This window comes from Streptococcus infantarius subsp. infantarius ATCC BAA-102 (assembly GCF_000154985.1).
In the GTDB taxonomy this organism is placed as follows: Bacteria; Bacillota; Bacilli; order Lactobacillales; family Streptococcaceae; genus Streptococcus; species Streptococcus infantarius.
The window spans coordinates 230,687-287,518 of the sequence record NZ_DS572694.1 but is presented as its reverse complement, the minus strand read 5'-3'; the positions used below and the strand labels follow the sequence as shown (position 1 = coordinate 287,518).

The 56,832-nt window shown below is 37.6% G+C and carries 63 protein-coding genes and 3 pseudogenes (1 of these 66 running past the window's edge); 50 read left to right on the top strand and 16 right to left on the bottom strand.

Annotated elements, in window-relative coordinates:
• Positions 1–97 precede the first annotated feature (97 nt).
• The 24 genes and pseudogenes from rplK (at position 98) to smpB (ending at position 16,757) form a co-directional block, all read left to right on the top strand.
• A complete protein-coding gene (gene rplK, locus STRINF_RS09025; protein WP_003065913.1) occupies positions 98–523 on the top strand; it encodes a 50S ribosomal protein L11 in 426 nt (141 codons plus the stop codon).
• A gap of 154 nt (positions 524–677) precedes the next feature.
• The gene (rplA, locus tag STRINF_RS09020; protein ID WP_006532818.1) at positions 678–1,367 is read left to right on the top strand and encodes a 50S ribosomal protein L1; all 690 of its coding nucleotides are present in this window, start codon (positions 678–680) and stop codon (positions 1,365–1,367) included.
• A 207-nt stretch (positions 1,368–1,574) separates the two neighbouring features.
• A complete protein-coding gene (gene pyrH, locus STRINF_RS09015) occupies positions 1,575–2,312 on the top strand; it encodes a UMP kinase (protein ID WP_006532817.1) in 738 nt (245 codons plus the stop codon).
• Between the two features lie 53 nt (positions 2,313–2,365).
• Positions 2,366–2,923 carry a ribosome recycling factor gene (gene frr / locus STRINF_RS09010; protein WP_006532816.1) on the top strand — a complete coding sequence of 186 codons (558 nt, stop codon included), beginning with the start codon at positions 2,366–2,368 and terminating at the stop codon, positions 2,921–2,923.
• 56 nt (positions 2,924–2,979) lie between these two features.
• Positions 2,980–3,846 carry a CvfB family protein gene (locus tag STRINF_RS09005; RefSeq protein ID WP_006532815.1) on the top strand — a complete coding sequence of 289 codons (867 nt, stop codon included), beginning with the start codon at positions 2,980–2,982 and terminating at the stop codon, positions 3,844–3,846.
• A gap of 164 nt (positions 3,847–4,010) precedes the next feature.
• The gene (msrA, locus tag STRINF_RS09000) at positions 4,011–4,520 is read left to right on the top strand and encodes a peptide-methionine (S)-S-oxide reductase MsrA (protein ID WP_006532814.1); all 510 of its coding nucleotides are present in this window, start codon (positions 4,011–4,013) and stop codon (positions 4,518–4,520) included.
• Entirely contained in the window at positions 4,517–4,732 is a 216-nt protein-coding gene (locus tag STRINF_RS08995; RefSeq protein ID WP_006532813.1) for a YozE family protein, read from the top strand. The genes msrA and STRINF_RS08995 overlap by 4 nt, the downstream gene beginning before the upstream one ends.
• A gap of 105 nt (positions 4,733–4,837) precedes the next feature.
• A complete protein-coding gene (locus STRINF_RS08990; protein ID WP_006532812.1) occupies positions 4,838–5,902 on the top strand; it encodes a PhoH family protein in 1,065 nt (354 codons plus the stop codon).
• Positions 5,903–6,068: 166 nt separating this feature from the next.
• Positions 6,069–6,287, top strand: coding sequence for a hypothetical protein (locus STRINF_RS08985; protein ID WP_006532811.1), 219 nt, complete (start codon positions 6,069–6,071; stop codon positions 6,285–6,287).
• 444 nt (positions 6,288–6,731) lie between these two features.
• On the top strand, positions 6,732–6,899 hold the full coding sequence (locus STRINF_RS10715) for a GNAT family N-acetyltransferase (RefSeq protein WP_006532810.1): 168 nt from the start codon (positions 6,732–6,734) through the stop codon (positions 6,897–6,899).
• Entirely contained in the window at positions 6,896–7,057 is a 162-nt protein-coding gene (locus STRINF_RS10710) for a GNAT family N-acetyltransferase (RefSeq protein ID WP_006532809.1), read from the top strand. The genes STRINF_RS10715 and STRINF_RS10710 overlap by 4 nt, the downstream gene beginning before the upstream one ends.
• A gap of 20 nt (positions 7,058–7,077) precedes the next feature.
• On the top strand, positions 7,078–7,275 hold the full coding sequence (locus STRINF_RS10705) for a GNAT family N-acetyltransferase (RefSeq protein ID WP_223903558.1): 198 nt from the start codon (positions 7,078–7,080) through the stop codon (positions 7,273–7,275).
• A gap of 282 nt (positions 7,276–7,557) precedes the next feature.
• Complete coding sequence (locus tag STRINF_RS10790; RefSeq protein ID WP_006532807.1) at positions 7,558–7,683, top strand: hypothetical protein; 126 nt, start codon at positions 7,558–7,560, stop codon at positions 7,681–7,683.
• Positions 7,684–7,893, top strand: a pseudogene (locus STRINF_RS10080) (alpha-amylase); the annotation flags it as partial.
• 237 nt (positions 7,894–8,130) lie between these two features.
• The gene (gene ybeY, locus STRINF_RS08970) at positions 8,131–8,628 is read left to right on the top strand and encodes an rRNA maturation RNase YbeY (RefSeq protein ID WP_006532805.1); all 498 of its coding nucleotides are present in this window, start codon (positions 8,131–8,133) and stop codon (positions 8,626–8,628) included.
• Positions 8,609–9,019 carry a diacylglycerol kinase family protein gene (locus STRINF_RS08965; RefSeq protein ID WP_006532804.1) on the top strand — a complete coding sequence of 137 codons (411 nt, stop codon included), beginning with the start codon at positions 8,609–8,611 and terminating at the stop codon, positions 9,017–9,019. Before ybeY ends, STRINF_RS08965 begins: the two co-directional genes overlap by 20 nt.
• Before the next feature lie 54 nt (positions 9,020–9,073).
• Positions 9,074–9,970, top strand: coding sequence for a GTPase Era (era, locus tag STRINF_RS08960; protein ID WP_006532803.1), 897 nt, complete (start codon positions 9,074–9,076; stop codon positions 9,968–9,970).
• Positions 9,971–10,396: 426 nt separating this feature from the next.
• On the top strand, positions 10,397–11,218 hold the full coding sequence (gene mutM / locus STRINF_RS08950) for a DNA-formamidopyrimidine glycosylase (RefSeq protein WP_006532801.1): 822 nt from the start codon (positions 10,397–10,399) through the stop codon (positions 11,216–11,218).
• Positions 11,215–11,802, top strand: coding sequence for a dephospho-CoA kinase (gene coaE, locus STRINF_RS08945; protein WP_006532800.1), 588 nt, complete (start codon positions 11,215–11,217; stop codon positions 11,800–11,802). Before mutM ends, coaE begins: the two co-directional genes overlap by 4 nt.
• A 172-nt stretch (positions 11,803–11,974) precedes the next feature.
• Positions 11,975–13,144, top strand: a complete 1,170-nt coding sequence (locus STRINF_RS08940) for a multidrug efflux MFS transporter (RefSeq protein WP_006532798.1) — start codon at positions 11,975–11,977, stop codon at positions 13,142–13,144.
• The gene (gene rpmG / locus STRINF_RS10075) at positions 13,141–13,287 is read left to right on the top strand and encodes a 50S ribosomal protein L33 (protein WP_074560724.1); all 147 of its coding nucleotides are present in this window, start codon (positions 13,141–13,143) and stop codon (positions 13,285–13,287) included. Before STRINF_RS08940 ends, rpmG begins: the two co-directional genes overlap by 4 nt.
• Positions 13,288–13,404: 117 nt before the next feature.
• Positions 13,405–13,641, top strand: coding sequence for a preprotein translocase subunit SecG (gene secG, locus STRINF_RS08935; RefSeq protein WP_006532797.1), 237 nt, complete (start codon positions 13,405–13,407; stop codon positions 13,639–13,641).
• A gap of 245 nt (positions 13,642–13,886) precedes the next feature.
• Positions 13,887–16,232 (top strand): ribonuclease R, encoded by a 2,346-nt coding sequence (gene rnr / locus STRINF_RS08930; protein WP_006532796.1) that lies wholly within the window; start codon positions 13,887–13,889, stop codon positions 16,230–16,232.
• A gap of 57 nt (positions 16,233–16,289) precedes the next feature.
• Positions 16,290–16,757, top strand: coding sequence for an SsrA-binding protein SmpB (gene smpB / locus STRINF_RS08925; RefSeq protein ID WP_006532795.1), 468 nt, complete (start codon positions 16,290–16,292; stop codon positions 16,755–16,757).
• Here smpB and STRINF_RS08920 read toward each other — a convergent pair.
• Positions 16,744–17,235 (bottom strand): MarR family winged helix-turn-helix transcriptional regulator, encoded by a 492-nt coding sequence (locus tag STRINF_RS08920; protein ID WP_006532794.1) that lies wholly within the window; start codon positions 17,233–17,235, stop codon positions 16,744–16,746. The genes smpB and STRINF_RS08920 overlap by 14 nt on opposite strands.
• 135 nt (positions 17,236–17,370) lie before the next feature.
• Here STRINF_RS08920 and STRINF_RS08915 point away from each other — a divergent pair, with 135 nt between their 5' ends.
• Both STRINF_RS08915 and STRINF_RS08910 read left to right on the top strand, forming a co-directional pair.
• Positions 17,371–17,820 (top strand): ferritin-like domain-containing protein, encoded by a 450-nt coding sequence (locus STRINF_RS08915; protein ID WP_006532793.1) that lies wholly within the window; start codon positions 17,371–17,373, stop codon positions 17,818–17,820.
• A 9-nt stretch (positions 17,821–17,829) separates the two neighbouring features.
• Positions 17,830–19,176 carry a dihydrolipoyl dehydrogenase family protein gene (locus STRINF_RS08910; protein ID WP_006532792.1) on the top strand — a complete coding sequence of 449 codons (1,347 nt, stop codon included), beginning with the start codon at positions 17,830–17,832 and terminating at the stop codon, positions 19,174–19,176.
• Between the two features lie 37 nt (positions 19,177–19,213).
• Here the strand turns inward: STRINF_RS08910 and STRINF_RS08905 are convergent, their stop codons facing one another.
• The 4 genes from STRINF_RS08905 to STRINF_RS08890 form a co-directional block, all read right to left on the bottom strand.
• Complete coding sequence (locus STRINF_RS08905) at positions 19,214–19,891, bottom strand: NAD(P)H-dependent oxidoreductase (protein WP_006532791.1); 678 nt, start codon at positions 19,889–19,891, stop codon at positions 19,214–19,216.
• An 86-nt stretch (positions 19,892–19,977) separates the two neighbouring features.
• On the bottom strand, positions 19,978–20,406 hold the full coding sequence (locus STRINF_RS08900) for a MarR family winged helix-turn-helix transcriptional regulator (protein ID WP_006532790.1): 429 nt from the start codon (positions 20,404–20,406) through the stop codon (positions 19,978–19,980).
• A gap of 124 nt (positions 20,407–20,530) precedes the next feature.
• Positions 20,531–20,959 (bottom strand): MarR family winged helix-turn-helix transcriptional regulator, encoded by a 429-nt coding sequence (locus tag STRINF_RS08895; protein WP_006532789.1) that lies wholly within the window; start codon positions 20,957–20,959, stop codon positions 20,531–20,533.
• Between the two features lie 173 nt (positions 20,960–21,132).
• Entirely contained in the window at positions 21,133–21,861 is a 729-nt protein-coding gene (locus STRINF_RS08890) for a DUF554 domain-containing protein (RefSeq protein ID WP_006532788.1), read from the bottom strand.
• Between the two features lie 170 nt (positions 21,862–22,031).
• Between STRINF_RS08890 and STRINF_RS10700 the strand changes: the two genes are divergently transcribed.
• The 3 genes and pseudogenes from STRINF_RS10700 to STRINF_RS10690 form a co-directional block, all read left to right on the top strand.
• Positions 22,032–22,178, top strand: a complete 147-nt coding sequence (locus STRINF_RS10700) for a LysR family transcriptional regulator (protein WP_006532787.1) — start codon at positions 22,032–22,034, stop codon at positions 22,176–22,178.
• A gap of 40 nt (positions 22,179–22,218) precedes the next feature.
• Positions 22,219–22,467 (top strand): hypothetical protein, encoded by a 249-nt coding sequence (locus tag STRINF_RS10695; RefSeq protein ID WP_043878447.1) that lies wholly within the window; start codon positions 22,219–22,221, stop codon positions 22,465–22,467.
• A gap of 5 nt (positions 22,468–22,472) precedes the next feature.
• Positions 22,473–22,736 (top strand): annotated as a pseudogene (locus tag STRINF_RS10690) (type 2 periplasmic-binding domain-containing protein); the annotation flags it as partial.
• A gap of 7 nt (positions 22,737–22,743) precedes the next feature.
• Here the strand turns inward: STRINF_RS10690 and STRINF_RS10265 are convergent.
• Positions 22,744–23,246: pseudogene (locus STRINF_RS10265) on the bottom strand (NAD(+) diphosphatase).
• A gap of 105 nt (positions 23,247–23,351) precedes the next feature.
• Positions 23,352–24,437 carry a M24 family metallopeptidase gene (locus STRINF_RS08870; protein WP_006532782.1) on the bottom strand — a complete coding sequence of 362 codons (1,086 nt, stop codon included), beginning with the start codon at positions 24,435–24,437 and terminating at the stop codon, positions 23,352–23,354.
• On the opposite strand from STRINF_RS08870, the gene STRINF_RS08865 reads away from it, so the two are divergent.
• The 7 genes from STRINF_RS08865 to STRINF_RS08840 all read left to right on the top strand — a co-directional run bounded on the left by STRINF_RS08865 (position 24,436) and on the right by STRINF_RS08840 (position 32,558).
• Complete coding sequence (locus STRINF_RS08865; protein WP_006532781.1) at positions 24,436–24,717, top strand: hypothetical protein; 282 nt, start codon at positions 24,436–24,438, stop codon at positions 24,715–24,717. The two genes, STRINF_RS08870 and STRINF_RS08865, sit on opposite strands and share 2 nt — an antisense overlap.
• A gap of 45 nt (positions 24,718–24,762) precedes the next feature.
• Complete coding sequence (ccpA, locus tag STRINF_RS08860) at positions 24,763–25,767, top strand: catabolite control protein A (protein WP_006532780.1); 1,005 nt, start codon at positions 24,763–24,765, stop codon at positions 25,765–25,767.
• Between the two features lie 95 nt (positions 25,768–25,862).
• On the top strand, positions 25,863–26,861 hold the full coding sequence (locus STRINF_RS08855; protein WP_006532779.1) for an LTA glycolipid anchor biosynthesis glycosyltransferase, IagA/BgsA family: 999 nt from the start codon (positions 25,863–25,865) through the stop codon (positions 26,859–26,861).
• A 1-nt stretch (position 26,862) separates the two neighbouring features.
• Positions 26,863–28,197 carry a glycosyltransferase family 4 protein gene (locus STRINF_RS08850; RefSeq protein WP_006532778.1) on the top strand — a complete coding sequence of 445 codons (1,335 nt, stop codon included), beginning with the start codon at positions 26,863–26,865 and terminating at the stop codon, positions 28,195–28,197.
• Between the two features lie 351 nt (positions 28,198–28,548).
• The gene (thrS, locus tag STRINF_RS08845) at positions 28,549–30,495 is read left to right on the top strand and encodes a threonine--tRNA ligase (RefSeq protein WP_043878446.1); all 1,947 of its coding nucleotides are present in this window, start codon (positions 28,549–28,551) and stop codon (positions 30,493–30,495) included.
• Between the two features lie 161 nt (positions 30,496–30,656).
• Positions 30,657–31,139 (top strand): hypothetical protein, encoded by a 483-nt coding sequence (locus STRINF_RS10685; protein WP_006532776.1) that lies wholly within the window; start codon positions 30,657–30,659, stop codon positions 31,137–31,139.
• Positions 31,140–31,187: 48 nt separating this feature from the next.
• On the top strand, positions 31,188–32,558 hold the full coding sequence (locus STRINF_RS08840; RefSeq protein ID WP_006532775.1) for a right-handed parallel beta-helix repeat-containing protein: 1,371 nt from the start codon (positions 31,188–31,190) through the stop codon (positions 32,556–32,558).
• 82 nt (positions 32,559–32,640) lie between these two features.
• Here the strand turns inward: STRINF_RS08840 and STRINF_RS08835 are convergent, their stop codons facing one another.
• Positions 32,641–34,410: an oleate hydratase gene (locus STRINF_RS08835; protein ID WP_006532774.1), complete on the bottom strand. Its 1,770-nt coding sequence runs from the start codon at positions 34,408–34,410 to the stop codon at positions 32,641–32,643.
• Positions 34,411–34,520: 110 nt separating this feature from the next.
• Entirely contained in the window at positions 34,521–35,036 is a 516-nt protein-coding gene (locus STRINF_RS08830; RefSeq protein ID WP_006532773.1) for a TetR/AcrR family transcriptional regulator, read from the bottom strand.
• A gap of 81 nt (positions 35,037–35,117) precedes the next feature.
• On the opposite strand from STRINF_RS08830, the gene STRINF_RS08825 reads away from it, so the two are divergent.
• A complete protein-coding gene (locus tag STRINF_RS08825) occupies positions 35,118–35,993 on the top strand; it encodes a DUF3114 domain-containing protein (protein WP_006532772.1) in 876 nt (291 codons plus the stop codon).
• 1 nt (position 35,994) lies between these two features.
• Here STRINF_RS08825 and STRINF_RS08820 read toward each other — a convergent pair whose 3' ends face one another.
• Positions 35,995–38,361 (bottom strand): HAD-IC family P-type ATPase, encoded by a 2,367-nt coding sequence (locus STRINF_RS08820; RefSeq protein ID WP_006532771.1) that lies wholly within the window; start codon positions 38,359–38,361, stop codon positions 35,995–35,997.
• Positions 38,362–38,565: 204 nt separating this feature from the next.
• On the opposite strand from STRINF_RS08820, the gene STRINF_RS08815 reads away from it, so the two are divergent.
• From STRINF_RS08815 to STRINF_RS08800, 4 genes are all read left to right on the top strand, one after another.
• On the top strand, positions 38,566–39,258 hold the full coding sequence (locus tag STRINF_RS08815) for a response regulator transcription factor (protein ID WP_006532770.1): 693 nt from the start codon (positions 38,566–38,568) through the stop codon (positions 39,256–39,258).
• On the top strand, positions 39,230–40,708 hold the full coding sequence (locus tag STRINF_RS08810) for a sensor histidine kinase (protein WP_006532769.1): 1,479 nt from the start codon (positions 39,230–39,232) through the stop codon (positions 40,706–40,708). The genes STRINF_RS08815 and STRINF_RS08810 overlap by 29 nt, the downstream gene beginning before the upstream one ends.
• Before the next feature lie 201 nt (positions 40,709–40,909).
• Positions 40,910–41,212, top strand: a complete 303-nt coding sequence (locus STRINF_RS08805) for a hypothetical protein (RefSeq protein ID WP_006532768.1) — start codon at positions 40,910–40,912, stop codon at positions 41,210–41,212.
• Positions 41,213–41,424: 212 nt separating this feature from the next.
• Entirely contained in the window at positions 41,425–42,033 is a 609-nt protein-coding gene (locus tag STRINF_RS08800) for a TVP38/TMEM64 family protein (protein WP_006532767.1), read from the top strand.
• Between the two features lie 37 nt (positions 42,034–42,070).
• Here the strand turns inward: STRINF_RS08800 and STRINF_RS08795 are convergent, their stop codons facing one another.
• The 4 genes from STRINF_RS08795 to STRINF_RS08780 are packed head-to-tail and all read right to left on the bottom strand — an operon-like array spanning position 42,071 to position 45,039.
• Positions 42,071–42,718: an amino acid ABC transporter permease gene (locus tag STRINF_RS08795; protein WP_006532766.1), complete on the bottom strand. Its 648-nt coding sequence runs from the start codon at positions 42,716–42,718 to the stop codon at positions 42,071–42,073.
• A gap of 12 nt (positions 42,719–42,730) precedes the next feature.
• Complete coding sequence (locus STRINF_RS08790) at positions 42,731–43,435, bottom strand: amino acid ABC transporter permease (RefSeq protein WP_006532765.1); 705 nt, start codon at positions 43,433–43,435, stop codon at positions 42,731–42,733.
• Between the two features lie 16 nt (positions 43,436–43,451).
• Positions 43,452–44,264, bottom strand: a complete 813-nt coding sequence (locus STRINF_RS08785) for a transporter substrate-binding domain-containing protein (protein WP_043878445.1) — start codon at positions 44,262–44,264, stop codon at positions 43,452–43,454.
• 10 nt (positions 44,265–44,274) lie between these two features.
• Positions 44,275–45,039 (bottom strand): amino acid ABC transporter ATP-binding protein, encoded by a 765-nt coding sequence (locus STRINF_RS08780; protein WP_006532763.1) that lies wholly within the window; start codon positions 45,037–45,039, stop codon positions 44,275–44,277.
• Between the two features lie 311 nt (positions 45,040–45,350).
• Here STRINF_RS08780 and yycF point away from each other — a divergent pair, with 311 nt between their 5' ends.
• The 6 genes from yycF (at position 45,351) to STRINF_RS08750 (ending at position 53,243) form a co-directional block, all read left to right on the top strand.
• On the top strand, positions 45,351–46,061 hold the full coding sequence (yycF, locus tag STRINF_RS08775) for a response regulator YycF (RefSeq protein ID WP_006532762.1): 711 nt from the start codon (positions 45,351–45,353) through the stop codon (positions 46,059–46,061).
• The gene (gene vicK / locus STRINF_RS08770) at positions 46,054–47,406 is read left to right on the top strand and encodes a cell wall metabolism sensor histidine kinase VicK (protein ID WP_006532761.1); all 1,353 of its coding nucleotides are present in this window, start codon (positions 46,054–46,056) and stop codon (positions 47,404–47,406) included. The genes yycF and vicK overlap by 8 nt, the downstream gene beginning before the upstream one ends.
• The gene (locus tag STRINF_RS08765; RefSeq protein ID WP_006532760.1) at positions 47,407–48,216 is read left to right on the top strand and encodes an MBL fold metallo-hydrolase; all 810 of its coding nucleotides are present in this window, start codon (positions 47,407–47,409) and stop codon (positions 48,214–48,216) included. It begins immediately after the preceding gene.
• Positions 48,217–48,437: 221 nt separating this feature from the next.
• Positions 48,438–49,124 (top strand): ribonuclease III, encoded by a 687-nt coding sequence (gene rnc / locus STRINF_RS08760; RefSeq protein ID WP_006532759.1) that lies wholly within the window; start codon positions 48,438–48,440, stop codon positions 49,122–49,124.
• Positions 49,125–49,275: 151 nt separating this feature from the next.
• Positions 49,276–52,815, top strand: a complete 3,540-nt coding sequence (gene smc, locus STRINF_RS08755; RefSeq protein ID WP_006532758.1) for a chromosome segregation protein SMC — start codon at positions 49,276–49,278, stop codon at positions 52,813–52,815.
• Positions 52,816–52,832: 17 nt separating this feature from the next.
• Positions 52,833–53,243 carry an NUDIX hydrolase gene (locus tag STRINF_RS08750; protein WP_006532757.1) on the top strand — a complete coding sequence of 137 codons (411 nt, stop codon included), beginning with the start codon at positions 52,833–52,835 and terminating at the stop codon, positions 53,241–53,243.
• 471 nt (positions 53,244–53,714) lie between these two features.
• Here STRINF_RS08750 and STRINF_RS10680 read toward each other — a convergent pair whose 3' ends face one another.
• Positions 53,715–53,912, bottom strand: coding sequence for a DUF6287 domain-containing protein (locus STRINF_RS10680; RefSeq protein ID WP_223903554.1), 198 nt, complete (start codon positions 53,910–53,912; stop codon positions 53,715–53,717).
• Positions 53,860–54,105 carry a hypothetical protein gene (locus STRINF_RS10675; protein ID WP_006532756.1) on the bottom strand — a complete coding sequence of 82 codons (246 nt, stop codon included), beginning with the start codon at positions 54,103–54,105 and terminating at the stop codon, positions 53,860–53,862. Before STRINF_RS10675 ends, STRINF_RS10680 begins: the two co-directional genes overlap by 53 nt.
• 184 nt (positions 54,106–54,289) lie before the next feature.
• Here STRINF_RS10675 and STRINF_RS08740 point away from each other — a divergent pair, with 184 nt between their 5' ends.
• The 3 genes in view from STRINF_RS08740 to ftsY are tightly spaced (at most 39 nt apart) and all read left to right on the top strand, a layout consistent with a single transcriptional unit that may run on beyond the window.
• Positions 54,290–55,087 carry a Cof-type HAD-IIB family hydrolase gene (locus STRINF_RS08740; protein WP_006532755.1) on the top strand — a complete coding sequence of 266 codons (798 nt, stop codon included), beginning with the start codon at positions 54,290–54,292 and terminating at the stop codon, positions 55,085–55,087.
• Positions 55,087–55,908 carry a Cof-type HAD-IIB family hydrolase gene (locus STRINF_RS08735; RefSeq protein ID WP_006532754.1) on the top strand — a complete coding sequence of 274 codons (822 nt, stop codon included), beginning with the start codon at positions 55,087–55,089 and terminating at the stop codon, positions 55,906–55,908. The genes STRINF_RS08740 and STRINF_RS08735 overlap by 1 nt, the downstream gene beginning before the upstream one ends.
• Positions 55,909–55,947: 39 nt before the next feature.
• A protein-coding gene (gene ftsY, locus STRINF_RS08730) for a signal recognition particle-docking protein FtsY (protein ID WP_006532753.1) crosses the window boundary here: on the top strand, positions 55,948–56,832 show its 5' portion. It continues 408 nt past the right edge of the window; 885 of the gene's 1,293 nt are visible here — the first part of the coding sequence; the start codon lies at positions 55,948–55,950; the stop codon falls past the right edge of the window.

The window sequence follows — 56,832 nt, the reverse complement described above, 5'->3', positions numbered from 1 at the left end:
TGGAATTAATGTATAATATTAGGGTATGCTATTGAGCATATCTGTGGGAGGTAAAAATCTTAATTACCGCCAAAACCACAACAGGAGGATTTTATAAATGGCTAAAAAAGTCGAAAAAGTTGTTAAACTTCAAATTCCTGCTGGTAAAGCTACACCAGCTCCGCCAGTTGGTCCAGCTCTTGGTCAAGCAGGTATTAACATTATGGGATTCACTAAAGAATTTAATGCCCGTACAGCTGATCAAGCTGGCATGATTATCCCAGTTGTTATCTCAGTATACGAAGATAAATCATTTGATTTCGTAACTAAAACTCCACCAGCAGCTGTTCTTTTGAAAAAAGCTGCAGGTGTTGAAAAAGGTTCAGGAACACCTAACACAACTAAAGTTGCAACAGTTACTCGTGCACAAGTACAAGAAATTGCTGAAACTAAAATGCCAGACTTAAACGCTGCAAATATTGAATCTGCAATGCGTATGATTGAAGGTACTGCTCGTTCTATGGGATTCACTGTTGTTGATTAATCAATAGCAACCCAATCTGTGATTAATTGAGGTAACCACACTGTACCGTTGAGATTAATTCACGCTAGACCCGCAAGACTTCATCGTAATTTGATGAGTGACGTGGGAGATTTTAAATCAAATCGATATGACCACATTACAAGGAGAATTTTAAATGGCTAAAAAAGGCAAACAAATGCGTGCTGCACTTGAAAAAATCGACAGCACAAAAGCTTACAGCGTAGAAGAAGCTGTAGCTCTTGCAAAAGAAACTAATTTCGCAAAATTTGATGCATCTGTAGAAGTTGCATATAAACTTAACATTGACGTTCGTAAAGCAGACCAACAAATCCGTGGTGCAATGGTATTGCCAAACGGTACTGGTAAAACACAACGTGTTCTTGTATTTGCACGTGGTGCGAAAGCTGAAGAAGCTAAAGCTGCTGGTGCAGACTTCGTTGGTGAAGATGACCTTGTTGCTAAAATCAACGACGGTTGGCTTGACTTTGACGTAGTTATCGCTACACCAGACATGATGGCTATTGTTGGACGTCTTGGACGTGTCCTTGGACCTCGTAACCTTATGCCAAACCCTAAAACTGGTACAGTAACTATGGATGTTGCTAAAGCAGTTGAAGAATCTAAAGGTGGTAAAATCACTTACCGTGCTGATAAAGCAGGTAACGTACAAGCTATCATTGGTAAAGTATCATTTGATGCAGATAAATTGGTTGAAAACTTCAAAGCTATCCACGAAGTTATGGTTAAATCTAAACCAGCTACTGCTAAAGGTACATATATGACTAACTTGTCTATTACAACTACACAAGGTGTAGGTATCAAAGTAGATCCAAGCTCATTCTAATTGATACATTAATGAAAAATCCGTTTCTTTGAAACGGATTTTTTTATGGGCTGTGTGATCTTTCTAATGAAATGAAAAGGGAAATGATTTATCTGTTTGAATCACATAGTTGATCTGTTTTTAATCTTTCAAAATTCAACGAATTTTGCTAGGTAAAATAGGTAAATTATGTTAAAATAATAAAGATAAAAAAAGGAGTAACTTGAAGTGGAACCTAAGTATAAACGTATTTTAATTAAATTATCTGGTGAAGCGTTAGCTGGTGAAAAAGGTGTCGGAATCGACATTGAAACTGTTAAAACTATCGCAAAAGAAATTGCTGAAGTACATAGTTCAGGTGTAGAAATTGCTTTGGTTATTGGTGGTGGAAACCTTTGGCGTGGTGAACCAGCTGCTGCAGCTGGTATGGACCGTGTTCAAGCTGACTACACAGGTATGCTTGGAACAGTTATGAACGCTCTTGTTATGGCTGATAGCCTTCAACAAAATGGTGTTGATACACGTGTTCAAACATCAATCCCAATGCAAAACGTTGCTGAACCATACATCCGTGGTCGTGCGCTTCGTCACCTTGAAAAAAATCGCATCGTGATTTTTGCTGCTGGTATCGGCTCACCTTACTTCTCAACTGATACAACAGCTGCTCTTCGTGCCGCTGAAATCGACGCTGAAGCTATCTTGATGGCTAAAAATGGTGTTGACGGTGTTTACAACGCCGATCCTAAGAAAGATGCTAATGCTGTCAAATTTGATGAATTGACACACGGTGAAGTCATCAAACGTGGACTTAAAATTATGGACGCAACTGCATCAACACTTTCAATGGACAACGATATTGACTTGGTTGTCTTTAACATGAATGAAGCTGGTAATATTAAACGTGTTGTCTTTGGTGAAGTCATTGGTACAACTGTTTCAAATAAAACTGAATACCACAAAAAATAATTTATCAGCTCTGCTATTTTCCAAAAAATAAGAAATGAGGATTAATAAAATCTATGGCTAATGCTATTATCGAAAAAGCTAAAGAACGCTTTGAACAATCACACAGTTCATTGGCACGCGAATTTGCAGCTATCCGTGCTGGTCGTGCTAACGCATCTCTTTTGGACCGTATCCAAGTAGAATACTACGGTGCCATGACACCACTTAATCAATTGGCTTCTATCACAGTTCCAGAAGCACGTGTTCTTTTGATTTCACCATTTGATAAATCATCTTTGAAAGATATTGAACATGCTATTAATGCTTCAGACCTTGGTATTACCCCTGCTAACGATGGTTCAGTGATTCGTTTGGTTATTCCTGCGCTTACTGAAGAAACTCGTAAAGAACTCGCTAAAGAAGTGAAAAAAGTCGGTGAAAATGCTAAAGTTGCTATCCGTAATATCCGTCGTGATGCTATGGACGAAGCTAAAAAACAAGAAAAAGCTAAAGAAATCACTGAAGACGAATTGAAAGTTCTTGAAAAAGACATTCAAAAAGCAACTGACGAAGCTGTTAAACACATCGATGCTATGACAGCTAACAAAGAAAAAGAATTGCTTGAAGTCTAATCAAAAAGAAGGTATGGGGGTGGACTTTCCACCTCCTTTTATAAAGGAAAGAATACATGAATAATTTACTTGCCACTATTATCACAGGTCTTGTGATTGATGAGAATGCGAAAGCGTATTTTGTGCAAAAAGATGGCGTGACTTTTATGCTAGATAAGGCAGAAGGTGAGCATAAGATTGGCGATATGGTCAAAGGGTTTGCTTATACTGATGTGCACCAAAAAGCTCGTTTGACAACAGCTGAAGTTGCCACAACACGTACGACTTATGGTTGGGGTGTCGTGACAGAAGTACGTCGTGATTTGGGTGTCTTTTTGGATACAGGTCTTGCTGACAAACAATTTGTTGTGTCACTTGATGTCTTGCCAGATATGAAGGAATTGTGGCCTAAAAAAGGTGATAAACTCTATGTTCATCTGGACGTGGATAAAAAAGACCGTATCTGGGCAATTCCAGCGCAGCCAGAAGTTTTCCAAAAAATGGCTGGACCTGCTTACAATAATATGCAAAATGAAAAATTGCGCGCCATTGTCTATCGTTTGAAACTATCTGGAACATTTGTTTATCTCCCAGATAATAACATGCTTGGCTTTATTCATCCAAGTGAACGTTATGCTGAGCCACGTCTTGGTGAAGAAGTAACGGCTCGTGTCATTGGTTTTCGCGAAGTTGACCGTACGCTTAATTTGTCATTGAAACCACGTTCGTTTGAAATGTTGGAAAATGATTCCCAAATGATTTTGACGTATTTACAATCAAATGGTGGTTTTATGACCTTGAATGACAACTCATCGCCAGCTGATATTAAAGCAACGTTTGGCATCTCAAAAGGTCAGTTTAAAAAAGCGCTTGGTGGCTTGATGAAAGCACGAAAAGTCAAACAAGACCAATTCGGTACAGAATTAATCGAAAACGAGGATTAAATATAAAAAGATTACAGTGATGCCTTAAGCAAAGCTGTGGTCTTTTTTTAAGTTAAAATTGAAGTTTTTTGATTTCCAGTCACGTGAAAAAAGTATTCACTGGACAACTCGATTTTTGTTTTTTTTTGATATAATAGATTCACTAGATTTTTGGAGGTTATAGAATGGAACGTGCGATTTTTGCGGGTGGTTGTTTCTGGTGTATGGTGCAACCATTTGAAGAACAAGATGGTATTTTGTCAGTTCGCTCTGGATATACTGGTGGGCATGTGGAAAATCCGACTTATGAGCAAGTTAAGGCGCATGAGACTGGACATACTGAAGCGGTTGAGATTATTTTTGATGAAGAAAAAATCTCTTATGGTGATTTGGTAGAGATTTATTGGGCACAGACTGATCCAACCGATGCTTTTGGGCAATTTGAAGATCGTGGTGACAATTATCGTCCTGTTATTTTTTATAGCGATGAATCTCAAAAAGAAATTGCTGAAGCTTCTAAAGCAGCTTTGCAGGCTTCTGGACGATTCAAAGATCCAATTGTAACTGCTATTGAACCCGTCCAACCATTTTATGTGGCAGAAGATTATCACCAAGGTTTTTACAAGAAAAATCCTGAGCACTACGCTGAAAGCAGCGCTATCAGACATGCATTTTTGGAGGAAAATTGGAAATGAGAAAGTCATTTTACACTTGGTTAATGACGCAACGTAACCCAAAAAGTCATGAGCCTGTAGCGATTTTAGCTGACCTTGTTTTTGAAGATACTACTTTTCCAAAGCACACTGATGATTTTGAAACCATTAGTCGTTATCTAGAAGATGAGGCTAGCTTTGCTTTTAATCTCAGTGAATTTGATAAAATTTGGGAAGATTATTTGGCACATTAAGGTAAGCTAACTTTAAATCAAAAAGGAAATCACGGTAAGTCGTGATTTTTTGTTTTAAATAAGCTATAATAGGCTTATCAAACACAAAAGAAAGAGGGACTCTATTTGCAAGAGCATTCTGTTGAAATTACCTTAAATCATCCTGATGATGTGCTAGCGCTATTTGGCTCAAATGAACGTCATTTGAAATTAATCGAAGATAATCTAGGGGTTATCATTCATGCCCGTACAGAGCGAGTACAGATTTTAGGAGATGATAAAGAAAGTGTCGAATTAGCGCGTGTGACCATTCAAGCTTTGTTAGTATTGGTTTCTCGTGGCATGTTGGTTAATACATCTGATGTGGTAATGGCTCTTTCAATGGCACAAAATGGCTCTATTGACAAATTTGTTGCCCTTTATGAAGAAGAAATCATCAAAGATAATTCTGGAAAACCAATCCGTGTTAAAACATTAGGACAAAAAGTTTATGCAGATAGTGTTAAGTCACACGATGTGGTCTTTGGGATTGGTCCTGCAGGTACTGGTAAGACTTTCTTGGCAGTGACTTTGGCAGTTACAGCTTTAAAACGTGGTCAGGTCAAACGTATCATTTTAACACGTCCAGCAGTTGAAGCAGGTGAAAGTCTAGGATTTTTGCCAGGTGATTTAAAAGAGAAAGTTGATCCTTATCTTCGTCCTGTTTATGATGCTCTTTACCAAATTTTAGGAAAAGAGCAAACCACACGTTTGATGGAGCGTGATATTATTGAAATCGCACCGCTGGCTTATATGCGTGGTCGAACACTTGATGATGCTTTTGTGATTCTTGATGAAGCACAAAATACAACCATCATGCAAATGAAGATGTTTCTGACACGTCTTGGTTTCAATTCTAAGATGATTATCAACGGTGATACTAGCCAGATTGATTTGCCTAAGAAAGTCAAATCTGGTTTGATTGATGCGACAGAAAAACTAAAACATATCAAGCAAATTGATTTTGTTCATTTCTCAGCGAGCGATGTGGTTCGCCACCCTGTGGTTGCTGAAATTATCAATGCTTATGAAAAAGACGCTGAGCGCAAAACTGCTCACTATCAAAAAGAAGTTATCGATAGCACTAGCGCTTCAGGTTTTGCAAGCTATGAAACTATTGGTCAACCAGCTAGCACCAAAGAAGAAAAATAATATTTTTATGTCACACCAAGGTGTGGCTTTTTTGATTAAAAAATGATTTTCATATCTGCGAATTCTCTATTAAGGTGGCTTTTTAGTGTAAAATAAGGTATACTGAAATTTTTCATGATATTTTCAGGGATAGAAATAGGTTAAAGCACATCAAAGGAGAAGTTTTATGGATAATCGTGAATTGATTAAGAATTTATCAGAAATGAGTAGTCAATTGTCGAAACAAGCTGAAGAATTGGAGCAAAAGTTTAAACTGATTGATCAGTATTCTTCAGCTAATCAAGAAAAATGCTCAGAGTTTTTTGCCACATTTGGAGAGGAAGTCAAAGATTTAGTTTGTGAATTTCAAACTTTGTTGTCTTACCTGACTCCTAAGAAAATTTAGTCAAAATTGATAGGATTCTAGGATTTTTTGGTACAGAAATGCTAGATTATCTAAAGAACTAGTAAAATTCTCTTTTTTAGGTAAAATAAATATAGACATTGTACCTGAAAGTTTCAAAAAGTTTCCAGAAAAGTACAAGTCTTATCTGAAAAAATTACTAGGAGGAGATTTATGTGTGATTGTGCGTCACTTGAAAAGTTGACTAAGATGAGCGAAATGCTCAATAGTCAAGCTGAAAGACTAGAAGGTGATTTGAAGGCTTTGGATTCTTAAATTGAAGCTGATGTTTTAAAAAATCTAGGAGATCAAGCTAAACATTTGGCTAGTGATTTTCAAGATTTGATAAATCATATTGATGAAGAGATGGTGAGTCCAAAAGAAAAGTAGGATAACTAAGTTGACCTGTTTTAGGTCGCTTTTTTAATAGAGTTTGAGGAAGAAAAGATGCTAGAAGAACAATTAAAAGAACATAGCATACTTGAGACAGAGCGATTGTTACTTCGTCCAGTAACAATGGCAGATGCCGAGGCTATGTTTGCCTATACGTCAGATACCGAAAATACCAATGGGATTTCCCAGCTAATAGGACTATTGAAGAAACTAAAAAGGTGATTGAAAACATTTATCTAAAGAGCCCTCTTGGACGATATGGAATTGTCTTAAAAGAGACTTCAGAGTTCATTGGGACTATTGATTTGATGAATTGGTCGGATGGAAAAGAAGCTGAAATTGGTTATATTACAATAAAAAGTTTTGGGGAAATGGTTTAGCGACCGAGGCAAGTGCCAAGATTTTAGAACTTTGCTTTGAGGTGTTGGGGTTTGAGGAAGTGCATGCTTTTTGTGCACTTGAAAATCCGGCTTCAGCTCGTGTTTTGACAAAACTCGGAATGACAGAAGTGGAACGGATTCCTAATGATAAACAATTTAATGGTCAATGGGTAAGTAGTCAGCATTTTAAAATGATAAAGGTAAACTATTTAAAATAAAAGGTCTCATGGTATTTTTGTCATTTTTTTGATTAAATTGTCAAAAATTTACCATTTTTTGGTTGCGCTTCCAAAAAAATGTGCTATAATATAGACAAATGTGCAACCGATTGCAATCAAATTTGGAGGTTTCCCTATAAGAAAATTATCTGATAACTATACTTTTTAGACATGCAGATATATGTTGTTGATTGGACAGGTTTCACGCATAATACTGCTTTATTTTTTGTTTATTTATGAAAGCGGTTTCGTATTTTAACTTATCTTTATAGGAGATTATTTATGTCACTTCGTAATAAAGTAAATTTGAAAAAGAAAATGAAGAAAGGTTTAGGCTCTCTATTAATTTTAACAGCAGTCAGTGCTGGTGCTTTTGCACAAGCTAATGCTGTTAAGGCTGATGAATAAGTCTCAATGAAAGAAGGAACAGTACTTCACGCATGGTGCTGGTCTTTCAATACTATTAAAGATAATATGCAAGCAATTAAGGATGCTGGTTACACTAGTGTTCAAACATCACCAATTAACCAAGTTGTTGTTGGAAATGGTGGTAATAAGAGCTTGAAAAATTGGTACTATCAATATCAACCAACATTGCATACTATTGGTAACTACCAATTCGATCTTGTGAAATCTGGTAACTACAATAAAGATGGTCTAAAATAGTCGGTCAATAACTAACTTTTTAACACAATTCTGACTCCTTTTCCCAGAAAGAAGTAGCATTCCTCAGGCTACTTCTTTTTTTATGATTAAATGGCATGTCTAAAAAAGTTTCTTAGTGCCTAAAATGGCGCTGTTATCCTTAATATGGTATAATATCTTTGATATAATTAGTTTTGAAAGAAGATAGATATGTACGTTGAAATGATAGATGAAACTGGTCAAGTTTCAGAAGAAATTAAAAATCAAACTTTAGATTTATTACAATTTGCTGCTGAAAAGACTGGTAAAGAAAATAAAGAAATGGCAGTGACTTTTGTGACTAATGAGCGCAGCCATGAATTGAACTTAGAATACCGTGACACAGACCGTCCAACGGATGTTATCAGCTTAGAGTACAAACCAGAGTCAGATTTGACTTTCTCAGAAGAAGATTTAGCTGAAAATCCAGAGCTAGCTGAAATGCTCGATGAATTCGATGCTTATATCGGTGAGCTCTTTATCTCTGTTGATAAAGCGCGTGAACAAGCAAAAGAGTACGGTCACTCTTTTGAACGTGAAATGGGATTCTTAGTGGTGCATGGTTTCCTACACATCAATGGCTACGACCATTATACCCCTGAAGAAGAAAAAGAAATGTTTACTTTACAGGAAGAAATTTTAACTGCCTATGGACTTAAGAGACAATAATTCCCCTAAAAAGTGGAAAAATCGCACCTTGGTATCTAGTATGGAATTTGCCATCACTGGAATAGTTACAGCCTTCAAGGAAGAAAGAAATATACGTAAGCACATGGTCTCAGCTATTTTAGCAACTGCAGCAGGTGCTGTCTTTCGTATATCAGCGATGGAATGGCTATTCTTATTTTTAGCCATCTTTTTGGTCATTACTTTGGAAATGATTAATTCAGCTATTGAAAATGTAGTTGACCTTGCTAGTGATTATCACTTTTCAATGCTAGCTAAGAATGCTAAAGATATGGCAGCAGGAGCGGTATTGGTGGTATCAACTTATGCCGTGATTACAGGATTGATTATTTTTGTACCGAAAATTATTGCCTTTATTTTTGGCAATCGATAAAAATATTTTGCAAATAATGAAAGGAGTAGGGACGTTTAACGTCCTTTATATCTTATGTTTAAATCAGGTTTTGTAGCGATTTTAGGTCGCCCAAATGTTGGGAAATCGACATTCTTGAACCACGTTATGGGGCAAAAAATTGCTATCATGAGCGACAAAGCTCAAACAACTCGTAACAAAATCATGGGTATCTATACAACAGATACCGAACAAATCGTCTTTATTGACACACCAGGAATTCACAAACCCAAAACAGCACTTGGTGATTTCATGGTTGAGTCAGCATACAGCACACTTCGTGAAGTTGATACAGTTCTTTTCATGGTCCCAGCTGACGAAAAACGTGGTAAAGGTGATGACATGATTATCGAACGCTTGAAAGCAGCTAACATTCCAGTTATTTTGGTTATCAATAAAATCGATAAAGTGCACCCAGACCAACTTTTGGAACAAATTGATGATTTCCGTAGCCAAATGGATTTCAAAGAAATTGTGCCAATTTCAGCCCTTCAAGGAAATAACGTTGAAAAACTTCTTAATATCTTGAAAGATAACTTGGAAGAAGGTTTCCAATATTTCCCTGAAGACCAAATCACTGACCACCCAGAACGTTTCTTGGTGTCAGAAATGATTCGCGAAAAAATTCTTAAGTTGACAGAACAAGAAGTACCTCACTCTGTTGCAGTTATTGTTGATTCAATGAAACGTGATCCAGAGACAGACAAGGTTCACATTCGTGCAACAATTATGGTTGAACGTGACAGTCAAAAAGGTATTATCATCGGTAAAAAAGGCGCTATGCTTAAGAAAATTGGTACAATGGCTCGCCGTGATATTGAAATCATGCTTGGTGATAAAGTTTACCTTGAAACTTGGGTTAAAGTTAAGAAAAACTGGCGTGATAAAAAACTTGATCTCGCTGACTTTGGTTACAACGAGAAAGAATATTAATAGGTCATTTAATTAGGAGGTGTTTGTTGATGAGCACCTCCTCTTTTCACATAATATTTAGAAAGGAGAGGACATGTTCGTGTTACTTTGTACACGGACAAAAGGCTGTGTAAAATATATGGGAGTGAGACAAATAAAATCTCCAGTGGAGATTTTATTCATGAGTCTAGAAACTGAAAAGCGAGTCGGTAATTTCGAAGAAATTCGATTTCTCAGCAAATCTTGGTTTCTTGTTGTTGACCTAAAACAGCTCACAGAACTGTTTTACTCTCATCCCCGCACAGTTGAGTAGGGTGTAGAAGTTGATTTATCAGCGTATTAGAACACACTCAATCACTGCGTTTTGTAATTTTTACAAGGAAGTTGAATACTTTTATTTTAGCCTCCTAATTTTACTTTGCCTTTTACGTCCTTTGTATCAGAAAAATGCCGGAATTACCTGAGGTTGAGACAGTTCGTCGTGGTCTTGAGCGTTTGATTGTTGGGCGAGAAATTGTATCGGTTGATGTTCGTGTGCCGAAAATGGTTAAAACGGATTTAAGTGCTTTTGAGTCTGATTTACTTGGTCAAACCATTCAGTCGATTGGTAGACGTGGGAAGTACTTGCTGCTGAACCTAGATGAGCAAGTGATTATTTCTCATCTGAGAATGGAAGGAAAATATTTGCTGTTTGAGCACCAGGTTCCTGAGGATAAACATTTTCATATCTTTTTTGGTTTAGATGATGGGTCGACTTTGGTTTATAAGGATGTTCGGAAATTTGGAACCATGGAATTGGTAGCCGAAAATCAAGTTGCAGCTTATTTTCAAAAAAGGAAATTAGGTCCTGAACCGACTAAGGAAGATTTTGATGTGGCAGAATTTACTCGAAAACTATCTGCCTCTAAAAAACTCATAAAGCCTTATCTTTTAGACCAGACTTTGGTGGCTGGTCTTGGAAATATTTATGTAGATGAGGTACTTTGGGCAGCTAAAATTCATCCTGAACGCCAAGCAAATAGTCTTCAAAAAGCTGAAATCAATTTGCTTCACGATGAGATTATCCGTATCTTACAACTTGGGATTAAAAAAGGCGGCTCAACTATCAGGACTTACCAAAATGCGCTTGGTGAAAATGGGACAATGCAAGAGTATTTACAAGTCTACGGAAAAACGGATGAGCCCTGCCCGCGTTGTGCCACACCAATTGAAAAAATAAAAGTAGGAGGTCGCGGGACGCATTTTTGTCCTGCTTGTCAAAAACGATGACAAAAATTATTGGAATTACAGGCGGGATTGCTTCTGGCAAGTCAACCGTTGTTGCTGAAATCAGAAAACATGGCTATCAAGTGATTGATGCTGATCAGGTGGTTCATGAACTTCAGGCAAAAGGTGGAAAACTTTATCAAGCCCTTTGCAACTGGCTTGGCACTGACATTCTTCAAGAAAATGGTGAACTCGATCGTAAAAAATTAGGTCAGTTGATTTTTTCAAGCAAAGATATGCTAGAAAAGTCGTCGCGCCTGCAAAATGGTATCATCCGAGAAGAATTAGCTAGAAGACGAGATGAGCTTGCGAAGACTCAAAAAGTCTTTTTCATGGATATCCCGCTTTTGATTGAGCATGATTATATGGAATGGTTTGATGATATTTGGTTGGTTCATCTTGATGAGAAAACACAATTGGAGCGTTTGGTGATGCGTAATCATTTCTCAAAAGAAGAAGCTAAAAAACGCATGGCTAGCCAAATGTCGACAGAAGCTAAAAAGCCTTATGCTGACAAATTGCTAGATAACAGTGGTGACCTTACGGAATTAAAAGCACAAATCAATCAGCTTTTGCAAGAATTATAGGCGATGAATGATTGGAAAATCGTCTGATTTTCTGCATATTTTTCAGGAAAACATTTTGCGTAGCAAGTTTTTAGTAATTCTTTTGGAATGTGCTATAATAGCAATTGACGTTTTTTTGAAAAGAAGGTGAACAATCATAAGTAACGAAGTTAATTGGAAACAAAATTTACGAGTGGCTTGGCTTGGTAACTTTTTTACTGGGGCAAGCTTTTCGCTTGTTATGCCATTTATGGCTTTGTATGTAGAAGAACTAGGCGCTCCTAAAAATAAAGTTGAATGGTACGCTGGTCTAGCGGTATCTTTATCAGCTTTAGCCTCTGCTTTGATTGCTCCGGTGTGGGGGCGGCTCGCTGATCGATATGGCCGTAAACCGATGATGGTTAGGGCAAGCTTGGTCATGACCTTTACAATGGGTGGCTTGGCTTTTGTTCCTAATGTCTTTTGGCTTTTAGCACTGAGGCTATTAAACGGTCTTTTTTCAGGATACATTCCTAACTCAACAGCCTTGATTGCTAGTCAAGCTCCTAAAAATCGCTCAGGTTATGCTCTTGGGACACTGGCGACTGGGATGATTGGCGGGAGTCTAATTGGCCCCTTACTTGGAGGAATGTTGGCTGAAGGGTTAGGTATTCGACAAGTCTTTTTACTGGTCGGTTTTATTTTGTTAATCTGTAATTTTCTGACAGTCTTTTTGATTAAAGAAGATTTCAAACCTGTTGCTAAGGCCAATGCTATGTCAACTCGAGAACTCTTTTCATCAATTAAAGACAAGCAAATTCTAATCGGGCTTTTTGTAACAAGTATGATTATCCAAATTTCAGCACAATCTATTGCCCCAATTTTGACCTTATACATTCGTAATCTTGGACAAACTGAAAATCTAATGTTTGTCTCTGGTCTGATTGTGTCTGCTCTTGGTTTTTCAAGTATGTTATCGAGCTCGACTCTTGGTAAAATTGGTGATAAAATAGGTAATCATAGACTACTTTTGATAGCTCTATTTTATAGCTTTAGTATGTACGTCTTGTGTGCCCTTGCCAGAAATTCACTTGAACTCGGAATTGTGCGTTTCATGTACGGTTTTGGTACAGGTGCGCTGATGCCAAGTGTTAACTCACTACTGACTAAAATCACGCCAAGAGAAGGAATTTCACGTATTTTCAGCTATAACCAAATGTTTATGAATATTGGACAAGTCGTTGGACCATTTGTTGGTTCTGCCATTGCGACTGGTATGGGATACCGTTCAGTCTTTTATGTGACAAGTCTGATTGTCTTTGTAAACTTTGTGTGGAGCCTTATCAATTTTAGAAAATATTTGAAAGTTAAGGAAATCGCGTGAGAGTCAAGATTAATTTAAAATGCAGTAGCTGCGGTAGCAAAAATTATTTAACAAGCAAAAATAAAGCAACCCATCCCGACAAAATTCAGGTTCCTAAATACTGTCCCAAAGAGCGAAAAGTAACCCTACATATTGAATCGTAGGGATATTTATGATAGAATAATTAAGACCATAGTGTAGGAAAGGAAATAGAACCCAGAAGCAAAATATAGTGGATTTTTTCCCAGAGTTAAGCTTCTGACGCGTTCTTAGTGAAACATATGTACAATGTACTACTGACAGCTTTGCTGGTATTATCTGTTATTATCGTGATTGCCATTTTTATGCAACCACAGAAAAATCCAAGTAGCAACGTATTTGATAACAGCGGTTCAGAAGCTTTATTTGAACGTACTAAAGCGCGTGGCTTCGAAGCGTTTATGCAACGTTTTACAGCAGTTCTAGTTTTCTTTTGGCTAGCAATTGCTCTAGCGCTAGCAATCTTATCAAGTAAATAGATAGCAACTGACGACAAAGCTGCATCTTAGCTTACGTTGGCTGCGCATCTTGAATTTTGTACGAAAATTCATGAGCTGGTCATTCAGCTCATTTTTTATTATTAAGTAAGTAGTGAGGAGTCTGTCCAATAGCGGATTGGAATTTGAAATTCAGTGACTTTTCACAACTTCCATCAAGCTAGAAAACGAGAGGATAGAAGATAGCAGGACTTTTTTGCTAATCGGTCTTGCTTATAATCACAATTATGAATGAAAATATTATTGCTTATTTAAAAGAGCATGGAAAAGTTAATATTAATGATTTAGCTGCTGGTTTGGATATGACTGGCGCTGAAAAATTTCCATTGCTTGTTAAAGAAATTTCACAGTTAGAAAGTCAGGGTGAACTCCGTTTTGATGATAGCGGTAGCCTCGCCCTTCGTAAAAAAGTAGAGAAGAAAAAAGAAATTACAGTCACTGGTGTCTTTCATGCTAACAAAGCTGGTTTTGGTTTCTTGTCTGTTGATGAGGACGAAGATGACATGTTTGTTGGGCGTAATGATGTTGGTCATGCTGTTGACGGCGATACAGTTGAAGCTGTGATTAAGAAACCTGCTAACCGTCTTAAAGGAACAGCAGCTGAAGTCCGTATTGTCGGAATCGTTGAACGCAGTTTAAAAACTGTCGTTGGAAAATTTATCTTAGACGATGAAAAACCAAAATACGCTGGTTACATCAAGTCTAAAAATCAAAAAATCCAACAAAAAATCTACATCAAAAAAGAACCTGTTGTTTTAGATGGAACTGAAATCATCAATGTTGATATTGATAAATACCCAACGCGTGGTCACGATTACTTTGTTGGTCATGTTCGTGATATCGTTGGTCACCAAGGTGATGTCGGAATTGATGTTCTTGAAGTCCTTGAATCAATGGATATTAAGTCAGAATTTCCTGAAGACGTTATGGCTGAAGCCGATGCTGTTCCAGATGCACCATCTGAAAAAGATATGATTGGTCGCGTTGATTTACGTAATGAAATCACCTTTACCATTGATGGAGCTGATGCCAAAGACTTGGATGACGCTGTTCATATCAAATTATTAGATAATGGTAATTTCGAGTTAGGGGTTCACATTGCTGATGTTTCGTACTACGTTACAGAAGGATCTGCTCTTAACCGTGAAGCAGTAGCGCGTGGAACATCTGTTTATGTAACAGATCGCGTGGTGCCAATGCTACCAGAGCGTTTGTCAAATGGTATCTGTTCATTGAATCCAAATGTGGATCGTTTGACGCAATCATGTTTGATAGAAATTGACCGCAATGGTCATGTGGTTAATCACCAAATCTGTCAATCAGTCATCAATACAACGTTCCGCATGACTTATAGCGATGTCAATGACATTATCGCAGGTGATGAAGAGTTGATTGAAAAATACCAACCAATCGTTGAATCTATTCATCACATGGCTGCTTTGCATAATATTTTGGAAACAATGCGTGTGCGTCGCGGTGCTTTGAACTTTGATACTAGTGAAGCTAAAATCATCGTCAACGACAAAGGTATGCCAGTTGACATTATGATTCGTGAGCGTGGTATTGCAGAGCGCATGATTGAATCCTTCATGTTGGCAGCTAATGAAACAGTGGCAGAACACTTCGCAAAACGCAAATTGCCATTTATCTACCGAATTCACGAAGATCCAAAAGCTGAAAAATTACAGAAATTCCTTGATTACGCAAGTATTTTTGGAGTACAAATTCATGGTACAGCTAATAAAATTAGCCAGCAAGCTCTGCAAGATTTCATAGCTAAAGTGGAAGGTAAACCAGGTGCCGAAGTATTGAATATGATGTTGCTACGTTCAATGCAACAAGCGCGTTATTCTGAACACAATCACGGTCACTACGGTTTGGCTGCTGAGTACTACACACACTTTACAAGTCCAATCCGTCGTTATCCTGACCTTCTTGTTCACCGTATGATTCGTGAATACACACAAGTCACAGACGATAAAATCGAACATTTTAGAAATGTTATTCCTGAATTGGCAACTTCATCTTCAACTCTCGAACGTCGTGCTATTGATGCCGAACGTGTGGTTGAAGCGATGAAAAAAGCTGAATACATGGAAGAATACGTTGGTCAAGAATTTGACGGTGTGGTGGCTAGTGTCGTGAAATTTGGTATGTTTATCGAATTGCCAAATACCATTGAAGGTCTTGTTCACATCACAACCTTACCAGAATTCTATAATTACAACGAACGTACTTTGACCCTTCAAGGTGAAAAATCAGGTAAAGTCTTCCGCGTTGGTCAACAAATCAAGATTAAATTGACACGTGCCGACAAAGAAACTGGTGATATTGACTTTGAATACATTCCAAGTGATTATGATGTGATTGAAAAAGTGAAGAAATCACGAAAAGACCGTTCTGGAAAAGACAAACATCGTCCAAAATCTGACAATCACAAAGACCATAAAAAAGACCACAAATCAAATAAACAACGCAATCATAAATCGTCAAAATCATCTTCTAAAAAATCAGGCAAGAAACCTTTCTACAAAGAAGTAGCTAAGAAAAAAACTCGTAAAGCTAAAAAATAAAAGGTGACAAGCCTCATTGCTAACCAAAAAATTTTGACACAAGAGAGGTAGCTTAATATGCCAAAAGGTGAAGGAAATGTCGTTGCCCAAAATAAAAAGGCACGTCATGACTATAATATAGTTGATACCATTGAAGCTGGAATCGTCTTGACAGGAACTGAAATCAAGAGTGTTCGTGCTGCACGTATTCAGCTAAAAGACGGTTATGCTCAAATTAAAAATGGCGAAGCTTGGTTGATTAATGTCCACATTTCTCCTTTTGAACAAGGAAATATCTGGAACCAAGAGCCTGAGCGTACACGTAAATTATTGCTTAAAAAACGTGAAATTGAAAAATTATCAAATGACTTAAAAGGAACAGGGATGACTCTAATTCCTCTTAAAGTTTATTTGAAAAATGGTTTTGCAAAAGTCTTACTAGGCGTGGCTAAAGGTAAGCACGACTATGATAAACGAGAAACTATTAAGCGACGTGAACAAGATCGTGATATCAAACGTCAAATGAAAAATTTCAACGCAAGATAATAAAACAAAAAGAGTTTGGATTTATCCAAACTCTTTTTAAAACTATTTTTTTCAATTCCTCAATCAAAATGTGATTGTCAGCTATCATTTCTTCAATTTTTCCCTGTAAAGCAGGAGTGAATTCTCCTACACAGGTGTGTAATTCTTGTTCAACATCAGCTTGAAGTGCTTTACCAATTTGAGTAAGCGAAACGATTAATTGACGCTGATCTTCTTCGGGACAAATCCGTGTTAGATAACCTTTTTCTTCTAAACGTTTAAGAAGCGGTGTCAGTGTATTACTAGCAAGGTCTAATTGTTTTCCTAATTCACGCAAAGCAGGATTGTCAGTTTCCCAAAGTGCTAAGAGAACAATATATTGTGTATAGGTTAAATCAAATTTAGCTAGTTTTTGTTTATAAAATTGGTTGAAAACTCTATTAGCATTATAAATCGCAAAACATAGTTGATTAGTTAAAGTAGGATGTTGTTCTGGCATAACGTCCCTTTCTTTGTGTTTACTTGCTCTTATCAGAACATAGGAAAAAATAAATGTAAAAGTTAACAACTTGAAAAAGGAGTAGTAAACTATAGCCAATCGCGTGCGATTAATTATAAAAAAGAGGTTGAAATTATGGAAAATACAATCGAATTATTACAAAAAATCGGAAATAAAATTTTAAATCAAGCAAATATTCATGATCTTGTCGCTTTGAACTTTGAGGCACAAGTTTTTTCAAAACTTGGTGATAAATACAAAAGCCACGCTTCAGAGGAGCGTGACTTTTCACAAAAACTCTTTAATCGCATTTTAGATTTGGGTGGTAAAATCTGTTACCAAAATCAAGTAAGTTTTGAAATGCCAGCTAGTCCTTTAGAGTGGCTAAGACATGATTTGGAAGTTTCAAAAGAAGGACTGGAAGAATTATTACCATTGGTTGGTGCTGTATCTAATGATTTGGTGACTTATGATTTGCTAAAAGCCTACTACAAAGATGAAGATGATGATTTGCAGTGGGCACAACAACAACTAGATTTAATTGATACTGTTGGTTACCAAAACTGGTTAACACAACAGCTTTAAGGAGAAAACATGACTTACGATTACGATGTGGTTTTTATTGGCTCAGGACATGCTAATTGGCATGCGGCAGTGACATTGTCTCAAGTCGGCAAAAAGGTTGCCATTATTGAAAAAGATGTTACTGCTGGTACTTGTACCAATTATGGCTGTAATGCCAAATTTTTATTAGACAGTCCATTTGAGTTTATCGATGCTCTTTCACGTTATGAAAAGGCTGACATTACTGGAAATACTAAGGTTAACTGGCAAGAGCTTATGGCTTATAAAAAATCTGAAATTCCAACCTATGCTCCTCTTATGGAAGGTATGTTTGCGCAAATGCAGATTGATTTGCTAAAAGGCTACGGAAAATTAGTTGACGCTCACACGGTTAGTGTGGATGATGATAGAGTCAGCGCAGACTACATCGTTCTTAGAACAGGTCAACGTCCTACACGTCTTCAAATTAAAGAACAAGAATTCTTGCATGATGGTCGTGATTTCCTTGATTTGGATAAGATGCCAAAACGCATTACCTTTATCGGTGCAGGAATCATTTCTATGGAATTTGCAACTATGGCTGCTAAACTTGGTTCTGAAGTGCATGTTATTGAATACGCTGACAGAGCTTTAGCGGCTTATCAAGAAAATTATGTTAAAAGTGTTGTCGCTAAAATGACAACAGAGGGTGTTCACTTCCATTTCAACCAAGCAGTTCAAGCAGTTGAGGAAACTGCCGCTGGTTTACGTGTCACAACGGCGCAAGGTTTGGAATTAGAGACTGACTACGTCCTTGATGCAACAGGACGCATTCCAAACGTTGAAAATCTTGGTCTTGATGAACTTGGCATTGGCTACAATCGTTCAGGAATCGTTGTTAATGATCACCTGCAAACTTCTGTGCCAAATATTTTTGCTAGTGGGGATGTCATTGATAAAACAATCCCACGTTTAACGCCAACAGCAAGTTTTGAGTCAGATTATATTGCTGCTTTCATCCTTGGTTTGAATCAGGAAGCTATAAAATACCCAGCTATTCCAAATCTTGTTTACACTTTTCCACGTATTGCACAAGTTGGGGTGAGTGTTGCTGAGGCTCGTGAGAATGATGCTTACCGCATTGTTGAGATTCCATTTGGACAACAATTGAAATTCCAGACAAAATTGGATGATGAAGCGCATGTGACACTGATTATTAATCAGAATAAAGAATTGGTCGGCACTAGTCTTTTAGGTAATGAGGCTGGAGAAATGATCAATCTTTTGACATTGATAATTAATCAAAAAGTCACAGCACATGAACTTAGTCAAATGATTTTCGCTTTCCCAGGTACAACTAGCGGCTTACTTAGCGCAGTAAAAATGGCATTAATGTAAGCAAAAAAGCTTGAACATGTGTTCAAGCTTTATCTATTTATTCGAGCCAAGTAATGACTTCATTTTTAGGTTTACGTGAGCGTGGGTGTTTTGGATCGCGTAGTCGATAACCAAATGATACCATGCTTGCAATGCCTTCTTTATCAGGATTAATAATGCCTGCTTTGGCAAGAATAGCATTGACTTTGTCATAGTTAAAGCCTTCGATTGGGCAAGAATCAATACCAATCATGCTGGCTGATGTCATCATATTTCCAAGAGCAATGTAGGTTTGCTTAGCGGTCCAATCAAAGAGGGCGCGTGGATTATCAGCAGTTTTCATATCATTTTTTTGGAATGATTCGTAAGTGGCTAAACGACTGTTTAGGGCATCACCTTCACCGAGACCACGTCGAACGAGGCTATCTTTGACAGAATCAGAATCATAGCGTACATTTTTTTCTGCAAGTAACAAAACAAAATGACTGGCTGTATCAAGTTGAGACTGTGCTCCCCAAGCAACAGCTTTTAAGTCATCACGAAGTCTTTCAATTTGCTTACGATTAAGGACAACAAAACGCCAAGCCTCTAAACCAATTGAAGAAGGACTTAACCAAGCTGTTTCAAGGATGAATTCCATATCTTCACGTGAAATCTCTTGGTCATTGTAGACACGGACTGCAACTCGATGGTCAAAGGCATCGAGAACTTGTTTTTTGATAGCTTCTTTACTCATGCTAGCCTCCCGGTTTTCTTTCTATCATAGCATTTTCAGCTAGTTTTAGCCAGTTTTCAAGCATAAGAAAAAGAGCTTAAGCTCTTTTATTTTAGTTGATTTGTCAGATGATTAATTTGGTCAATCAGATTGTTAAAATCGCAAGGTTGAGACAATTTCATGAAATCTTGTCGCGTTTTATGAAAGACTTCTCCAATGATGGGGACAATTTCTCTTCCTCTATCGGTAATATAGACACGTTTTGTTCGTCCATCACGAGCGATAGCGACAAAATCTCTAGTGGCTAGTTTATCGATGATTTTTGTTAAAGAAGGCGGAGCAATACAAAGGATATTAGCTAGGTCTTTATAACGTTTACCATTTTCTTGGTTTAAAATAAAAAGAACGAGAGCATAGGAATGTGACATTCCGATTTCTCTAAAAGCTTCTTCCGTAAATTTATCAAGAGCGCGATCCAATCTTTTGACCGAAAATAATAGGCAACCATCTAATACCTCTTGAATATTATCGGACACGATGATCTCCTTGAAAATAAGTTTACAGTGACTATCTTAACACAGTTGCAGATAGATGACAAATCTGTCATAATTTTAGAAGTTAAAAATGCCATGACAATGTTCAGTCAAGACCCTTAAAAAATTATTGTAATTGGTTAGCAATTTGGTTTAATTCAGTAAGAAGGTTATCGGAAAAACCGGTTTTGACCAAACGATTGAATTCTTCTTGTGTCTCAATGTGAGCTTGAATAATATCTGGAATTATTGCCTTTCCTTTATCTGTGAGGTAGACACGTTTAGTACGTCCTTCACAAACGACTTTAACAAATCCTTTGTGGACAAGTTTTTCGATAAGTCTTGTCATAGATGGGGCTGCAATGCAGAGCATTTTAGCCAAGTCTTTTTGAATTTTGCCATTTTCGTGACTTAAAATCAGAAGAATAGAAGTGTAAGATGGATTTAAACCGACTTTTTGAAAGGCATTTTCGGTTAATCTATCAAGTGCTCGATTTAGTTTTTTTACGGTAAAAAACAAACAAGAGTCCAAGTAATCTTGGGCAGAATTGGGCATAGAATTCTCCTTTTATTTTTAATTATGAATAATATGTTAGCAAAGTAAGAATAAAATGACAAATAATATGCTCAAGAAAATGTATTAATAATTGTTGATATGAAAATGTTTATTAAAAAATAAGCTCCAAAAACATAGAACTCATTTTCTAATTTTTCTAAAATTATTAGGATTTATAATAATGGCATGATGACATTGACCCAGAACCACGATAAAGGCATAACAAGGACCATTGCTGGAATCATATCAGCTGTTGGAAACATTTTGACACGAATCATACGAAAACCTGTTGCGACTATCAAGAAACCACCACAGGCTTTAAAATCAGCAATCATATCAGGTGTTGTTAATGGCACAATGATTCCGGCAAGTAAGAAAAGAGCGGTAAAAATGCCGAACTGTGGAATTGCAATCAAAGAAACCACAAAGCCAAGGTTACAAGCAAAGATGGCTGCGGTGAAGAAATCAAGAATTGATTTTGAAATCAGTATAGTTGAGTCACCAGTCATCCCAGAATCAAGACTACCATAGATACCAGTACCGCTAGCGCAGAAAAGAACGATAGCAGTTAGTAAAGTTTCTAAAAATTCATCGTTTGATAGTTGGCTGTGTTTTTGTGGCAAGATTTTTGAAACAGCTTTTTGCATCAAAGCCCCACCTTTATTAATCCATTCACCAAGATTAATCGCAAGTCCGATAGCTGTACCAACAACGATAGCAAAGATGACTGCAGGCATGTATTTCATGAGTCCAATGGATGAAATCCCCATTCCCATTGAACAAACGCCAAAGATAAGATTTAATTGGTTTTTAAAATCCTCGGACAAGATATGACCAAAAATTCCACCGAGAATTCCGCCAAAAATAATGGCAAATGAATTGATGATGGCACCAGTTGGCATAAAATTCCTCCTTTTTGATAGTAAAAATAAGACAAAAAAATAAGCTTACTTGTGCAAAGTGACTTAACTTGAAACCATAAGGTCATTAACTAGTGTAACACGATTTAGCCAAAAATCAATTTGCTTTTGGTGATGAGATATTCTAAAATGGAATAAAAAGGAGGCTGCTGATGAATCTTCAAAAATTACAAGTTTTTTTAACCTTGTATGAGACTCTTAATTATACTGAAACTGCTGAGCGCTTGTACATTAGCCAAGGAAATGTGTCAAAGCAAATCATGGCATTAGAAAAAAGAACTCGGGGTGCAGCTATTTGACCGCAGCCGTCGTCATATCAGAATCACCAAGGAAGGGCAAGTGGTTGAAGCTCATGCCAGACGGATTTTAGACAGTTTACAACAGATGACTGTGGAGCTTTCGCAGTTACAGGAAGAAAAAGAGAACGAGCTTTTACTTCATGGCATTCCAAGTATGCCTTTTTATGCCATCATCTCTGAAATTGCAGGCTTTAAAAAACACCATACGAATTTTGAGGTTAGCGTTGAAGAAAAGGAGAAAAATTCTTACAACTTAGCGAGAAAACGCAGCTATTACACCCTCTATTAGAATTATGTCATGCTTATCAGTTTGATCCCAAGATTACCTATAAAGGGAATCGTATTAATTTAATTATTGATTTTATCGAAAATGATTTAGGGCTTTCTCTCATGATGGAAAAGATGATTAGACCTTTTGAGGGTAAGCAGATTATTTGGCGACCACTTGATATTGAGACAGAGTCTCTGATGGTTTTGATGAAATTAAAGACAAATAAATCAGAAGCTGTCCAACAATTTTGGCAAGAAATGCAAGAAAAGTATGCAAAAAAGGATTGAGTTTTTCTCAATCCTTTTCGATTTTAGCTAAAAATTCTAGTAAAAAACTTTCGGCAAGAGAACCATCTTTGATGGCTTTTTTGGCATCTTCGATTGAAAACCAATCCCAGTCATCAATTTCGTGATTGGGAGTGACTGCTCCAGTTACCGTTGCAACAAAATTAATCATGAGTGAATTGCTGCGTTCGTAGTACTTAGTGGCGTTAAAGGTTAAGGATTTTACTTTCAAGCCTAATTCCTCGTCTATTTCTCTAGCGACAGTAGCCTCAGCATTTTCGCCTTGTGACACATAACCAGCTAGCAAAATGTGTTCAGTCATCTTGTACTGTTTGATTAAGAGAATTTTGTCATGACTTTCGTTAATAAAATGGCACTGATAGCTGTATTAAAGACAGGAAAGCGAAAGCTATTACACTGAGAACAATAAGGAATGTCACCTTCGTCTTTTAAGAATTTCTTTTCTAAAGGGTGCTCACATTCAGGACAATAAGTCATTGTTTTATAAAACATAAGAGCCTCTTTTTGAATTTCTTAGGCTCATTTCAGCAGTAATTGAGGTTTCCTGCAATATAAAAACTTCCTAGTGCTACTAGGAAGATTTTTGGTTTATGAGAATTATCCTTGAAAATAAAGCAATTCTTTTGGTGTGTGTGTGAAGACTTCAAAGCCAGATTTTGTGACGTGACCACAATCTTCGATACGAACACCAACTTTGCCAGGAATGTAGATACCAGGTTCAACTGAGAAACACATACCTTCTTGGATTTCTATATCATTACCTTCCATGATTGAAGGGAATTCGTGACAAGTCATTCCAATACCGTGTCCAAGACGGTGGTTGAAGTATTCACCGTAACCTGCTTTTTCAATGACTTTACGAGCAGCAGCATCCACTTCACTAGCAAGAACACCAGGTTTGATGAACTCTAGAGCCGCCATGTGAGCTTCTAAACATAAGTTGTAAATGTCTTTTTTGAATTGGTCAGGTTTACCAACGGCAACAGTACGAGTCATATCACTAGCGTAACCATGCATATCTGTTCCAAGGTCAAACAAAAGCAAAGCATTGTTTTCGATTTTGTTTGTGCCTGGGATACCGTGTGGGTTAGCAGCATTATTACCAGTCAAGACCATAGTGTCGAAACTCATTTTTTCAACACCTTGTTTTTTCATTTCAAATTCAATCATGGCAATAATGTCAGTTTCAGTGTTGTTAAGTGAGATGTTATCAAAACCAACTTTAACAGCTTTATCAGCGAACTGACCAGCTACCATCATTTTATTGATTTCATCTTGAGATTTAATAAGACGCATTTTTTGAACAAACGGTGTCAGATCTTCAAAACGTCCATCAAAAACAGTTTGCAAACCTTGGAATTTAATAACGTTCAAATTATCAAATTCAGCAAAGATTTTGGCGCTATCTGTTGAAGGAAGACCGTTTTTAATTTTTTCCCATGGATTTTCTGAATCAACGTAGCCAAAAACAGGGAAATTGACGATTTGACTGGCGCGTGCGACTTCAAGCGCAGGGACGAAAAGTGCTGGTTCACGGTCAGCGTAAACAAACAAGAACATTTGACGTTCGTGTGGATCGCAGAAGAAACCAGTCAAATAGTTAACAGTTACTGGATCAGAGAAAACAGCGATATTTGCTTTTTCTTGATTCAAATATGAGTGGATTTGATCTAATTTAGACATGAGAAACCTTCTTTCTAATCACCCCCCCCATTTTTTCAAAAAAATCACAAAAAATCAAGAGTTGAAGTTGAAAAAATTAAATGCACTTAATTTTCATAAAATCATGCTAAAAAAGTTTAAAAAGATGAAAGATTTTCAGAAGTTCACTAAAAAGTTAGCAGAAAATTTTTCTGAAAATAACTACTTTTTGACTTTTTTAGCCTTTTATGAGAAAAATAACCCTTTAAACGTTTTCAAAAATTCTAAGTTTGCACTTGAAAGTGTTTCCAAAAAGTGCTAAAATAGTTGTGAAAGCGAAATTTTCAAATAGAAAGGAAGTCCAATAATGAACACTGATGATACGATTACAATTTATGATGTTGCACGAGAAGCAGGCGTCTCAATGGCAACAGTTAGTCGTGTTGTAAATGGCAATAAAAATGTAAAGGAAAACACTCGTAAAAAAGTCCTTGAAGTTATTGACCGTTTAGACTATCGTCCAAATGCAGTTGCTCGTGGTTTGGCAAGTAAAAAAACTACGACAGTTGGTGTTGTTATTCCAAATATCGCTAATAGCTATTTCTCAATTTTAGCGAAAGGTATCGACGATATTGCTGCAATGTACAAATACAATATCGTTCTTGCATCAAGTGATGAAGATAACGATAAAGAAGTTAATGTTGTTAACACTTTGTTTGCAAAACAAGTGGACGGTATTATCTTCATGGGACACCATTTAACTGAAAAAATTCGTGCAGAGTTCTCTCGCTCACGCACACCAGTGGTTCTAGCAGGAACAGTTGATTTAGAACACCAACTTCCAAGTGTTAATATTGATTACAAAGCTGCCGTGGCTGATGTTGTTGATATTTTGGCTAAAAATAACAAAGATATTGCCTTTGTTTCAGGACCACTTATCGATGATATTAACGGTAAAGTTCGTCTTGCAGGATACAAAGAAGGACTTGAAAAGAACAACCTATCATTCAAAGAAGGACTCGTATTTGAAGCTAACTACAACTACAAAGATGGTTATGAACTAGCTCAACGCGTGATAAATTCAGGTGCTACAGCTGCATATGTTGCTGAAGACGAACTAGCTGCAGGTCTTTTGAATGGATTGTTTGCCGCAGGTAAAAAAGTTCCTGAAGACTTTGAAATTCTTACAAGTAATGATTCACCAATCACATCATACACTCGTCCAAACCTAAGCTCAATTAGCCAACCGGTTTATGACCTTGGTGCGGTAAGTATGCGTATGTTGACTAAAATCATGAACAAAGAAGAACTTGAAGAAAAAGAAATTATTCTTAATCATGGTCTTAAATTGCGTGGTACGACACGTCAATAATTTCCAAAAAAGGATACTATGACAAAATCAGTCTTTGGGCTGATTTTTTTTAGTCTTAGTGAAAAAAATTAACAAAATAAGCTATAATAGAATTTATGAAAGTTTTACTGTATTTGGAAGCCGAAAATTATTTAAGAAAATCAGGAATTGGTCGTGCCATCAAGCACCAAGAGCGTGCTCTTAGCATGGTTGGCCAAGATTATACAACAAATCCAAACGATGACTATGATTTGGTTCATATCAATACTTATGGTTTTAAGAGTTGGAAATTATTGAAAAAATCCAAAAAAGCGGGTAAAAAAGTGTTGATGCATGGTCATTCTACCGAGGAAGATTTTCGCGACTCTTTTATCGGCTCTAATTTAATATCACCAATTTTTAGATGGTATCTTTGTCATTTCTATAATAATGCGGATGCTATTATTACACCGACTGAATACTCAAAATCATTAATTAGTGGTTATGGCGTTGACAAGCCGATTTATGCCGTTTCAAATGGGATTGATTTGTCTCGTTATGTTCCAAATCCAGCTAAAGAAGAAGCTTTTAGACGTCATTTTGGTATTAAACCAGATGAAAAAGTTGTGATTTGTGCAGGGCTTTATTTCATGCGTAAAGGTATTGATGACTTTGTTAAAGTTGCTGAGCAAATGCCAGACGTTCGTTTCATCTGGTTTGGCGAAACTAATAAATGGGTTATCCCGCATAAAGTTAGAAGTATTGTGACACGTAAACACCCTGATAATGTAATTTTTGCTGGTTACATCAAAGGTGATGTTTTTGAGGGGGCCATGAGCGGAGCAGATGTATTCTTCTTCCCAAGTCGTGAAGAAACTGAAGGTATTGTTGTGCTTGAAGCGTTTGCTAGTCACCAACATGTTGTTTTACGTGATATCCCGGTTTATCATGGCTGGGTTGATAATAGCTGTGCTGAATTAGCAGATGACGTTGATGGTTTTGTCAAAGCCCTTCGCAAGGTTCTATCAGGAAACAGCGAGAAACAAGAAGCAGGTTATCATATTGCTCAGAGTCGCAGTATCGATAAAGTTGCTCATGAATTAGTTGATGTGTATCACAAAGTAATGGAGTTGTAAAATGAGAGTAGGTCTTTTCACGGATACCTATTTCCCTCAAGTTTCTGGGGTTGCGACTAGTATTTGCACCCTTAAGGAAGAATTAGAAAAAGAGGGACACGAGGTTTATATCTTTACAACCACAGACAAGGCGGTGAAACGCTATGAAGATCCAACGATTATCCGACTTCCTAGTGTGCCTTTTATTTCATTTACAGATCGCCGCATTGTTTATCGTGGATTGATTTCGTCTTATAAAATTGCCAAACAATATAAACTAGATATTATTCATACCCAAACGGAATTTAGTGTTGGAATGCTTGGAAAAATGATTGCTGCAGCTCTTCGTATCCCAGTAGTCCACACTTATCACACACAATATGAAGACTATGTAGGGTATATTGCTAAAGGAAAAATCATCAAACCAGGTATGGTCAAATACGTCATGCGTGGTTATATGAATGACTTGGACGGCGTGATTTGTCCATCTCGTATTGTGTTAAATTTGCTTGATGGTTATGATATCAAGATTCCAAAACGTGTCATTCCGACAGGTATTCGTGTGGAAGAGTATGAACGTAAGGACATTACAAGAGAAGATGCCCTAGCGCTTCGTGAAAAACTTGGAATTGCTGAGGACGAGACAATGTTACTTAGTCTGTCTCGTATTTCTTATGAAAAAAATATTCAAGCAATTGTTCAACAATTTCCAGATGTTTTAGCTCAAAATGACCGTGTAAAACTAGTGATTGTTGGTGACGGACCATATTTGTCAGCCTTGAAAGAAATGGTTGAAGACCTTGGCATTGAAGATAGTGTGATTTTCACGGGAATGGTTGCTCACGAAGAAACTGCAATTTATTATAAAGCGGCTGATTTCTTCATTTCAGCCTCAACTAGTGAAACTCAAGGTTTGACTTATACGGAAAGTCTTGCTAGCGGAACGCCAGTTATCGCACACGGAAATCCTTACTTGGATGATATTATTGACCAGAAAATGTTTGGAACACTCTTTTATCAGGAAGAAGATTTGGCAAATGCTATCTTAGATGCCATTAAAAATACACCAGCTTTGGATGATAAAGCTTATCAAGCTAAAATGTATGCCATCTCCGCTGAACACTTTGGTAAATCAGTTTATGCGTTTTATTTGGATGTTTTGATTTCTGCTAAGAACAAGAAAAAAGAAAAATTTTCATTGACAGTTCGTGGCCAAAAAGAGAAAACTTCTGTTAAATTAGCGCATTCTGCCATTAAAATACCAGCAGAAGCAGCTAAAGCAACGGTTAAGACATCTGCGAAAGTTTTTAAGGCTCCAAAACGCTTGATTAATTCGATTCGAGATTTCCTTGATTAAATTCTTGAAAAATAAAAAATTCGTGTTATAATAACTATCGAAGACAAGTTGAACAGGGTTCAATCTTTAGAGCGAGTGCCGGTTGGTGAGAAGGGTGCAAGATTGGCTGATTCAATACTACTTCCTTTGCTTTTTATGCAAACATAAAACGGTAGCTACGATATAGCTGATTTGAGGTTTACGACTCTTTTTTGTCGTAGATAAATGAAGGTGGAACCACGTTACGACGTCCTTTCGGGACGTCGTTTTTCTTTTATCTCGGGAAAAAAATCTTGTAAACTCATCACATTCCTTTTACCCGGTTCCCAAAAAGGAATGTTCAACAATGTTAATCTTTTAAAGGAGAATAGTATGGTTAAAATTACTTTTCCAGATGGCGCTGTGCGCGAATTTGAATCTGGTGTAACAACTTTTGAAATTGCTCAAAGTATCAGTAATTCACTAGCTAAAAAAGCTTTGGCTGGTAAATTTAACGGAGAATTGATTGATACCACTCGTGCAATCACTGAAGATGGTAGCATTGAAGTCGTAACACCTGATCACGAAGATGCTCTAGGTATCTTACGTCACTCAGCAGCTCACCTATTTGCTCAAGCAGCAAAACGTCTTTTCCCAGACCTTTGCCTTGGTGTAGGTCCTGCAATCGAAAATGGTTTCTACTACGATACTGATAACAAATCAGGTCAAATCACTGACGAAGACCTTCCTCGTATCGAAGAAGAAATGAAAAAAATCGTTAAAGAAAACCTTCCATGCGTTCGTAAAGAAATTTCTATCGAAGAAGCGCGTGAATTGTTCAAAAACGATCCTTACAAACTTGAATTGATCGAAGAACATGGTGAAGATGAAGGCGGACTTACTGTTTACACTCAAGGTGAATTTACAGACCTTTGCCGTGGTCCACACGTACCTTCAACTGGTCGTATCCAAGTCTTCCACCTATTGAACGTTGCTGGTGCTTACTGGCGCGGAAATAGCGATAACGCTATGATGCAACGTGTTTACGGTACTGCTTGGTTCGATAAAAAAGACCTTAAAGCTTACCTTAAACAACGTCAAGAAGCTAAAGAACGTGACCACCGTAAACTTGGTAAAGAACTTGATTTGTTCATGATTTCTCAAGAAGTTGGTCAAGGTCTTCCATTCTGGTTACCAGATGGTGCTACAATCCGTCGTACTTTGGAACGTTACATCGTTGATAAAGAAGTTGAATCAGGATACCTTCACGTTTACACTCCACCTTTGGCTTCAGTTGATCTTTACAAAACTTCAGGTCACTGGGATCACTACCGTGAAGACATGTTCCCAACAATGGACATGGGTGATGGTGAAGAATTTGTTCTTCGTCCAATGAACTGTCCACACCACATTCAAGTTTACAAATACCACGTGCACTCATACCGTGAATTGCCAATCCGTATCGCTGAAATCGGTATGATGCACCGTTACGAAAAATCTGGTGCTTTGTCAGGTCTTCAACGTGTTCGTGAAATGTCACTTAACGATGGTCACTTGTTCGTAACTCCTGAACAAATCCAAGAAGAATTCCAAAAAGCTCTTCAATTGATTATCGACGTTTACGAAGATTTCAACTTGACTGAATACCGTTTCCGTCTATCACTTCGTGACCCTAAAGATACTCACAAATACTATGATGACGATGAAATGTGGGAAAATGCACAATCAATGTTGAAAGCTGCATTGGATGAAATGGGCGTTGAATACTTCGAAGCTGAAGGTGAAGCTGCCTTCTACGGTCCAAAACTTGATATCCAAGTGAAAACTGCTCTTGGTAACGAAGAAACATTGTCAACAATCCAACTTGACTTCCTTCTTCCAGAACGCTTTGGTTTGACATACATCGGTGCTGATGGTGAAGAACACCGTCCAGTTATGATTCACCGTGGTGTTATCTCAACAATGGAACGCTTCACAGCTATCTTGATTGAAAACTACAAAGGTGCATTCCCAACATGGCTTGCTCCTCACCAAGTAACTGTTATCCCAGTTTCTAACGAAGCTCACGTTGACTACGCTTGGGAAATTGCTAAAGTTCTTCGCGACAAAGGTGTTCGTGTTGACGTTGACGAACGTAACGAAAAAATGCAACTTAAGATTCGTCAAAGCCAAACTAAGAAAATTCCTTACCAATTAATCGTTGGTGATAAAGAAATGGCTGATAAGACTGTTAACGTTCGTCGTTACGGAAGCAAACAAACTCACACTGAATCAATCGATGAGTTTGTAGAAAATATCCTTGCTGACATCGATCGTAAATCACGTCCAGACGCTGAATAATTCCTTATATTTGCATAATAAATTCGGTAAAAAAGAAGTCCTGCGGGGCTTCTTTTTGTGTCTTTTTAACGGATGATTTTTCCAGATTTGCAAAAAACTAAGAATGCTAAAATGAAATGTTAAAATAAAGAAAGCGTTCGCAAAAAAGGAGGAGTTAAAATATGCGAAACTTTAAGCAACATTTTTTGTCGCTTGGCTTTGGTCTTTTAATAGCATTAGCTACGCTTTTGTCTCATTTAGGACCTGGTCCAGTGATTGTTAAAGCCGATTCTTCGGTAGCTTGGAATTTTAGTGATTCTTCATTTAAAGATTTGGGTCAGCTAAAGTCTGAAAAAAAGATTGATGGGTTGACTTTATTAGCAAATGAAGAGTCATCATTGTCCATTAAAGCAGAAGAAGCTAATGTTTCAGAAAGTAATTATACATCTGCATTGCAGTTAAATGCTACAGGTAGTAAGGATAAAGCTTCGTTGAAATTTTCAGTATCAGATAACGATGTGATTAAAGTCGTTTTGAAAAGTACTTCACAGACTAATGAGGGGCATCTCGTTTTAGCTGATAGCCAAGGTCAAGACCTAACCAATCTGACTGCAGGTGTGCAAGCCAGTGAAGTAACTTACACTTATTCAGGTGAAGCTGGTTAGCTTTATTTATATGCTAAAGATGCTGACCTTGATTTATTTAGTATTCAGGTGGAATCAACGTCATCTGATGATGCCGTTTCAGAAAGCCAATCAGGTGATGTTACTAGCAATTCAAGTGAGACAACTGAAGTTGATTTGTCCCAAACAGAAAGTGCTGATGAAAGCTTAATCTCCTCTTCATTAGCAGCTTCAAATGGCGTGATAGTCTCAACTTATAACAATCTTCGCTCTGCTATTTCAAAAGTTGAAAAAGCTGGTGGCGGAAAGGTTTATGTGAAGGGAAACAAGATTGCTTGTGACGGGCAAATTGCTTTGTCTAAAGCAAATGCTAATGTTCAAATCATCGGTGTGCAAAATGCGGATGGCTCTTACCCAGAGCTTGATTTTTCAAACTTTATGGCAAAATACATCGGTAAAGCTTCATCAGATGCGGCAGCTGGTGTCAGAATTTCTGGCTCAAACTACACTCTTCAAAATCTGATTATTGAGCATGCGCCAGATAACGGTATCCAAATCAAGGGAAAATCTGCTGGTAATAACAAGGTTTCAAATTGTATTGTTAGATATAACAACGATGCTGGTTTGCAAGTAACTGCTGGTGCTTATCGTAATACGATCGAAGCGGTTTACAGCTACCGTAACTGTGATGTCTACACTCGCGGCGGAAATGCTGACGGCTTTGCACCAAAACTCGGTGCAGGTAGCGGCAATACCTTTACTTACTGTTATGCTTGGGATAATTCTGATGATGGTTGGGATTCCTTTGATAAAGTAGGTGATGTGACACCAGATATCACTTACACGAATTGTGCAGTTTGGAATAACGGTAACCCTGATGTCTTTACTGGAAAATATGATTTTGACCACAAAAAAGCTTTAGATGAAAATCTTCATCTGGTTCAACTCATCAAAGCTAAGGATGGCTCATTTGCTTCAAATTACGCAAAAGGGAAATTTGCTTTGCCAACTGGAAACTTCATCAAGACTGACGCTGGTACGATTAGTCTTTCAGCTTGGACTGGCAATTCATTTGACGGTAATCCAAATAGCTTTAAACTTGGTTCTGTCAATTCAAAATCAAGTGTGACACGTAAATTGTCATACTGTCTTGCTTTTGATGAAGCTAAAAAAGGTTTTGATAATAACAACAGTTCCGTTACAGCTTATTTAGACCACTGTGTGGCATTTGATAATGGTTATAACTATTACATTCAACCATTGACCATTAAAGCATGGTCTGCTGTTCAAGGCTTTGCTGGTAAGAGTGGTGATAAATTACCAAGTGGCCGTTCTGTCACAACACCATCATCTGGCAGTCAATCAGCTATTCGCAAGTCAGTTGAAAATACTAAAAATGCGATTATTGCTAATTGCCAAGCTAATAAAATTCCTGGCAAAATTGGATTTAATATTTATTAATCTGGCATAGCATTGTGAAAATCTAAAAAATAGCTCCTCAATCGAGGAGCTATTTTAGTGATAAAAACTTTGTTATGGATGATTATAACAAGTGGTATTCTTTGAGTAATTCTTCGATATAAGTACCGTGCACTTTTTTAAGAGCTTCTTTGAGGACGGCTTTTTCTGCCCAAGGAATATCAATTTCTGTTAGTGATTTTTGGTCATTTAGATAGTAAAGAGCATTGAGTAGCATGCGAACATCAAAGGCGGATGCGAAGACTTCAGGAACACCTCGGTCAACATCAAGTAGTGTGTAGACGGCTTCCATAGCGGTTCTGACAGAGTATTCTGTAGTAAAGACAGTGTCACGAGGTGTTTCAGCATAGTTACCAATAAAGGCTAAGTTTTGACTATCTTTTGGCACTACTAATGGACGGTCATTTAAGCCACGTGGCATGAAGTAAGTAGTGATGTAAGGCATGTGGCAAGGAATAGTTGAAGCAGTATCAGAAATTTCTGCAATTTCAGTTTCAGGGACTCCCATGTGGTAGAGCCATTCTTGGCAAAGTTCTTTACCAGTACATTCATCAGGGCGTTTTGCAATGTAATTTCCCTTACGGTCTGTGTAAAGAGGGTAAAGCCAAACGACCAGTTCATTATCTTTTTGAACTTTGAAATGCGGTTGACGGCTGATAGAATAGCCAAGGAGCCAGTTAGAATCTTTAATGCTTGTTGGACCGCTGGTTACGATTGAGCCACTGTATGGGTCTTTGTGGTTGACGGCTTCGATGTAAGGTGCGATACGTTTGTCCTTGAAAGTGATGGTAGCTGAGATAGTCCAGTTAGCATCTGGAATGTTTTGGCAGAATTTTTCTGGGTGACCAAAGCTTTCATCTTGGGCAGCCAATTTTTGCCAGAGTTCCCAGCTAGCACCTAATTCGTGTTTAACAGGTGCTGGGTGGTCGTTGTCACCATAAGTTGTGCTTTCGGTGATTGAACCATTTGTGACAAAGACCAAATCATTTTCACTTAAAAAGAGTTCTTTTGCTTGACCTGCTTTTGTAAATTCAAGCTTGCTTGCTACTTTTTTATTGCCTTTGCGGTTAACTAAAATATTTGTCACGGTAGTATCATAACTAAAATAAACACCATGTTCAGATAAGTAGTGGACGATTGGTAAAATCAAAGATTCGTATTGGTTGTATTTGGTGAAGCGAAGAGAAGAAAGATTTTTGAGGCAGCCAACGTGCTGAATAAAGCGCATGAGATAGCGGCGCATTTCCATGGCACTTGACCAAGGTTCAAAGGCAAACATTGTACACCAGTAGAGCCAGAAATTAGAATTGAAAAATTCGTCATCAAAAACTTGGTCGATTTGAACATTTTCCAGTTTGCTTTCAGGCATCAAAATCAAATCAATCATTTCCTTGATAGCTTTTTCAGAAAGGGTTAGTTGACCATCGTTAGGAAGAGCTTTACCACGATTGCAAATGATACGCGTCTTGGCATAACAAGGGTCTTCTTTGTTGAGCCAGTAGAATTCATCCAAGATTGAATGGTCTGGATTTTCAAGGGAAGGAATGGAGCGGAATAAGTCCCAGAGCACTTCAAAGTGAGGTTCCATTTCACGACCGCCACGAATAATATAGCCTAAGCGATCGTTTTTGATACCGTCCATGCTACCACCGGGAAGGCTCAATTCTTCTAGAATATGAATGTGATCGCCAGGCATTTGGGCATCACGGACAAGAAAGACTGCTGTAGAAAGAGCTGCTAAGCCACTTCCGACAATATAGGCTGATTTGTCATCGACGTTTTCAGGTTTTTTAGGACGAGCAAATGCTTCATAATTACCATTTGAATAATACATACATGTCAACTCCTTTGTTAAAATTACTTTTATTAAAACGCTTTCTTTGAGAAAATAAAATAGACAGGAAATCTTTCCTGTCTAAATTTTTGACACTTAGCTGACTTTGTCTAGTGATTCAAAAGTTGATAAATACGCTTGGCTAAGGTATCAGGATTTTCTTGCAATCCTGAATCAATCCAATCAAGGATAAAACCAACCAAGCCATATTTGCAAAAATGAACCCTAAAATCAAGTTCGCTGGCACTTAAGTCAGGATTTTTGGCTTTTAGTACTGGTTTGATTAAGTCATAAGCTCGGTCATATAAAAAATGCTCCAAATAATTACGATTGATAGAATAATAGGTGTTGCAGACAAACGCTTTGTTGGCTAAAATGTATTGAAAAATCGCAAGCATGCCTTTTTCCCAAGAATCGTCTGTTCGGTTATCACCAATCATTTGCTCACCATCTGAAATATATATCTTTTCAAGCAGGTCATACAAATCATTGAAATGATAGTAAAAGGTTTGACGATTGACATGCATGCGCTGAACCAACTCTGTCACAGTTACTTTGTCAAAGGATTTTTCCTGCATAATGTCTTTTAAAGTGCGGGCAAAGGCCTCTTCAGTTAATGTCTTCATAAATTCCCCTTCATCTATAACTATTTTATCATAAGCCCCTTTAAAAAAGGTGTTAGTGCTGTAATGTGCTATAATTGACCTATGAAAATCGGAGATAAAGACTTTTTCTACTTTTGGGAAAATAGCAAAGCTGCAAGCACAAGTGACAAAGCACGACTTGTATTACAAGAATTAATGGACATCTTAGAAATGCCAGAAGAATTATCTGGCGAGATTGCCCAGACTCGTAAGCTTTTAAATCAATTTTCGGATAACCTTTCGCCAAATCACCTTTTTTGGAGTGAGTTAGCAAGACTAGTTCAAGTAGCTTACCCAGGAGAGAGCATGACTGAGGATAATTTATTATCGCACCAAGTTCATCAATTTCGCTATGTGATTTCAGCCTACCAAGCTCAGTGGATCAGAGAAGAATTTCCTGCTAAGTCAGATTGGCAATCGATGTTAGCTTACTTAAAAGATAAAAAAGAGCGACGGTTTTGGCGGAGGCGATTTGATTTTGATTTGACAGAATCAGCTAGGCTCCATAATAAAGCACCTAAACATGTCATTTTAGGATTTGAGCTGCCAATTAATCTAAAAATTTTGCTGGCTTTTCACACAGAATTTATCTTAGATAGTAGGGGGCATTTTGCTAATGAAATCGATCCGCAAGGTCAGACTCATAATGGTATTATTAACGGAGCTAGTTTTAACTACGCCAATCATAACGACCAGAGACACTATGAACTTGACGTTGCAGCGATAAAACGTCATGACCCATTTTTTCGTAAGCGCATTTTAGCCAATCAAGGCAATACTTTTCTAGCCCCGCTCTGGATTAAGCATCGTCGTCATATGGATTGGGAGCGCAGCTATTTTAATAAAAAAGGCCACTACGCCAGACAAGGGCGTAGCAGCTATCAAATGGTAAAACAATTGATTCAAAGATTTCGAAAAGATTTACACAACTGTTCGTAGCTTAATCTGCGAACAGTTTTTGAATAACCAAACGGCATTTCGAAAGAGCGCTTGGGATATTTTCAAATAAGAAAGTCAAGCTTCTCATCACGGTTACTTCAGCAAGAGCAAAAATGAGGCAAAGCACCATGCTTTCATTGCTGAATTCATTTAGCATGAATAGTGAGCGTAGCGATGGAATAAGACTACAAATAATGAAACCAGCAAAGCAAGTGATAAAAATAGAAATCTTATACTTGTTGAGAGGTCTTGAAACATTTCTCAAAATCAAGAAACCGACAACAGCAAGTAGATAAGTACTAGCAATACCAATATTGCTTTGCGAAATGTCAAACAATTGACCGAATACAACCAAGCAAGCAATGGCTGAAAATGAAGTGAGCGAAGCTGGAAGAGCTGTCAGAATAGTTTCTTTTAGGAAGTTCTGATTTTTCTTGACAGTGTTTGTTTCTAATGACAGTAAGAATGCTGGAATCCCGATATTGAACATTGAAATGAGAGAGACTTGAGTAGGAGCAAGGGGATAAGTAAAAATCGTAATGATTGAAAAGATAGCTAGCAACATTGAAAAGATATTCTTGTATAAGAATAAGGTTGCTGAACGAGTGATGTTATTAATAATTTGGCGACCTTGAGAGACAATATCTTTCATTCTTGAAAAATCTGAATCAAGCAAGACCACCTGGGCTGCTTGACGAGCTGCTTCGCTACCACTTCCCATTGCAATTGAGCAATCAGCTTCTTTCATCGCTAAAATATCATTGATACCGTCTCCAGTCATTGCGACTTTGTATTTGTTCTTTTTGAAGGCAAGCACCAAATCTTTCTTTTGTTCGGGAGTCACTCGCCCAAAAATGGTATGACTTAGCGCAGCTTTTTCAATGTCTTCCTTAGTTTTTAAAGTACTGGCATCGATGTAGTTTTCTGAATCTAAAATTCCTGCTTGGTTAGGAATTCTTGAAACGGTTAGAGGGTTATCACCAGAGATGACTTTAATGGCAACGTCGTTTTCATTGAAGAATGAAAAAATTTCTTTAGCATTTGCTCGAATATCATTTTTTATAGCTACAAATAGAAGTGGTACAGCATGATCTTTGGTCATTTCAACTAAAGCTAAGATGCGTTTACCGTCTGAAGCATATTGAGTGAGTTTGGTTTGATTGACTTCTAGCATGTCCTGGTTTAGTAAGATATCTGGAGCTCCTAAACGATAAGTGGCATTTTCTGTTTTGATTTGAGAATATTTGACTTTGGATGAGAATGGGGTCGCTTCAGCATTTTTAAAAGCTTCTTTCGAGGTGAAATATTCTCGCAAAGCCAACATTGTAATATTAGAATCAGGGATAGTATTGATGTATTTAGAAAGAATTTCTTGGTTAATGGTTAAATCTTTTCGTGCGACATGCTCAGGTAAGATAAGGTCTGTTACGGTCATTTTATTGGCTGTGATGGTTCCTGTCTTATCCACGCATAAAATGTCAACACGAGCTAAAGATTCAATACTTTTCATATCGTGTAACAGAACTTTTTTTCTAGCCAATTTCATTGCACTGATGGCAAGAGCAACGGTTATTAATAAATAAAGTCCTTCAGGAATCATACCGATTAGAGCGCCGACTGTTGACACGATACTGTCACTAAATGTTTTGTGATTTAAAAACAGTGATTGGCTAAATAAGGTAATACCAATGGGGATAATGATAATTCCGGCAAATTTGATGATGCCTTCGATAGCGCGAATCATATCTGTTTTTTTGTGTTTAACTTCTTTAGCTTTTTGTGTTAGTTTGGCGGCATATGAATCGTTTCCGACTGCGGTTAGTTTTGCGAGGCATTTTCCTGAGATAATAGAACTACCTGATTTTAAATCGCTACCGATGACTTTTTCGATTTCATCTTCTTCACCTGTTAGAAGAGATTCGTTGACAGATACTTTCCCATCGACTAAAGTGGCATCGGCAGGAATTTGTCTTCCTTCATCTAGTAAAATGATGTCATCAAGCACCAATTCATCAATAGGGACAGATTGGTATTTTCCATCTCTGATAACTTGGTAGGATGATTTTGAAATGACATTCAGCTGGTCTAATACTTTTTTAGAGCGCAGTTGTTGAGCGATTCCGATGATAATGTTAATGATAATAACAGGTAAAAAAGTTAAACTTTTAAAAGAACCAGCGATAATCAATAATAAGCTGATAATGGCAAAGATTAAATTGAAGTAGGTGAAAATATTTTGGCGAATGATAGAGCTTGTTGTTGCCGCATTTTCGTCGACCATTTTATTATTTTGACCATTTTTTAGACGTTCTTCAACCTCTTTGCTTGATAAGCCAGAAATCTTATTTGCTATCATTTTTTCATCCATTTTTGCTATCTCCTGAAATCTAATACTAAAAAATCTAATAATTCTTACTAGGTCAGGGTAATTCTATTTTACTTTTTCAGGGAAATCAAGGAAAAACAGGGACTCAAATTGTAAGATTTTTGTGGCAAGTTTAGCTAGCTTTGGAGCTTTTGAGAGGAATTATGGTATGATGAAGGTAAGAAATTAAGCAAGTCGAGGTGTTCTATGGCAAAGGTTTATGTAGCAGATGATGAGAAGAATATTCGTGATTTGATTGCCTCATTTTTACGCGATCAAGGCTTAGAAGTTGAAGTCTTTGAAACGGGTGATCAGTTGCTTTTACGTTTTATGGAAGAAGAAGCGGATGTGGTTGTTCTTGATGTCATGATGCCAGGAACAAGTGGTATTAATATTGCGGCTATGTTGCGTAAACGCTCTGAGGTGCCGATTATTCTTTTAACTGCGCGTGATAGTGATGATGATTTTGTGAAGGGATTTTCAGCTGGGGTTGATGATTATTTTACCAAACCATTTTCACCCTTGAAATTGAGTTTGCGTGTCAGAGCCATTTTGGCACGTCAACCAGTAGCTAAAGAAGCTACAAATGAAGAGGCTAAACCTCTTGCTTATGAAGGTTTGGAGCTTTCAGATAAGGACCGCTCTGCAACTTATCAAGGAAAACACATCAAGCTGACCAATACAGAATTCGAGCTATTGAAAGTTTTGTTGTCACATAGCGAGGAGGCAATATCGCGTGATGACCTTTTGAGTCAAGTATGGGGCTATGAAAGTGACGTCGAGACACGTGTGACAGATGATACCATCAAACGCCTGCGCAAAAAATTGAGAGGGGTTGAGAGTCATGTCCTTATTGAAACGGTTTGGGGCTATGGGTTCAAGCTCACGAAAAAAGACTAAAAAAGACAGTCACTTAAAGAAGAAAAGGTGGCAATCGCGTTTTCGAACGACCTTATTTTTGCAGCCACTGACGATTTTGATTACTTCCTTTGCTATTATTTTGCTTGTCTTTAATGTGCTATTAAAGTTGTTTCTGGCTGAAGAAGCTTTTACAGCGATTCAAAATCAATACGATACTTTAGATGCACTGTATGTCGGTGAGGATTTGCCAAAAATTTCAGATGGTAACATCTTTGAAACTACTTATGCCATCGTTGATGAAAAGTTTGACATCAAATATATTTCAGCATCAACCTATGATCTATCTGAAAAGCAAATTTCTGAGAAAGTCGTTGATTACTTTTCAGATAACAAGTCGATTGATTGGTTTGATGATGAATTTGATAATAGTTCGCAGCATTTTAAAAAGGTCAAGGTCTATGATTCGACTTATATGGTTAAGATGCAAGAATATCCTGGTACCTTTTCAGAAAGTTATATCAAGCAAGATAGTGATGACAGTAAGTCGCAAAACTATTATGTCTTTGTCTTTGCTAATGTCACTCCGATTGCGGACTTTGAAACCTATATCAATTACCTTCTGCTTTCGCTGATGGTGATTGTTGGTTTGATTGCTATCATAACCATCTTCTTAACCTCACGGAAATTAGATAAGCATTTTGGGGCTTTGAAATCTTACATTTTACGCGTCGGTAACCGTGAAGGTGATTTGCAGCCAGAAAATTTTGCTTACCGTGAATTTAACGAAGTTGGTCAGACTGTTGAGAAGATGAATGACATGATTGATGCTAACCAGCGCAGTCAGCAACTCTTTTTTCAAAATTCTTCTCACGAGCTGCGCACTCCGCTCATGTCCATTCAAGGTTATGCAGAGGCTATTAAAGAAGGAGTGGCTGCGGATGACCAAGAAGCTGCTAGTGTGATTTTAGACGAAAGCAGGAAAATGGCAGAGCTGGTTGATGGTATTTTGACTTTGTCCAAAATGGAATCCGCTCAGCAACCTTTGAAACTAGAAAACTTCAATATGGTTGATTTACTTTACGATGTGAGTTGGCACTTAAAAGCTAAAGCAGATGCGCATGGTCTTGTCTTTGAACATCGATTTGCTTCTGACTATCTAGATATTGAAGCTGATGAAAAACTTATCGAGCGAGCTATTGCTAATATCTTATCAAATGCGGTTCGTTACGCTAAAAAGATAGTTAGCATTTCTTGTGAATTGTTAGAAAATCAAATGCTTGAAATTCGCTTATCAAATGATGGAAAAGCTATTTCTGATAAGGATAAAGCTCATCTTTTTGAACGCTTTTATAAAGGTGAGGGAGGCCATTTTGGTATTGGACTTGCCATCACTAAGGAAATCATTGACCGCCATCACGGTGAGATTCAAGTGACTTCAGATGACCAAGAAACATGTTTTATCATTAGACTTCCACTGCGACAATATTAGAGAAATCCCCATTTAGATTAAGTATCTAGATGGGTGTTTTTCTTTTCTTACACTTTTGTAAGCGGGAGATTCCTTAAAATAAGATAAACTAAATTGAGGCCAAAACTTGCCACACTTTTGCCACAGCTTTTCGAAACTTTATCCAAGCTTTCTCAAGTAATCTTCGTTATAATATGGATACAATATTGAAGCGAGGAAAAGATGAAAGGAATTAAGAAGTATTGGGCTATTCTTGTCTTACTTGGTTCACTTGCTTTGGGGCTTTTAGGAACTTATGCTTATCATCAATTTGGCTATAAGTTAACGACAAATGATATCAAACAAATTGCTTACCAAAACGCAGGAATTAAGAGTAAGGATATAAAATCACAAGAATTCGTAAAAAGTAGAACTGGTTTAGCAGCAACTTATGTGGTTAAACTAGAAACAAATTCAAAATCATATGCCTATACTATCAATGCTTCTTCAGGTTCTATCATCGAACGACACTACAAGAAAAAATAAGCCTTGGCTTGGTCTTGGTAAAGAATGAAATGAAAGAGGAATTCAATCTTATTGCTGAATTGAATGTAATATCAGAATGAAAAAGAAGATTATGTATATATTGCTATTAATCGTTTTACCACTTGCTTTGATTAGTTACCTATTAGAAGTATTTGGGTTAAAACTCATCAGTTGGCGACGATAAGACTACGACAATTAAGGGAGGGGCTGCGATGACAGAAACAGGATCACAGAGAAAATACATTCAGATTTTAACTGGAATTGGATTTATTATCTCCATTGCTTTGTTTATTTTCTTCAAACAGCACCCAGCTTACTTCCAAGTTGGCGGGCTTTTCCAAAGTTATTTAGGAAATCTTGGCCTCTTTGCACCGCTGATTTTTATGGCTTTGCAAGTGGTTCAGGTAATTTATCCAATTGTTCCTGGTGGGATGACCAGTGTGATCGGTTATATTGCTTTTGGTCCGATTTGGGGATTCGTTTATAACTTCACCGGTATCTTTATTGGTTCTCTTATCGCCTTTGCTTTAGCGAGACGTTACGGAGAAACATTTGTGAAGGCTTTTGTTTCCCAAGAGACTTACGATAAGTATATTGGTTATTTGGATAAGAATAACGGGAAATCTTATGCGATGATTCTTGGAGCTGCTTTTGCTCTACCTGGTTTCCCAGATGACTTTCTTTGCATGGTTTCTGGGCTATCGAAAATGTCGTTTAAGAAATTCGTTACGATTTTCCTGATTACAAAACCTGTCACACTCTATCTCTATACGATTATTGGTTACAAAGGACTTAGCTATTTGCTTACTTTATTCCAATAAAAGAGCTCCAGCTTTAAAGCTGGAGCTTTTTGTTATTTTATTCGGCTGCTTTTTCCCATTTTTTAGCTAAGCGACGAGAAATCGTTGAAATACTAAAGTTAATCACAAAGTAAATGGCAGCGATAAGAGCATAAAGGGTAAAGACTTGACTGGCTTCGAAATAGCGTCCCATCAAGATTTGACTTTTACCGAATAATTCTTGAATAGCGATAACAGAGTAAAGAAGTGAAGTATCTTTAATAACTGTTACAAATTGTGAAATGATAGCTGGCAACATTTTACGAAAAGCTTGTGGGAAGACAATGTAGATAAAAATCTGGAAGTTTGTCATTCCTTGAGCTAGACCAGCTTCTGTTTGTCCATGGTCAACACCATTTAAACCACCACGAATGATTTCTGCAAGAGCAGCAGAGGTAAAGACAGTGAAGGCTGTGATACCAGCAGGTGTTGACTTCATTTGGAAAACAAGAAAAATAATGAATATCCAAAGCAAGTTTGGTACATTGCGGACAAATTCAATATAGATACTTGAAATCAAATGAAGTACAGGATTTTTTCCATTTCGCATGACGGCAAGAACCGTTCCAATAAGCGTTGAGAGTACAATGGAAATAAATGAAATATAAATGGTTAGCCACAATCCTTGGAGGATGAAGCTAAGGTTGGTCGGTGTTAATACTGACATTTAATTCTCCTCCTAAATTGAATATGATTTTTTGTTTTCTTCTTCTTTGTGGCGCGCCCAAGTTGCTAGTGGGAAGCACATGATGAAGTAAAGGAGTGCTGCACCAGCAAATGCAGGAACATAGTTGGTTGTTTCGTAAGCCCAAGCTTTGGCTGTGAACATGATATCTGCTCCTGAAATGATAGCAACAGTAGAAGTATTTTTAATCAAGTTAACCACTTGGTTAGTTAGTGGTGGCAAGATAGTACGCACAGCTTGTGGCAGGATAATTAAACTCATGGTTTGACTATAAGTGAATCCTTGTGAAAGAGCAGCTTCTGTTTGCCCCTTTGGCACAGCTTCAATCCCCGAACGAATAACTTCGGCGATATAAGCACCGTGGTAAATCCCAACACAAAGAACAGCTGTGAAGAATGTTGAAATCATGATAACACCGTTAGTCATAATGGCAAGACCGTAATAAACGAAAACGAATTGCACTAGAAGAGGTGTATTCTGGAAAACTTCGACATAAACACGGGCAATTGCTTTTAGAACTCTATTCTTAGATGATGACATAGCACCAAAGATAACCCCTAAAACAAAAGCTAAAATCAAGGCGCAAATAGACATTCCCAACGTATATAAGAAGCCTTTTGCAAATTCACCAAAATTGGCAAAGAAATCTGCCCAACGTGAGAGGGCAAATGGACTTGCAGCTTCGGTTAATAAAAACATGTCAATCTCTCCTCTCTTAATTATCGTCAGCCGTTGCAGGCGTTAAATCGTATTTGTCATAAAGTTTTTGCAAACTACCATCAGCTTTCCAATCAGCAAGTAAGTCATTGATGTAATCAATCACAGACTGATTAGATTTTGTTGCTGCGATACCGTATTCTTGAGTGTTGAACCCTTCGTCAATGATTTCTGTTTTCTTGCTGACATAACCAGTCAAGATAGATTTATCAACAGAGAAAGCACTGATACGATTAGCATAAAGTGAAATGGCTAATTCTGGATATGAACCGAGTTGAACAAAATTAAAGCTTAGATTGTGTGCTTCACCATATTCTTCAATAGCTGATTTAGTTGTTGAACCTTGGGCAACACCGATTGTCAAGCCGTCCAAATCAGCAATGCTATCATAACCTTTTGATTTATTAACCAAGAAACCAATCTCATCATAATAATAAGGGTCAGAAATCGCATAAGAAGCCTGACGTTCTTCAGTAATAGTATAAGTTGCAATCAAAATGTCAATTTGTCCATTATCTAAAAGTGCTTCACGTGTTTGAGGAGTAACTGCTGTAAATGAAACTTTAACCCCTAATTTTTTAGCGATTTTTTTAGCTAAATCAACTTCCATACCTTCGTATTTTCCAGTTTCGGCTGAATAATAACCAAAGTTTGGAACGTCTTGTTTAACACCGACTTTTAAAACGCCAGCGTCTTGAATTTTTTTGACTTGTTCAGATACGCTATCTGCAAATGTTGTTTTGCCAGTAAAAAGTGTCAATAAAATAAGTGACAGACTGGCTAAAATGGCTAAACCTAGTTTTTTCTTCATAAGCATCTCCTTATTTCTGAGAGACAGTGTCACTTGTGTGATTAATGATTTTGCTCAAGAATTGTTTAGCACGTGGTTCAGTTGGGTTGTCAAAGAAACCTTGGACATCAGTAGTATCTACCAAAATTTCCCCCTCAGCCATAAAAATAATGCGGTCAGCAACTTCACGGGCAAATCCCATTTCGTGCGTGACAACGACCATGTTCATTCCTTCTTTGGCAAGATTTTGCATAACAGCAAGAACATCACCGATTGTTTCAGGGTCAAGAGCAGAAGTAGGCTCATCAAAAAGCAATAACTCTGGTTGCATTGCCAAACCACGAGCAATTGCCACACGTTGTTTTTGTCCACCAGAAAGCATTCCTGGGAATGAATCTTTACGATCCCACATGTTAACATAAGTCAAGTATTGCTCAGCGATAGCTTCAGCTTCTTGTTTTGATTTACCAAGAACCTTAATTGGTGCCAAAGTCACATTTTCTAACACCGTCTTATGCGGATATAAGTTAAAATGTTGGAATACCATGCCAACTTCTTTGCGAAGTTGCACCAAATCTTTGGCAGAAGCGTTAGCTAATTCGTGTCCATTAACCTTTAAGCTACCTGTTTCGATTGATTCGAGTGCGTTCATTGTTCGGATAAGAGTTGATTTACCAGAACCTGATGGGCCAAGAAGAACTACGACCTGCCCTTTCTCGATTTCTAGGTTAATATTTCTGAGGGCGTGATAGTCGCCATAGTATTTTTCAACGTTTTTAAATTCAATAAGTGCCACACTTGTCTCCTTTTCAAAGATAAGAATTTCTTGTTAGGTTTTTTAACATCTAACAAGATGGGTTAGTTTATCTTACCACATTACCTTGTTAACTGTCAAATATTTCAGAAAATTTAAATAAGTTATAAGGGAAAATAGATTGAATTTTAAGGTCAATTGTTACGTTCTGGTTTCAAAAGTATCCAAGGTTTCCAATTAATCTTGAATTTTGATATAATTAAGGATAGAGGTCATTTTTGTAAATAAAATGACATAGAAATTGTTGTTTGAGAATTTTTTATTCTACTGACATAGAATTGAAGAGGTGACATATGAAAAAAATTCTTATTGTTGATGATGAAAAACCAATTTCAGATATTATTAAATTTAACTTAACTAAAGAAGGTTATGAAACTGTTACGGCTTTTGATGGTCGTGAAGCAATTACTAAATTTGAAGAAGAAAATCCTGATTTGATTATCTTGGATTTGATGTTGCCAGAATTGGATGGACTTGAAGTTGCAAAAGAAGTTCGTAAAACGAGTCATATTCCTATTATTATGCTTTCTGCAAAAGATAGTGAGTTCGATAAAGTTATCGGTCTTGAAATCGGTGCAGATGACTACGTCACAAAACCTTTCTCAAATCGTGAATTGTTAGCACGTGTCAAAGCACACCTTCGTCGTACTGAGAACATCGAATCAGCTGTCGCTGAGGAAAATGCTTCTTCATCAAATTCTGAAATTACCATCGGCGATTTGAAGATTTTGCCTGATGCCTTTGTTGCCCAAAAACGTGGCGAAGACATTGAATTAACACACCGTGAATTTGAATTACTTCATCACTTAGCTACTCACATGGGACAAGTGATGACGCGTGAATACCTTTTGGAGACTGTTTGGGGTTATGATTACTTTGGTGATGTCCGCACGGTTGACGTTACCATCCGTCGTTTACGTGAAAAAATCGAAGACACTCCGAGCCGTCCAGAATATATTTTGACACGTCGCGGTGTTGGATACTACATGAAGTCTTATGAATGATACAATGGTACAGAATCAATATCTGTTTGAACAAGCCATTCTTTTCTTGTTAGCTTTTGTAGCCATTTATTTTATTCATTTGGCTATCAGAGACTATAGAACGTCTGTTAATATTCGTCGATTGAGTGGTAAGGTTCGTGAACTGATTACAGGAAAATACACAGAAGATATTATCATTGAAAAAGATAGAGATTTAGCAGAGCTGGCTGGTCAGTTAAATGATTTGTCAACTGTCTTTCGTTTGGCTCAAGAAAATCTAGCCCAAGAAAAGAATCGTTTAGCAAGTATTTTGTCTTACATGACTGATGGGGTGCTAGCGACTGACCGTTCTGGAAATATCACCATGATTAACCAGACCGCTCAAAAGCAACTAAATCTTGAGCGTGAAGAAGCTCTTGGAATGAATATCGTTGACATTCTTGGTGATGATAGCGATTATTCTTACCATGATTTGGTATCTAAGACGCCAGAAATTGTGCTTAATCGTCGTGATGAGACGGGAGAATTTATCACTTTGCGCATTCGATTCGCCTTAAATCGTAGAGATAGTGGTTTTATTTCTGGGCTGATTGCTGTCTTGCATGATACGACAGAGCAAGAAAAAGAAGACTGTGAACGTCGCTTGTTCGTTTCTAACGTTAGTCACGAGTTGCGTACGCCACTGACTTCGGTTAAATCTTATCTTGAGGCACTGGATGAAGGGGCTCTGAAAGAAGATATTGCACCAAGTTTCATTAAAGTTTCTTTGGATGAAACCAATCGTATAATTCGCATGATTTCTGATTTGCTTAATCTGTCTCGAATCGACAATCAAACGGTGCAATTAGAAGTTGAAATGACGAATTTCACAGCCTTTATGACGTCTATTTTGAATCGTTTTGACCAGATTAAAAGTCAACACACGGTTGCTGGCAAGCAATACGAAATTGTCAGAGACTATCCGATCAAGTCAATCTGGGTTGAAATTGACCCAGATAAGATGACCCAGGTCTTGGATAATATTCTAAATAATGCCATTAAGTATTCACCAGACGGTGGTAAGATCACTGTTAGCATGAAGACAACTGAAACTCAGTTGATTATTTCGATTTCTGATGAAGGACTTGGTATTCCGAAGAAAGACTTGCCGTTAATCTTTGACCGTTTTTACCGTGTTGATAAGGCTAGAAGTCGTGCCCAAGGTGGTTCAGGGCTTGGACTTGCCATTGCTAAAGAAATTGTCAAACAACATAAAGGATTTATTTGGGCTCAAAGTACCTATGGTAAGGGCTCAACATTTACAATTGTTCTTCCGTATGAGAAGGATTCTGATATTTATGATGAATGGGAGGATGACGAGGACTAGATGCCTGAGAATGCTTTTAAATACAGTGTCTTAGCCTCCGGTTCAACTGGAAATTCATTTTATGTGGAAACGCCACAAAAATGTCTTTTGATAGATGCAGGTTTGACTGGTAAGAAAATTACCAGTCTTCTTGCTGAAATTGACCGAAAACCAGAAGATTTGGATGCTATTTTGATTACGCACGAACACTCTGATCACATTAAAGGAGTAGGAGTGCTGGCTCGCAGATACAATCTTGATGTATATGCCAATGCCAAAACTTGGCAAATGATTGATGAGCGCAACATGATTGGAAAACTTGATGTTGGGCAAAAACATGTCTTTGAACGTGGTAAAACATTGACTTTTGGTGATATTGATATTGAAAGTTTTGGAGTCAGTCACGATGCTGTCGATCCGCAATTTTACCGTTTGATGAAAGATAATAAGTCATTTGTCGTTCTGACAGATACTGGTTATGTTAGTGACCGAATGGCGGGTGTGATTGAAAATGCTGATGGTTATCTGATTGAGTCAAACCATGATGTTGAGATTTTGCGTGCGGGTTCTTATCCGTGGAGCTTGAAACAACGTATTCTATCTGATCGTGGTCACTTGTCAAATGAAGATGGTGCTGATACCATGATTCGTACTATCGGCAATCGCACAAAAAGAATTTATCTTGGACACTTGAGTAAAGAAAATAATATCAAAGAATTGGCTCATATGACCATGGAAAATAACTTGATGCAAGCCAATTTTGCTGTTGGTCATGACATGACTGTTTTTGATACATCACCTGATGAAGCAACGCCTTTAGCAGGTCTATGAGAACAAAAGCCTAGCACTAAAGCGCTAGGCTTTTATAGTTACCATAAAAACGTGCCTATAATAGAAAAGAATTACAGGTATTTTAGCGAGAATTCCCATTTTTTCTAACTTTCTGGTATAATAAAATAGTCTATAAAAGGAAAATTAATGTTTTAAATAAACTAGTCTGGAAAAGGCTTAATTGATTAAAAATAGACCAATTTTTGAAGGGAGATTTATTTATGCAAGCTTTAGATACAAAACTTCAGCGAGACTTTGGTATCGCATTTGAAGATAAAACATTGCTTGAAACTGCATTTACTCACACATCTTACGCTAATGAACATCGCCTCCTAAACATTTCACACAATGAACGCTTGGAATTTTTAGGAGACGCGGTTCTTCAACTTTTGATTTCTCAGTATTTGTTTAAAAAATATCCGAAGAAACCAGAAGGTGATTTATCTAAGATGCGTTCTGTTATTGTTCGTGAAGAATCATTAGCAGGTTTTTCACGTTACTGTGGTTTTGATGAATTCATCAAACTTGGTAATGGTGAAGAAAAATCTGGTGGACGTAACCGCGACACTATCTTAGGTGACTTATTTGAAGCTTTTCTTGGTGCCCTTTTGATGGACCAAGGGGTTGAAGCGGTTAATAAATTTTTGAATCAAGTCATGATTCCGCAAGTTGAAAAAGGTAACTTTGAACGTGTCAAAGATTACAAAACAACATTGCAAGAATTATTGCAAGGCCACAGTGATGTCACTATTGACTATCGTGTGTCAAGTGAATCTGGTCCTGCACATGCCAAAGTCTTTGAAGTGACTGTGTATGTCAATGACGAAGCTAAAAGTAAAGGAATCGGAAAATCTAAGAAATTAGCTGAGCAAGATGCTGCTAAAAATGCGCTTGCCACTCTTCAATAAGACGTTTGAAAGGAATTCGTAAAGGCAAATGTCCAACCTGCCTAGGTCATATGATACGTGTTTGACGTAGCCTAGAAGACGATAAGAAGGTCTGTTAAGCTCTTCTTAGTTGTTAGCTCGGGAAGGTCTTTGCCTTTTCATCTCTCATTTTATGTATTTAAAAGAAATTGAAATGCAGGGCTTTAAGTCCTTTGCAGACAAGACGACAATTGAATTTGATAAGGGAGTTACAGCCATTGTAGGTCCAAATGGTTCTGGTAAATCTAACATTACCGAAAGTTTACGTTGGGCACTTGGGGAATCTTCTGCCAAGAATTTACGTGGTGGCAAGATGCCAGACGTCATTTTTGCTGGAGCTGAAAACCGCAAACCATTGAACTACGCTCAAGTTGTTGTTAGCTTAGATAATTCAGATGGCTTTATCAAAGATGCTAAAGAGACGATTCGAGTAGAACGCCATATTTACCGAAATGGCGATAGTGAGTACTTGATTGATGGTCGCAAGGTGCGTTTGCGTGATATTCATGATTTGTTTATGGATACAGGTCTTGGGCGCGATTCTTTCTCAGTGATTTCGCAAGGTCGTGTTGAAGAAATTTTCAACAGTAAACCAGAAGAACGTCGTGCGATTTTTGAAGAAGCGGCTGGTGTTTTAAAATACAAGACACGAAAAAAAGAAACACAAACTAAGCTCAATCAAACGCAAGATAACTTGGACCGTCTAGACGATATTATCTACGAACTGGAATCTCAAGTGAAGCCTTTGGAACGCCAAGCGAAAGTCGCTAAAGAGTTTATTGGCTTGGAAGATGAGCGCAAGCAACTTCATTTGAATGTCTTGGTAGAAGATATTCAAACTGATAAAGTCCGTTTGGATAGCTTGAAAGAAGACTTGGCTAGTATCAAGTCAGATTTGTCAGCTTATTATGAACAGCGCCAGCAATTTGAAAAACAAAATCAAGCCTTAAAAGAAAAACGCCACCAATTGTCTGAAGAAATGGCGACAAAACAGGCTGGCTTGGTGGATATTACAAAAGCTATTTCTGACCTTGAACGCCAAATGGATTTGATTGCCTTAGAATCAAGTCAAAAAGAAGAGAAAAAACAAGCGGCTACTAGCCAATTGGCTGAGCTTAAGGCTAGTCAGGAAAGTTTACGAGAAGAATTAGAGCAAAAAGAAGGTCAGCTCGCAAAATTAGATGACGAATTGACCGAAACTACAGCAACGATTCAAAAATTACAAGCTGAATTGGATCGCTTTTCAACTGATCCAGATCAAGTCATTGAAAAATTACGTGAAGAATTTGTTAGCTTGATGCAAGAAGAAGCTGATTTGTCTAACAAGTTAACCATGACACAAGCTGATATTGATAATCAAAAACAATTATCAGAATCAAAATCTGAAGAATTAGCACAGATACAGGCTAACTTGGAAGCGTTAAAAGCGGATGCTAAAGATGCTCTTGAAAGCTTTGAAGCAGCACGCAAACAAGTTAAAGAGCTTCTAGATGCTTATCAGGAGTTGTTTGCTAAGACAAGTCAACTTGAAAAAGATTATCAAGCTGAGCAGACGAAAATGTTTGACCAATTAGATGTCATCAAATCTAAGCAAGCTCGTAAGTCTAGTCTTGAATCTATCCTTAGAAATCACAGTAATTTCTACGCAGGTGTCAAATCCGTCTTGCAAGCTTCTAGCCAACTTGGTGGCATCATTGGTGCCGTGAGCGAGCATTTAAGCTTTGACCGTAAATATCAAACGGCCCTTGAAATTGCTCTTGGCGGCTCAAGCCAACATGTGATTGTTGAAGATGAGGCAGCTGCTAAACGCTCAATTGCTTTCTTGAAGAAAAATCGTCAAGGACGTGCCACTTTCTTGCCACTGACGACTATCAAAGCGCGTCATTTATCACAACAAAATCAAGCTATTTTGTCTTCTAGTCAAGGCTTCCTTGGTGTGGCAAGCGACTTGGTATCATTTGATAAACGCTTGGATAATATTTTCCAAAACCTTCTTGGTGTGACAGCTGTTTTTGATACGGTTGATAATGCTAATAAAGCTGCGCGTGCGTTGCATTATCAAGTGCGTTTAGTAGCTTTGGATGGTACTGAGATTCGCCCTGGTGGGTCATTCTCAGGTGGTGCTAATCGTCAAAATAACACCACATTTATCAAACCAGAATTAGACAATCTTGTGGCTGAATTAATTAACCTTCAAGAAAAACAAGTCACACAAGAAAAATTGGTTCAAACTCTTCACGAAACATTGCTAGCTAACAAAGAAGAATTAGCTAGCCTGAAAGCTCAAGGTGAAGAAGCTCGTTTTGCAGAACAAAAAGCTGAATTGGAATACCAACAATTAGCTGAACGCTTGAACGATGTTAAGCAACTCTGCAAACAACTTCAAGAAAGTGAGACTGATAGTAGTTCAAATGATTTGGAATCTCAAAAAGCTCACTTTGAAGCTGAGTTAACAAAAGTTGCTGAACGTAAGCAAGAGTTGACAAGCCAGATTGACCAAATCAAAGAAAATAAAAATGCCATTACGCAAAAAGTTGAACAACTTCGTCAAGACTTGTCACAAGCAAAACTTCAAGAGCGTGAACTTCTCAGCGAACGCAAATTTGAATCTGCCAACAAGACACGTCTTGATATCAGTTTAGCCGAAAATAAAGCAGAAATGGCAAAATGTGAAGATTTACTTGCCTTTCATGCGAGTGATCAAGAAATTGAAAACTTGCCACTTCTGAAAAAAAAACATGACGAAGCTGTGACAAGAAAAGCGAGCGAAGAAGAACGTTTGGTTAGCCTTCGTTTTGAACTGGAAGATTGTGAAGCTAATCTTGAAGAACTCGAAGAACAAGTTGCCAAAGAAAATCAAAAAAATGAAGAATTAATCCGCAAACAAGCCCAAGTTGAAGCCCAAGTTGCTCAAGTCTCAGAACGTTTGCGTGGCTTCACACATGATTTGACAGAAGATTATCACATGACCTTGGCTGAAGCCAAAGAAGCTAGTCAGGTTGTGGAAGATGTGGCTATTGCTCGCGAACGCCTGCAAGATTTGCGCCGCCGTATCAAGGCATTAGGCCCAATCAACTTGGATGCTATTGCTCAATACGATGAAGTCAATAATCGTTTGACTTTCTTAAATGGTCAAAAAGAAGATTTGGTTCATTCTAAGAATCTTCTACTTGATACCATTAACGAGATGGATGATGAAGTGAAATCACGCTTCCAAGTGACATTCAACGCTATTCGAGAATCCTTCAAGCAAACCTTCACGCAAATGTTTGGTGGTGGTTCTGCCGATTTGTCATTGACAGAAGGTGACTTGCTGACAGCAGGGGTTGAGATTTCTGTGCAGCCACCAGGTAAGAAAATTCAATCGTTGAATTTGATGTCAGGTGGCGAAAAAGCTTTATCAGCTTTAGCTTTGCTATTTGCTATCATTCGCGTCAAAACCATCCCATTTGTTATTCTTGATGAGGTGGAAGCAGCGCTTGATGAGGCAAATGTCAAACGCTTTGGGGACTACCTCAATCGCTTTGATAAATCAAGTCAGTTCATAGTTGTTACTCACCGTAAGGGAACTATGGCAGCAGCTGACAGCATTTACGGAGTAACCATGCAAGAATCAGGAATTTCACGCATCGTATCCGTTAAGCTGAAAGATGCTGAAAATCTTGTGGAATAATCATTGAAGGGTAAAAAATGGTAAATAAACTAATTGCGCACAGTTTAATAAAATATCACGAAAAATACTTAGTGATAAAACGAGTTGCAATAAGCTATGGTAGAAATAATGTTTATCCGTCTTATTGGGATATTCCTGGGGGTAGTGTTGAGAGTGAGGAGTTGCCGAAAGGTGCTGCTATCAGAGAGTGTCTTGAAGAAGTAGGACTTCAGATCAAAATAGATGATATTATTCATGAAGATAGTAATTTAGATAATGGTGTTGTATACACTAGATTAGTTTATGCTGCTCATCTTCCTAAGAATAAGGAAATGAGTGTCACATTAAATCCCGAAGAACATATTGATTATCGTTGGATAAGTGTTTTGAATGATTTGGATGGAGAAAAAATTGTTCCATATCTGGTAGATATTCTGAAAAAAGAATAGTAATTCAGATTTTAAAAGCCTAGCAATAGCTGGGCTTTTTGTTTGTTATTCATCAGTTTTTACATCATTTTGAGTATTTTCTTGAGTGTCAGAAGCTTGCTCATCTGTTGTAGTTTCGGCATTTTGCAAGTCTTGTTTGGTGTCTTCTTCTGAAGTTTCGGCTGACTCAGATTCGGTTTGTGAGACTTTGCTGTAGTTGTTAGAAACTTTATAGAAAACGCTGTTTACGAATTGTTGTGTTGATTCATAGTCGAAACGGCTGAGTTGTGTGGCAAAAAGACGATCACGCCCATAGTCTGATGGGTCAGAGTCAGTGATATCAAAATGCCAATTTGGAATTTGATTATCTGCAGCATATTAGTACAAGATGAAACCACCACCTCTTTGAGAAGAGACTTGAGAAACCGCTTCGCCTTTATCGTTGTAAGCGAGAGCAGACAAAGTCAATCTACCATTTTCTGAGACAATGCCCTATGGAGAAAATTCGAAAGTAAAGCCGTTAGCATCCTGCCAAGTTCCAGCAAGACTTGAAAAATTGCCCTGAACTAGCGCAGCAAAATTAAAGTAACTAGCTTCTTTGCTAACTTGTCTAGAATCAACGATAGTTTTTCCATCTTTAACTAAATCGTTGGTAATCTTTTTTTTTATTTGGCAGTTGGAATAAATCAAGGCGCTTGTCGCCTTCTTTTTTCTTAGCAGAAGATGAAGTGCTTTTGCCCTTAGTGCCTCGGTGAAGGTGTTGACTGGCTGTTACACTTGTATGCTTGTGTTGCGAATGTTGATTGAGAGCCAAAGCCCCTCCACACACAGTCAGTACCAATAAGCCATAAATCCAGAAAGTACGATTTGTTTTTTTCATCATCGTTTACCCCTTTAAATAATATTCTTCTAAATAATCTATTAGAAAAAAATTTTTAAAACCTAGCTTTTTTTCAAAAAATTTAAAAAATTTTTGCTAGCGACAAGTCGAAAAGAATAGATTATTAGCAGGAAAAAGTTGGCGTTTTTTGCTAGAATAGAATTATGTAATATTGAGGGAGAGAAAAATGGTAAAACTTGTTGCGACAGATATGGATGGCACTTTCTTGACTAGTAAAGGCTTTTATGACAATCAACGCCTCCATAATGTCCTCGAAAAATTTGAAAAAAACGATATGTTATTTGTGGCAGCTAGTGGGCGCTCAATGCTTGCTTTGGAAAAAATGTTTGCGCCACATGCTGATAAAATGGCTTTTATTGCTGAAAATGGAACACTTGTTAAAGTCGGTGAAAAGACAGTTTTTGAATCTGGTTTAACGAAACCACAATTTTTAGAGATTATTGATACCTTAATTGAAAGCCCTTATATGACAGGTTATGATTTCTTATTATCTGGTGAAAATGGAGCATACTTGCATCCTAAAGCCAGTGATGAATACCTTGAATTTATCAGTCATTACTATGAAAATGTGCAACGTGTTGACAATCTAGCAAATGTTACTGACAATATCTTGAAAGTGACAGCTAACTTTGCAGAAGATACGGTTCGAAAAGGTGAAGCTTGGTTTAACCAACATATTGATTACGTTAAAGCAGTAACAACAGGCTTTAAATCAATTGACATCATTCTTTCTGATGTCAACAAAAGAACAGGTCTTGAGGCACTTTGTGAGTCTTATGGCTTATCAGCTGCGGAAGTTGTTGCATTTGGAGATAACCTCAATGACTATGAAATGCTTGAATTTGCTGGAAGAGCAGTTGCAACCAAAAATGCTCGTCAAGAAATCAAAGAGATTTCTAGCGAAATTATCGGACATTGTGATGAAGAGTCGGTGATGGCTTATATGGAAGGATTAGTTGATTAATGGCAGATATTAAATTGCTTGCCTTGGACCTAGATGGCACACTCTTTAACAGGCAAAAAGTTGTCACACGAGAAAATAAATTGGCTCTTAGAGCTGCGCGAGATATGGGCGTTAAAGTGGTTATCACGACGGGACGCCCTCTTAAAGCTATCAGTGGTTTGCTTGAAGAATTAGACTTGATTTCTGATGAGGATTATCTGATTACCTTTAATGGTGGCTTGGTTCAAAAGACGACAGGTGAGATTTTAGCTAAGAGCGAGCTCAGCCGTTCTCAGCTTCAGCTTTTGTACCGTCATCTAGAGCCCTTAGCTCTACCATTTGATGTGCTTAGTGATGGCATTGTTTATAGTTTAGCCTGTCGTGGCAATGAATCACACTACCCGCAAGCAAATCCAACCCTTGAATTTGTAACGGTTGATAGCTTTGCTGACATTCCTGAAAATGTGATTTACAACAAGGTGGTTAGTGTCACAAAACCAGAATTTTTGGATCAACAACTCTTAAAATTGCCAAAAGAACTACATCAATATTTTGAAATTTTTAAATCACGTGATATCATAGTAGAAATGATGCCTAAAGGGATTCATAAAGCTGCTGGTTTGAATCAACTAGTTAAACACCTAGGCTTATCATCAGAAAATGTCATGGCTATGGGTGATGAAGAAAACGACCTTTCCATGTTAAAATGGGCTGGGTTAAGTGTTGCTATGGCAAATGGTGTTTCAATCGCAAAAGAAACAGCAGATGCTGTGACAAGTCGCACTAACGATGAGTCTGGTGTTGCAGAAGCTGTTAAAAAATACATTTTAGAAGCTAAGTAGAAAGGATAAGAGGACAGTATGTTCTCTTGGTAGCTTAATATGGGATTATTTGATCGTTTATTTGGAAAGAAAAAGGATACAAAAGAGCAGATTGAAGAACAAGAAATTGCTCAAGTACTTGAAGAAACTTCTGCTGATGAGAGTAAAGAAGTGGCAGAAACAGCTGCCGTTGAAACTCAAGCAGAAGACGTGATTGAAAGTGAAGTGACTCCAGTTTCTGAAGAAGCTAGACAGCTTGATGAAACTAAGGAAACAGCTGAAGCTGATTTTTCAGGAGTCATGGCAGATTATTATGCTAAAAAAGAAGCAGCCAAAGAGGCTTTAGACCGTGGTGAAACAGTTGAATTTGAAGCTGTTGAAACAAAACAAGAAGATGTAAAAGAAGAGTCAGTTAATGCACCTGTTGAGACTGAAGAAGAAAAATACAATCGCAGTCTTAAAAAGACACGCACAGGATTTAGCGCACGCTTGAATGCCTTTCTAGCAAACTTCCGTCGTGTGGATGAGGACTTCTTTGAAGAATTAGAAGAAATGCTTATCTTGTCTGATGTCGGTGTTAATGTGGCTACACAATTGACAGAAGACTTGCGTTATGAAGCTAAGCTTGAAAACGCTAAGAAAGCTGATGATTTGAGACGTGTCATCATTGAAAAATTGGTTGAAATCTATGAAAAAGATGGTGTCTTTAACGAACAAATCAATTTTCAAGATGGCTTGACTGTTATGCTCTTTGTCGGAGTCAACGGAGTTGGTAAAACAACATCAATCGGTAAGCTTGCTTATAAATACAAAAATGAAGGCAAGAAAGTCATGCTTGTTGCGGCTGATACTTTCCGTGCTGGTGCCGTTGCTCAGCTTGCTGAATGGGGACGACGTGTTGATGTCCCAGTTGTGACGGGACCAGAAAAAGCAGACCCAGCTTCA

Excerpts from the sequence above, each read along its gene's own strand:
- rplK (WP_003065913.1), top strand. The coding sequence starts at position 98 with ATGGCTAAAAAAGTCGAAAAAGTTGTTAAACTTCAAATTCCTGCTGGT.
- rplA (WP_006532818.1), top strand. The coding sequence starts at position 678 with ATGGCTAAAAAAGGCAAACAAATGCGTGCTGCACTTGAAAAAATCGAC.
- frr (WP_006532816.1), top strand. The coding sequence starts at position 2,366 with ATGGCTAATGCTATTATCGAAAAAGCTAAAGAACGCTTTGAACAATCA.
- STRINF_RS09005 (WP_006532815.1), top strand. The coding sequence starts at position 2,980 with ATGAATAATTTACTTGCCACTATTATCACAGGTCTTGTGATTGATGAG.
- msrA (WP_006532814.1), top strand. The coding sequence starts at position 4,011 with ATGGAACGTGCGATTTTTGCGGGTGGTTGTTTCTGGTGTATGGTGCAA.
- STRINF_RS08995 (WP_006532813.1), top strand. The coding sequence starts at position 4,517 with ATGAGAAAGTCATTTTACACTTGGTTAATGACGCAACGTAACCCAAAA.
- STRINF_RS08985 (WP_006532811.1), top strand. The coding sequence starts at position 6,069 with ATGGATAATCGTGAATTGATTAAGAATTTATCAGAAATGAGTAGTCAA.
- STRINF_RS10715 (WP_006532810.1), top strand. The coding sequence starts at position 6,732 with ATGCTAGAAGAACAATTAAAAGAACATAGCATACTTGAGACAGAGCGA.
- STRINF_RS10790 (WP_006532807.1), top strand. The coding sequence starts at position 7,558 with ATGTCACTTCGTAATAAAGTAAATTTGAAAAAGAAAATGAAGAAAGGT.
- ybeY (WP_006532805.1), top strand. The coding sequence starts at position 8,131 with ATGTACGTTGAAATGATAGATGAAACTGGTCAAGTTTCAGAAGAAATT.
- STRINF_RS08965 (WP_006532804.1), top strand. The coding sequence starts at position 8,609 with ATGGACTTAAGAGACAATAATTCCCCTAAAAAGTGGAAAAATCGCACC.
- era (WP_006532803.1), top strand. The coding sequence starts at position 9,074 with ATGTTTAAATCAGGTTTTGTAGCGATTTTAGGTCGCCCAAATGTTGGG.
- mutM (WP_006532801.1), top strand. The coding sequence starts at position 10,397 with ATGCCGGAATTACCTGAGGTTGAGACAGTTCGTCGTGGTCTTGAGCGT.
- coaE (WP_006532800.1), top strand. The coding sequence starts at position 11,215 with ATGACAAAAATTATTGGAATTACAGGCGGGATTGCTTCTGGCAAGTCA.
- secG (WP_006532797.1), top strand. The coding sequence starts at position 13,405 with ATGTACAATGTACTACTGACAGCTTTGCTGGTATTATCTGTTATTATC.
- rnr (WP_006532796.1), top strand. The coding sequence starts at position 13,887 with ATGAATGAAAATATTATTGCTTATTTAAAAGAGCATGGAAAAGTTAAT.
- smpB (WP_006532795.1), top strand. The coding sequence starts at position 16,290 with ATGCCAAAAGGTGAAGGAAATGTCGTTGCCCAAAATAAAAAGGCACGT.
- STRINF_RS08920 (WP_006532794.1), bottom strand. The coding sequence starts at position 17,235 with ATGCCAGAACAACATCCTACTTTAACTAATCAACTATGTTTTGCGATT.
- STRINF_RS08915 (WP_006532793.1), top strand. The coding sequence starts at position 17,371 with ATGGAAAATACAATCGAATTATTACAAAAAATCGGAAATAAAATTTTA.
- STRINF_RS08910 (WP_006532792.1), top strand. The coding sequence starts at position 17,830 with ATGACTTACGATTACGATGTGGTTTTTATTGGCTCAGGACATGCTAAT.
- STRINF_RS08905 (WP_006532791.1), bottom strand. The coding sequence starts at position 19,891 with ATGAGTAAAGAAGCTATCAAAAAACAAGTTCTCGATGCCTTTGACCAT.
- STRINF_RS08895 (WP_006532789.1), bottom strand. The coding sequence starts at position 20,959 with ATGCCCAATTCTGCCCAAGATTACTTGGACTCTTGTTTGTTTTTTACC.
- STRINF_RS08890 (WP_006532788.1), bottom strand. The coding sequence starts at position 21,861 with ATGCCAACTGGTGCCATCATCAATTCATTTGCCATTATTTTTGGCGGA.
- STRINF_RS10700 (WP_006532787.1), top strand. The coding sequence starts at position 22,032 with ATGAATCTTCAAAAATTACAAGTTTTTTTAACCTTGTATGAGACTCTT.
- STRINF_RS08865 (WP_006532781.1), top strand. The coding sequence starts at position 24,436 with ATGAGAAACCTTCTTTCTAATCACCCCCCCCATTTTTTCAAAAAAATC.
- STRINF_RS08870 (WP_006532782.1), bottom strand. The coding sequence starts at position 24,437 with ATGTCTAAATTAGATCAAATCCACTCATATTTGAATCAAGAAAAAGCA.
- ccpA (WP_006532780.1), top strand. The coding sequence starts at position 24,763 with ATGAACACTGATGATACGATTACAATTTATGATGTTGCACGAGAAGCA.
- STRINF_RS08855 (WP_006532779.1), top strand. The coding sequence starts at position 25,863 with ATGAAAGTTTTACTGTATTTGGAAGCCGAAAATTATTTAAGAAAATCA.
- STRINF_RS08850 (WP_006532778.1), top strand. The coding sequence starts at position 26,863 with ATGAGAGTAGGTCTTTTCACGGATACCTATTTCCCTCAAGTTTCTGGG.
- thrS (WP_043878446.1), top strand. The coding sequence starts at position 28,549 with ATGGTTAAAATTACTTTTCCAGATGGCGCTGTGCGCGAATTTGAATCT.
- STRINF_RS10685 (WP_006532776.1), top strand. The coding sequence starts at position 30,657 with ATGCGAAACTTTAAGCAACATTTTTTGTCGCTTGGCTTTGGTCTTTTA.
- STRINF_RS08835 (WP_006532774.1), bottom strand. The coding sequence starts at position 34,410 with ATGTATTATTCAAATGGTAATTATGAAGCATTTGCTCGTCCTAAAAAA.
- STRINF_RS08830 (WP_006532773.1), bottom strand. The coding sequence starts at position 35,036 with ATGAAGACATTAACTGAAGAGGCCTTTGCCCGCACTTTAAAAGACATT.
- STRINF_RS08825 (WP_006532772.1), top strand. The coding sequence starts at position 35,118 with ATGAAAATCGGAGATAAAGACTTTTTCTACTTTTGGGAAAATAGCAAA.
- STRINF_RS08820 (WP_006532771.1), bottom strand. The coding sequence starts at position 38,361 with ATGGATGAAAAAATGATAGCAAATAAGATTTCTGGCTTATCAAGCAAA.
- STRINF_RS08815 (WP_006532770.1), top strand. The coding sequence starts at position 38,566 with ATGGCAAAGGTTTATGTAGCAGATGATGAGAAGAATATTCGTGATTTG.
- STRINF_RS08810 (WP_006532769.1), top strand. The coding sequence starts at position 39,230 with ATGGGTTCAAGCTCACGAAAAAAGACTAAAAAAGACAGTCACTTAAAG.
- STRINF_RS08805 (WP_006532768.1), top strand. The coding sequence starts at position 40,910 with ATGAAAGGAATTAAGAAGTATTGGGCTATTCTTGTCTTACTTGGTTCA.
- STRINF_RS08800 (WP_006532767.1), top strand. The coding sequence starts at position 41,425 with ATGACAGAAACAGGATCACAGAGAAAATACATTCAGATTTTAACTGGA.
- STRINF_RS08795 (WP_006532766.1), bottom strand. The coding sequence starts at position 42,718 with ATGTCAGTATTAACACCGACCAACCTTAGCTTCATCCTCCAAGGATTG.
- STRINF_RS08790 (WP_006532765.1), bottom strand. The coding sequence starts at position 43,435 with ATGTTTTTATTAACCGAAGCTGCAAGTCCATTTGCCCTCTCACGTTGG.
- STRINF_RS08785 (WP_043878445.1), bottom strand. The coding sequence starts at position 44,264 with ATGAAGAAAAAACTAGGTTTAGCCATTTTAGCCAGTCTGTCACTTATT.
- yycF (WP_006532762.1), top strand. The coding sequence starts at position 45,351 with ATGAAAAAAATTCTTATTGTTGATGATGAAAAACCAATTTCAGATATT.
- vicK (WP_006532761.1), top strand. The coding sequence starts at position 46,054 with ATGAATGATACAATGGTACAGAATCAATATCTGTTTGAACAAGCCATT.
- STRINF_RS08765 (WP_006532760.1), top strand. The coding sequence starts at position 47,407 with ATGCCTGAGAATGCTTTTAAATACAGTGTCTTAGCCTCCGGTTCAACT.
- rnc (WP_006532759.1), top strand. The coding sequence starts at position 48,438 with ATGCAAGCTTTAGATACAAAACTTCAGCGAGACTTTGGTATCGCATTT.
- smc (WP_006532758.1), top strand. The coding sequence starts at position 49,276 with ATGTATTTAAAAGAAATTGAAATGCAGGGCTTTAAGTCCTTTGCAGAC.
- STRINF_RS08750 (WP_006532757.1), top strand. The coding sequence starts at position 52,833 with ATGGTAAATAAACTAATTGCGCACAGTTTAATAAAATATCACGAAAAA.
- STRINF_RS10675 (WP_006532756.1), bottom strand. The coding sequence starts at position 54,105 with ATGATGAAAAAAACAAATCGTACTTTCTGGATTTATGGCTTATTGGTA.
- STRINF_RS08740 (WP_006532755.1), top strand. The coding sequence starts at position 54,290 with ATGGTAAAACTTGTTGCGACAGATATGGATGGCACTTTCTTGACTAGT.
- STRINF_RS08735 (WP_006532754.1), top strand. The coding sequence starts at position 55,087 with ATGGCAGATATTAAATTGCTTGCCTTGGACCTAGATGGCACACTCTTT.